Annotated in this window: 43 protein-coding genes (1 of these 43 running past the window's edge); 21 read left to right on the forward strand and 22 right to left on the reverse strand. The window is 73.6% G+C overall.

Annotated elements, in window-relative coordinates; translation table 11 throughout:
- Positions 1–177 precede the first annotated feature (177 nt).
- Positions 178–2529, forward strand: a complete 2352-nt coding sequence (locus IH44_RS41075) for a helix-turn-helix domain-containing protein (RefSeq protein ID WP_030460224.1) — start codon at positions 178–180, stop codon at positions 2527–2529.
- 61 nt (positions 2530–2590) lie between these two features.
- Positions 2591–3133 carry a helix-turn-helix transcriptional regulator gene (locus IH44_RS0115990; protein WP_030460225.1) on the forward strand — a complete coding sequence of 181 codons (543 nt, stop codon included), beginning with the start codon at positions 2591–2593 and terminating at the stop codon, positions 3131–3133.
- 180 nt (positions 3134–3313) lie between these two features.
- Here the strand turns inward: IH44_RS0115990 and IH44_RS0115995 are convergent, their stop codons facing one another.
- From IH44_RS0115995 to IH44_RS0116020, 6 genes are all read right to left on the reverse strand, one after another.
- The gene (locus IH44_RS0115995; protein ID WP_051816953.1) at positions 3314–4009 is read right to left on the reverse strand and encodes a VC0807 family protein; all 696 of its coding nucleotides are present in this window, start codon (positions 4007–4009) and stop codon (positions 3314–3316) included.
- A gap of 388 nt (positions 4010–4397) precedes the next feature.
- Positions 4398–5912, reverse strand: coding sequence for a glycoside hydrolase family 43 protein (locus tag IH44_RS0116000; protein WP_030460227.1), 1515 nt, complete (start codon positions 5910–5912; stop codon positions 4398–4400).
- Positions 5913–5947: 35 nt separating this feature from the next.
- Positions 5948–7447: an alpha-N-arabinofuranosidase gene (locus tag IH44_RS0116005; protein ID WP_030460228.1), complete on the reverse strand. Its 1500-nt coding sequence runs from the start codon at positions 7445–7447 to the stop codon at positions 5948–5950.
- Between the two features lie 40 nt (positions 7448–7487).
- Positions 7488–8330: a carbohydrate ABC transporter permease gene (locus IH44_RS0116010; protein ID WP_030460229.1), complete on the reverse strand. Its 843-nt coding sequence runs from the start codon at positions 8328–8330 to the stop codon at positions 7488–7490.
- Positions 8330–9355 carry a carbohydrate ABC transporter permease gene (locus IH44_RS0116015; protein WP_030460230.1) on the reverse strand — a complete coding sequence of 342 codons (1026 nt, stop codon included), beginning with the start codon at positions 9353–9355 and terminating at the stop codon, positions 8330–8332. The genes IH44_RS0116010 and IH44_RS0116015 overlap by 1 nt, the downstream gene beginning before the upstream one ends.
- Before the next feature lie 11 nt (positions 9356–9366).
- Positions 9367–10662 (reverse strand): ABC transporter substrate-binding protein, encoded by a 1296-nt coding sequence (locus IH44_RS0116020; protein ID WP_030460231.1) that lies wholly within the window; start codon positions 10660–10662, stop codon positions 9367–9369.
- Positions 10663–11021: 359 nt separating this feature from the next.
- On the opposite strand from IH44_RS0116020, the gene IH44_RS0116025 reads away from it, so the two are divergent.
- The 5 genes from IH44_RS0116025 (at position 11022) to IH44_RS0116045 (ending at position 19020) form a co-directional block, all read left to right on the forward strand.
- On the forward strand, positions 11022–14138 hold the full coding sequence (locus tag IH44_RS0116025; RefSeq protein WP_051816954.1) for a family 43 glycosylhydrolase: 3117 nt from the start codon (positions 11022–11024) through the stop codon (positions 14136–14138).
- A gap of 402 nt (positions 14139–14540) precedes the next feature.
- Positions 14541–15641: a sugar ABC transporter substrate-binding protein gene (locus tag IH44_RS0116030; RefSeq protein WP_030460233.1), complete on the forward strand. Its 1101-nt coding sequence runs from the start codon at positions 14541–14543 to the stop codon at positions 15639–15641.
- Between the two features lie 116 nt (positions 15642–15757).
- On the forward strand, positions 15758–16537 hold the full coding sequence (locus IH44_RS0116035) for an ATP-binding cassette domain-containing protein (RefSeq protein ID WP_030460234.1): 780 nt from the start codon (positions 15758–15760) through the stop codon (positions 16535–16537).
- Complete coding sequence (locus tag IH44_RS0116040) at positions 16534–17796, forward strand: sugar ABC transporter permease (RefSeq protein WP_030460235.1); 1263 nt, start codon at positions 16534–16536, stop codon at positions 17794–17796. Before IH44_RS0116035 ends, IH44_RS0116040 begins: the two co-directional genes overlap by 4 nt.
- A 12-nt stretch (positions 17797–17808) precedes the next feature.
- Positions 17809–19020: an ROK family transcriptional regulator gene (locus IH44_RS0116045; protein WP_030460236.1), complete on the forward strand. Its 1212-nt coding sequence runs from the start codon at positions 17809–17811 to the stop codon at positions 19018–19020.
- Between the two features lie 153 nt (positions 19021–19173).
- Here IH44_RS0116045 and IH44_RS0116050 read toward each other — a convergent pair whose 3' ends face one another.
- Positions 19174–20463, reverse strand: a complete 1290-nt coding sequence (locus tag IH44_RS0116050) for a glycoside hydrolase family 6 protein (RefSeq protein ID WP_030460237.1) — start codon at positions 20461–20463, stop codon at positions 19174–19176.
- A gap of 148 nt (positions 20464–20611) precedes the next feature.
- On the reverse strand, positions 20612–21583 hold the full coding sequence (locus tag IH44_RS0116055; protein ID WP_030460238.1) for a glycoside hydrolase family 6 protein: 972 nt from the start codon (positions 21581–21583) through the stop codon (positions 20612–20614).
- Between the two features lie 305 nt (positions 21584–21888).
- Here IH44_RS0116055 and IH44_RS0116060 point away from each other — a divergent pair, with 305 nt between their 5' ends.
- The 7 genes from IH44_RS0116060 to IH44_RS0116090 all read left to right on the forward strand — a co-directional run bounded on the left by IH44_RS0116060 (position 21889) and on the right by IH44_RS0116090 (position 30587).
- Positions 21889–22920, forward strand: a complete 1032-nt coding sequence (locus IH44_RS0116060; protein ID WP_081966914.1) for a LacI family DNA-binding transcriptional regulator — start codon at positions 21889–21891, stop codon at positions 22918–22920.
- Positions 22921–23211: 291 nt separating this feature from the next.
- A complete protein-coding gene (locus IH44_RS0116065) occupies positions 23212–24681 on the forward strand; it encodes a GH1 family beta-glucosidase (protein ID WP_030460240.1) in 1470 nt (489 codons plus the stop codon).
- Between the two features lie 91 nt (positions 24682–24772).
- Positions 24773–25762: an ABC transporter permease gene (locus IH44_RS0116070; protein WP_030460241.1), complete on the forward strand. Its 990-nt coding sequence runs from the start codon at positions 24773–24775 to the stop codon at positions 25760–25762.
- A gap of 3 nt (positions 25763–25765) precedes the next feature.
- Positions 25766–26722 carry an ABC transporter permease gene (locus IH44_RS0116075; protein ID WP_051816955.1) on the forward strand — a complete coding sequence of 319 codons (957 nt, stop codon included), beginning with the start codon at positions 25766–25768 and terminating at the stop codon, positions 26720–26722.
- Positions 26719–27789: an ABC transporter ATP-binding protein gene (locus tag IH44_RS0116080; RefSeq protein ID WP_030460243.1), complete on the forward strand. Its 1071-nt coding sequence runs from the start codon at positions 26719–26721 to the stop codon at positions 27787–27789. Before IH44_RS0116075 ends, IH44_RS0116080 begins: the two co-directional genes overlap by 4 nt.
- A complete protein-coding gene (locus IH44_RS0116085) occupies positions 27786–28823 on the forward strand; it encodes an ABC transporter ATP-binding protein (protein ID WP_035955286.1) in 1038 nt (345 codons plus the stop codon). Before IH44_RS0116080 ends, IH44_RS0116085 begins: the two co-directional genes overlap by 4 nt.
- A 60-nt stretch (positions 28824–28883) precedes the next feature.
- Positions 28884–30587 carry an ABC transporter substrate-binding protein gene (locus IH44_RS0116090; RefSeq protein WP_030460245.1) on the forward strand — a complete coding sequence of 568 codons (1704 nt, stop codon included), beginning with the start codon at positions 28884–28886 and terminating at the stop codon, positions 30585–30587.
- Positions 30588–30686: 99 nt separating this feature from the next.
- Here the strand turns inward: IH44_RS0116090 and IH44_RS0116095 are convergent, their stop codons facing one another.
- The 4 genes from IH44_RS0116095 to IH44_RS0116110 all read right to left on the reverse strand — a co-directional run bounded on the left by IH44_RS0116095 (position 30687) and on the right by IH44_RS0116110 (position 35183).
- Complete coding sequence (locus IH44_RS0116095) at positions 30687–31247, reverse strand: TetR/AcrR family transcriptional regulator (RefSeq protein WP_030460246.1); 561 nt, start codon at positions 31245–31247, stop codon at positions 30687–30689.
- Positions 31248–31393: 146 nt separating this feature from the next.
- Positions 31394–31870 carry a nuclear transport factor 2 family protein gene (locus IH44_RS0116100; protein ID WP_030460247.1) on the reverse strand — a complete coding sequence of 159 codons (477 nt, stop codon included), beginning with the start codon at positions 31868–31870 and terminating at the stop codon, positions 31394–31396.
- A 179-nt stretch (positions 31871–32049) separates the two neighbouring features.
- The gene (locus tag IH44_RS0116105) at positions 32050–33414 is read right to left on the reverse strand and encodes a non-reducing end alpha-L-arabinofuranosidase family hydrolase (protein ID WP_107066549.1); all 1365 of its coding nucleotides are present in this window, start codon (positions 33412–33414) and stop codon (positions 32050–32052) included.
- Positions 33415–33701: 287 nt separating this feature from the next.
- Positions 33702–35183, reverse strand: a complete 1482-nt coding sequence (locus IH44_RS0116110) for an endo-1,4-beta-xylanase (protein ID WP_030460249.1) — start codon at positions 35181–35183, stop codon at positions 33702–33704.
- Between the two features lie 526 nt (positions 35184–35709).
- Between IH44_RS0116110 and IH44_RS0116115 the strand changes: the two genes are divergently transcribed.
- Complete coding sequence (locus tag IH44_RS0116115; protein ID WP_030460250.1) at positions 35710–37050, forward strand: PHB depolymerase family esterase; 1341 nt, start codon at positions 35710–35712, stop codon at positions 37048–37050.
- 58 nt (positions 37051–37108) lie between these two features.
- Here IH44_RS0116115 and IH44_RS0116120 read toward each other — a convergent pair whose 3' ends face one another.
- Positions 37109–39598, reverse strand: a complete 2490-nt coding sequence (locus IH44_RS0116120; RefSeq protein WP_030460251.1) for a glycoside hydrolase family 9 protein — start codon at positions 39596–39598, stop codon at positions 37109–37111.
- Positions 39599–39891: 293 nt separating this feature from the next.
- Between IH44_RS0116120 and IH44_RS0116125 the strand changes: the two genes are divergently transcribed.
- Entirely contained in the window at positions 39892–40803 is a 912-nt protein-coding gene (locus IH44_RS0116125) for a 2-hydroxyacid dehydrogenase (RefSeq protein ID WP_030460252.1), read from the forward strand.
- 80 nt (positions 40804–40883) lie between these two features.
- Here the strand turns inward: IH44_RS0116125 and IH44_RS0116130 are convergent, their stop codons facing one another.
- Positions 40884–42743, reverse strand: coding sequence for an arabinofuranosidase catalytic domain-containing protein (locus IH44_RS0116130; protein ID WP_081966915.1), 1860 nt, complete (start codon positions 42741–42743; stop codon positions 40884–40886).
- 194 nt (positions 42744–42937) lie between these two features.
- On the opposite strand from IH44_RS0116130, the gene IH44_RS0116135 reads away from it, so the two are divergent.
- Positions 42938–43981 carry a LacI family DNA-binding transcriptional regulator gene (locus IH44_RS0116135; RefSeq protein ID WP_232794958.1) on the forward strand — a complete coding sequence of 348 codons (1044 nt, stop codon included), beginning with the start codon at positions 42938–42940 and terminating at the stop codon, positions 43979–43981.
- Between the two features lie 56 nt (positions 43982–44037).
- On the opposite strand, the gene IH44_RS0116140 is transcribed toward IH44_RS0116135, so the two are convergent.
- The 8 genes from IH44_RS0116140 to IH44_RS0116175 form a co-directional block, all read right to left on the reverse strand.
- Positions 44038–45135, reverse strand: coding sequence for an aldose epimerase family protein (locus IH44_RS0116140; protein WP_030460255.1), 1098 nt, complete (start codon positions 45133–45135; stop codon positions 44038–44040).
- A gap of 71 nt (positions 45136–45206) precedes the next feature.
- A complete protein-coding gene (locus tag IH44_RS0116145) occupies positions 45207–46238 on the reverse strand; it encodes a LacI family DNA-binding transcriptional regulator (RefSeq protein WP_030460256.1) in 1032 nt (343 codons plus the stop codon).
- Between the two features lie 143 nt (positions 46239–46381).
- Positions 46382–47401, reverse strand: a complete 1020-nt coding sequence (locus IH44_RS0116150) for an ABC transporter permease (RefSeq protein WP_081966916.1) — start codon at positions 47399–47401, stop codon at positions 46382–46384.
- Positions 47398–48363, reverse strand: a complete 966-nt coding sequence (locus IH44_RS0116155; RefSeq protein ID WP_051816956.1) for an ABC transporter permease — start codon at positions 48361–48363, stop codon at positions 47398–47400. Before IH44_RS0116155 ends, IH44_RS0116150 begins: the two co-directional genes overlap by 4 nt.
- Positions 48360–50042 carry a sugar ABC transporter ATP-binding protein gene (locus IH44_RS0116160; RefSeq protein WP_063759615.1) on the reverse strand — a complete coding sequence of 561 codons (1683 nt, stop codon included), beginning with the start codon at positions 50040–50042 and terminating at the stop codon, positions 48360–48362. Before IH44_RS0116160 ends, IH44_RS0116155 begins: the two co-directional genes overlap by 4 nt.
- Positions 50043–50109: 67 nt before the next feature.
- Entirely contained in the window at positions 50110–51222 is a 1113-nt protein-coding gene (locus IH44_RS0116165; RefSeq protein ID WP_030460260.1) for an ABC transporter substrate-binding protein, read from the reverse strand.
- Positions 51223–51558: 336 nt separating this feature from the next.
- Entirely contained in the window at positions 51559–52614 is a 1056-nt protein-coding gene (locus IH44_RS42830) for an ankyrin repeat domain-containing protein (RefSeq protein WP_051816957.1), read from the reverse strand.
- Entirely contained in the window at positions 52614–53354 is a 741-nt protein-coding gene (locus IH44_RS0116175) for a bifunctional 2-polyprenyl-6-hydroxyphenol methylase/3-demethylubiquinol 3-O-methyltransferase UbiG (protein ID WP_030460262.1), read from the reverse strand. The genes IH44_RS42830 and IH44_RS0116175 overlap by 1 nt, the downstream gene beginning before the upstream one ends.
- A gap of 343 nt (positions 53355–53697) precedes the next feature.
- Between IH44_RS0116175 and IH44_RS0116180 the strand changes: the two genes are divergently transcribed.
- From IH44_RS0116180 to IH44_RS0116195, 4 genes are all read left to right on the forward strand, one after another.
- Entirely contained in the window at positions 53698–54072 is a 375-nt protein-coding gene (locus IH44_RS0116180) for a VOC family protein (RefSeq protein ID WP_030460263.1), read from the forward strand.
- A 119-nt stretch (positions 54073–54191) separates the two neighbouring features.
- Entirely contained in the window at positions 54192–54770 is a 579-nt protein-coding gene (locus IH44_RS0116185; RefSeq protein WP_198544999.1) for a maleylpyruvate isomerase N-terminal domain-containing protein, read from the forward strand.
- A gap of 438 nt (positions 54771–55208) precedes the next feature.
- On the forward strand, positions 55209–57023 hold the full coding sequence (locus IH44_RS0116190) for a hypothetical protein (RefSeq protein ID WP_157852338.1): 1815 nt from the start codon (positions 55209–55211) through the stop codon (positions 57021–57023).
- A 57-nt stretch (positions 57024–57080) separates the two neighbouring features.
- Positions 57081–57671, forward strand: the 5' end (the start) of a protein-coding gene (locus IH44_RS0116195; RefSeq protein WP_063759616.1) for an ATP-grasp domain-containing protein. It continues 669 nt past the right edge of the window; the window shows 591 of its 1260 coding nt (coding positions 1–591); its start codon is at positions 57081–57083; its stop codon lies beyond the right edge, outside the window.

Genomic DNA, 57671 nt, shown 5'->3' on the forward strand with positions numbered 1-57671 from the left:
GCTTGTGGGCGGGCTTGCTTGTGCCGCTGGTCGGGGCGTGTCTATGTTGGGCGGGAGTTCGACGTTCGGCAGGATGCAAGAAGAGGTGCAGCGGCGCGATGTGTGGCCCCCGCCCGGCAGTGCGGTACGGGAGCGGAGTCGGTTCGACCGGCGCTCCGCGGGCGAAGGAGGCGTGAGGTGACCGGCACTCCGGACGCCATCGGCGCCCTGCTCGGATCCGGCCCCCGGCGGGTCGTCCCGCTGCCCGAACCGGCCGAACGCGAACGCCTGCGGGTGGCGTACGGGCTGGGGAAGGCCGAGACCGCGCAGGCCCTCGGCATCAGCGCGAGCACGCTCACCGCCTGGGAGCAGGGCCGCCGCGACCCGCAGGGCGAGGGCCGGGCCGCCTACGCGCGCCTGCTGGAGGGGATCGCCGCGCAGTTGGTGGCGGAGGAAGAAGAGTCGGAGGAAGAGGGAGAGCGGGCGGGAGAGGCGGAGGAGCCGGGGGGCGGTGCGGTTGCCGAGGGGGGCGTGCCGCAGGCGGTGATGCTGGATCAGCATCCGGACGGTTCGCTGGTGATGGCCGCGGCCGCGCCGTGCGTGCAGTGCGGCCAGCCGTCGGTGTACCGGGCGCAGGGACGGCCCATGCACCTCGGTGGTTTCTGCCGTCCGCCGGCGCCGGCGCCGGGGGCCCTGCCCGAGCCGCTAGCTGTGCCCCGCACGGCCGTAGCCGCGCCCGTGGCGGCTCCGGAGCCGGAGCCCGAGCCCGAGCCGGAGCCGAAGTCGGTGCCCGTGCGGGCGAGGGCGCGGGGTGCCGAGGTGCGGGGCGGGAAGGGGCGGCGGGCCGTGGAGGCGGAGGACTGGGAGCAGGCGGCCGCCGCGCGGTTCCCGGCCGGGCCGCTGGCCGTGGTCGACGTGGCGGTGGACGGGCGCGGGCTGGTCGCGTACGGGGCGGACGGTGCAGAGGCGCCCGGGGAGCGGCCGGCCGGGCGCGGGGTGGCCGAGCTGCTGGAGTGGGCGCTGCGGGCCCGGCTCGGCTCGGCCCGGTTGCACCGGTACGGCAAGGACGGCGACCCGCTGCTGGTGCTGACCGACGCCGCGGCCACCGAGCTCGGCCTGCCGCCCGCCGGACGCGACGAGAAGACCCAGTACGTCGCCCGGATCGGCCGCCTGCCCGACACCCACAAGCAGGTCAAGGCGCTGGCCAAGGACGGCTGGCAGCTCACCCGGCGCGGGCTCGGCCCCTGGGCCCGGATCTACCGCGAACCCGAGGCCGGCCGCCGGCAGTGCGTGCAGCTGTGCGTGCTGCCGTGGGGCGCGCTGGACGGCGCCGGCTGGAAGCTCCCGGACGGCCTCGCCGCGCCCGAACTCGCCCGCCTGCTCGGCACGTACGCCCGCCGGGTGCACACCCCGCGCGGCTCCACCGCCGTCTCCGGGCTGGAACTCGTCACCGCGCTGCGCCCGCCGACCCGCCCGGTGCGCACCGGCAGCGGCTGGACGTCCGGGCCGGTGGAGGGCTCCCGGCACCGGGTGTTCGACGCCGCGCCGCCCGAGGTCCCCGACGAGCACCCGCTGGCCGCCGAGCGCGAGGACGACGCCGTCCTGGTCACCGAGGCCTGGGACTGGCACCGCCCGCTCACCGACCGGGAGGCCGCCGCGCCGTTCGCCGTCGGACTCGACGTCAACATGGCCTTCCTCGCGGCCGCCGGGCGGCTCAACGTCCCGCTCTCCGAACCCGTGCACGAGCTGAACCCGGCCTTCGACAAGAAGACGCCCGGCAGTTGGCGCGCCGACCTCAGCGGACTCGCCCTCGACCCGCTGCTGCCCAACCCGTTCACCGCCGACGGCAGCGCGCCCACCGGCCCCGCCTGGTACAGCACCGCCAAACTCGCCTACGCCGTCGAACTCGGCGCGGACGTCCGCCCCAGCGAGGGCTGGCTGCGCCACGAGTCCGGCCCGTACCTCGACCCGTGGCACAAGCGGCTGCGGCAGGCCTACCTGGACACCATGGCCGCGCTCGGCGTCCCGGCCGACCTCGCCGACCGCGACCCGGCGGCGTTCCTGGACGCGATGGCCGCGCTCGGCGACGGCGACCCGGCCGAACTGGCCGTGCTCGGCGCGATCAAGCAGACCGCCAAGGGCACCATCGGCAAGTTCCGCGAGCGCCCCCGCGGCCTCGGCTACCGCCCCGGCCAGCGCTGGTCCGCCCTCGACCGCCCCACCTGGGACCCGCTGGTGCGCGCCCTGGTGATCGACACCGCCACCGTCAACCTGCACCGCAAACTCGCCCGGCTGCACGCCGAGCTCGGCACCCCGCCGCTCGCCGTGCTCTCCGACTGCGCGGTCTTCGCCGCCCCCGGCCCCTCGGCGCTGGACGTGCTGCGCCGCCCCGACGGCGGTGTCAGCACCGCGCTGCGGCTCGGCGTCTCGCCCGGGCACGTCAAGTTCGAGGGCAGCCGACCGATCGCCGAGATCCGCGAACTGCTCGCCGACGGCGCCAACCCGGCCCGCCACATCAAGACCGGCGGACTGGTCTCCGCCGACGAGTGACCCGTCCGGCAGCGGGACGGTTCCAGTACCCACCAGCAGCAGCGAGGAGAAGTGACGCCCCGTGGGGGAGATCGACGAAGGACTCGAACGGGCCGAGCGGACCCGGCCGATCCCGCACACGGTGCCCGCCCGGGTCCGGTACCTGGTCAAGCGGGCCAAGGGTTCCACCCGGGCGGTCGCCGACGAGCTCGGCGTCTCCCAGCGCACCGTGCAGCGCTGGCTCAAGGGCAGCATCAGCCCCAAGCCGGACGCCGCCCGGCGGATCGAGGAGCGGGTCCGGGCCAGCTGGCAGCCGGGGGTGCGCCGCCGGGTCCGCCGCCGGGCCGAGGAGCAGGGCTTCATGCTGCACATCCAGGCCCGCTTCGGCTACACCGCGGCCGGCGGCTCCACCGACGACCCGCGCGAGCGCCTGATCACCCAGCACCTGCCCGGCGACGTCGCCCGCGAGCTGTACGCCGCCCGCGACGCCGGGGCCGGTGAGAGCGAGCAGGAACGGATCCTGGCCGGGGCGCTCCAGGAGCACTACTTCAAGGACCGCGGCCGCCGCGCCGAGGGCCTCACCGCCGAGATCAACGACCTCGGCTGGCTGGAACTGGAGATCTGACGCCGTCGGGCCCGGAACGGCCGGGGACACCTCCTGGGACTGGGCGTTCCGGTCGGCGGGTGGGCGTCGTGCTCGGCGGGTGGGCGTCGTGCTCGGCGGGTCGGGCGTCGGCAGTCGGGCGTTCGGTGCCGGCGCCTGCGGCGAGTTGCCCGATGCGGCTGAAGCACCGCAGGCAGGCGCTCAACCCTGCGGTGAGCGCGTGGTCGTGCCGGCGGTCAGCCGCCAGAGGCCGGCCACCTCGTAGTAGACGCCGTTGACCAGTTGCAGCAGCACCAGCGTGACCGGCCAGAGCAGCGCGCCGAGACCGGGGACCGCGTCCACCGGCAGGGTGTAGGCCATCACGACCCGCACGACGGCGTCGAGCAGCATCGCCACGCCCCAGATCGCAGTCGAGACCCGCCAGATCCGCCGGAAGGCCGGCTCGCGTTCCCACAGCACGTCCCAGGACGTGCCGTCGGATCGGAACCGTCCCTCCAGCAGGGGGCGGCCGCCGTGGAAGAGCAGCGGGCGTTCGGCCCTGATCGAGATCAGGAACCAGAGCCCGGCCACGCCGGTCAGCCAACCGTCCTTGGCCAGCAGAAACCGGGGGCTGCCGCCGACCAGCGCGGCTGCGACGCCGAGCAGCATGGTCCCGGCGACGAATCCCGCCATGCCCTCCAGGCTGCGGGTGCGCAGCCACTGCACCGCTGTGGTGAGCGCCGGGAGGAAGGCACCGGCCAGCAGCGCGACGAAGACGCTGACGCCGGCGGCGCGCAGACCGTAGTACAACGCGATCGGTACCGCGATGTCCCGGACGACACCGAGCAGCAGACCTCGCCCGCTCGGCCGCGGCGGCGTCTCGGAGGTCGTCACCGCCGGCACGTCGTGCCTGGTCATGGCGTTCTCCCGTGGTGAGGGGGGCCGGGCCGGTGAGCTCCCGGACACGGCCGCCCGCGCCCGGGGCGAGGCGGCCGCGCCATCCGTGCGACTGCGGCGTCGGTCGCCGGCTCCAGGGTGATTCCGCGCTGGACGGCAGCTGAACCGGCGACCGCACCCTTGCCGTTCGAGGATGCGCGGGCGGTGCGGCCGGGTGACCGAGCCGACCGCAGCAGGACCTTGTCCCGCCAACGCTCAACCCGCCGACCGAAGTGCTCCGTCGCACCGGCACGCGCTCCCGGCCCGGTGGCCGGCCGGAGTACCGGTTCGGGGTCGCGGGCCGAGGCGGGGGCGTGCGGCGCGGGCGTGCGGCGCCGGCCGTGGCCGGGGTGGCGGGCGGTCCGGCGGGCTACGGGGTCGGGAGGTAATCGAACCAGTCGAAGGCGACGGTGCCCTCGGTGGCGTACATGCCGATGACGCGTCCGGTGAAGCCGGCGGCGACCTCGGTGGAGAGGTAGCGGCCGTCCAGTTCGGCGAGCGGCCGGGCGCCGGGGGCGTCGGGGTCGCCGAGCCAGCAGGCGACGGTGTCGGGGCCGAAGGGCTCGGTGCCGGCGAGTTCGGGGGACGGGGGCACCAGGTCGGTGGTGCGGACGGTCACGGTCAGGGTGAGCGGGCCGGGCGGTACCGGGCGGCGGGCCAGGGTCTGCCGCAGCGGGCCGATCCGGGCGACGACGCGGACCTCGCCCGCGCCGGCCTCCAGGTCGTAGTGGTGGGCCTCGTCCAGGCGCACGCTCAGGCCGCCCCGGCCGGTGCCGGGGTCGATCCGGGCGGAGGCGCGGCAGTCGTGGTGCTGCTGGCGGCGGCCGACGAAGGTGTGGCCGGGGCGGTCGAGGGTGGGGCCGGTGGCGGTGAGGGAGAGCCGGCCGGGGGGATCGGTCAGCGACCAGGAGCCGTCGGGGCGGGCGTGCGGGGAGATCCAGTGCGGGGCGAGCACGGGGGAGTCGAAGTCGTCGCGGACGGGCGGGTCGGGGAAGGGGTGCCAGGCGCCGGGGGCGGGGTGCCGCTCGGCCAGCGGCGCGACGACGGGCCAGCCGTCCTCGTCCCAGGTCACGGGGGTGAGGAAGGTCTCCCGGCCGAGCACGTGGTAGTTGGGGGAGAAGCCGCGCGGGCGGGTGCCGAGCAGGACCATCCACCAGCTGCCGTCGGGCGCGGTGACCAGGTCGCCGTGGCCGGTGCTCTGGACCGGCCGGTCGGTGCCGCTCGCGGAGAGCACGGGGTTGGCGGGGGCGCCCTCCCAGGGGCCGCGCGGGGAGCGGGCGCGGGCGATCGAGACGGCGTGGCCGCGTTCGGTGCCGCCCTCGGCGATCAGCAGGTACCACCAGTCGCCGATCCGGTACAGGTGCGGGGCCTCGGGCCACTTGAGGCCGGTGCCCGACCAGGTGGGGAAGGGCCCCTCCAGCACCTCGCCGGTGTCCGGGTCGATCCGGGAGAGGTGGATGCCGGGGGCGGTGGAGGCGGCCCAGCAGGTGCCGTCCTCCTCCCAGGCCAGGTCCGGGTCGATGCCGGGGAGGTCGATCCAGACCGGGTCCGACCAGGGGCCCTCGGGGCGCTCGGCGGTCACGACGAAGTTGCCGCCGGTGGTGACGTTGGTGCAGATCACCCGGAACCGGCCGTCGTGGTGACGGATCGTCGGCGCGTACAGGCCGCGCGAGGCGGTGCTGCCGGGCAGCGGCAGCGGCAGCTGCCCGGGGCGGTCGAGCACGTTGCCGAGCTGGCGCCAGTGCACCAGGTCCCGGCTGTGGAAGAGCGGCAGCCCGGGGACGTACTCGAAGCTGGAGCACACCAGGTAGTAGTCGTCGCCGACCCGGCAGACGCTCGGGTCGGGGTGGAACCCGGGGATCACGGGGTTGTCGTACGTCCGCACGGGGCGGGTCCTTTCGGTGGGCTGCCGGTCGTCGCTCAGTGGAGGGCGATCGCCGTCCACGACACCGGGGGCAGCTCGACGGTGAGCACACCGTCGGCGAGGGTGGCGCTGGTGTTCGCGGCCGGGACGACCCGGAGCGGGTCGGCGAGGGTGTTCTTGGCGTACGGGTCGGCGTCGGCGAGGGTGAGCGCCTCGGCCACCCGCGACACGGGGAGGTCGCGGACGTCGACGGTGATCCGGGCCGGCTCGGACAGGTCGCGGTTGACCAGGAAGACCGCGGCCCGGCCGTCGTCGACGGTGGCGACGGCGTCGACCAGGGACGCCTCGCCGTGCCGGGCCGTCAGGTAGGTCGGCGCGTCGATCACCGGGCGGAGCACCTCGCCGGAGGCGAGCCGGCTGGTGATCGAGAACGGGTGGAAGGTGGTCTGCCGCCAGGCGGGGCCGCCGGGTTCGGTCATGATCGGCGCGATCACGTTGACCAGCTGGGCCAGCGAGGCCGAGGTGACCCGGTCGCTGCGCTTGAGCAGCGTCATCAGCAGGTTGCCGACGACCACGGCGTCCGCCACCGTGTAGACGTCCTCCAACTGCCGCGGGGCGTACCGCCACTCGTCGTTGACCTCGTCGGACGCCTTGTGCTCCTCCAGGTACCAGACGTTCCACTCGTCGAAGGAGATGTTCATCCGCTTCTTCGACTGCCGCTTGTGCCCGACGTGGTCGGCGGTGGCGAGCACGGTGTCGATGAAGAACTCCATGTCGACCGAGGAAGCCAGGAAGGAGCCGAGGTCGCCGTCGTGCACCTGGTAGTAGGCGTGGCAGGAGACGTAGTCGACGTAGTCGTAGCTGTGCTCCAGGACGGTGCGCTCCCAGTCGCCGAAGGTCGGCATGCCGGAGCCGGAGGAGCCGCAGACGACGAGTTCGAGGTCCTTGTCGGCGGCCTTCATCGCGGCGGCGGTGCGGGCGGCGATCTTGCCGTAGTCGTCGGCGGTCATGAAGCCGGTCTGCCAGGGGCCGTCCATCTCGTTGCCCAGGCACCACATCCGCACGTCGTGCGGCTCCGGGGTGCCGTTGGCGATGCGCCGGTCGGAGAGCGCGGTGCCGGACGGGTGGTTGGCGTACTCCAGCAGGTCCAGGGCGGGCAGGATGCCGCGGGTGGCGACGTTGACCGCCAGCATCAGTTCGGAGCCGGTGAGCTTGAGCCACTTGGCGAACTCGTCCAGGCCGACCTGGTTCGACTCCAGCGAGTGCCAGGACAGGTCGCGCCGCACCGGGCGCTGCTCGCGCGGACCGACCGAGTCCTCCCAGCGGAAACCCGAGACGAAGTTCCCGCCGGGGTAGCGGACGGTCGTGGACCCGAGCTCCCGCACCAGCTCGACGACGTCCATCCGGAAGCCGTCCTCGTTCGCGGTCGGGTGGTCCGGCTCGTAGATGCCGGTGTACACGCAGCGGCCGAGGTGCTCGACGAACGAGCCGAAGGTGCGGCGCCGGACGGGGCCGACGACGGCCTTCCGGTCGAGTGCGATGTGGGCGCGGGGCACAGCGGGTCCTTTCAGCGGGTCGGTGCGGTGCGGGGCGGGTTCAGCCCTTCACGGCACCGGTGAGGCCGCCGACGATCTTCTTCTCGAAGGCGGCGAAGAAGGCCATCGCGGGCAGCATGGCGAGCGAGGTGAAGGCGAGCACCTTCGCGGTGTCCACGGAGTACTGCGAGGAGAACGCCTGGACGCCCAGCGGCAGGGTGAAGTTCGCCTGCGAGTTGAGCACGTACAGCGGCAGCACGTAGTTGTTCCAGCTGCCGATGAACCCGAGGATGCCGACCGTCACCACGCCGGGGCGCGACAGCGGGACGACCATCCGGAAGAAGAACCCGAGCCGGCCGGTGCCGTCGATCGCGGCGGCCTCCTCGATCTCCTTCGGGATGGCGCGCAGGAACGGCACCAGGATGATCACGGTCGTCGGCAGGCCGAAGGCGATCTGCGGGACGATCACGCCCAGCAGGTTGTCGACCAGGCCGAGGTCCTTGACCACGATGTACAGCGGGGTGATCGCGATGACCATCGGGAACATCAGGCCGGCCGCGAACAGCGAGTACATCGCGCCCTTGAGCTTGAAGTCGTAGCGGGCGAGCACGAAGCTCACCATCAGGCCGAGCACCACCGTGCCGGCGGTGCTGGCGAGCGCCACCACGAGGGAGTTGGCGAACTCGCCCCAGAACGTCACCGACTTCAGGACGTTCAGGTAGTTGCTCACCACCCAGGGCCCGGGCAGGCCGGCCGGGCTCGTGCTGATCTGCGCGTTGGTGCGGAACCCGCCGAGCACGATGTACAGCACGGGGGCGACGCAGACCCCGATGAACAGCAGGGCGACGAAGTAGGTGAAGGGGTTGCCCCACTTCTGCGGCCGGTCGGCCGTCCGCGCGCTCATCAGGAGGCTCCTTCGGTGATGGCGCCCTGCAGGTCGCGGCGGAGCAGGAAGCGCTGGTAGAGCAGGGCGACGACGAGCGAGATCAGGAACATCACGACCGCGATCGCGCTCCCGTAGCCGTAGTTGCCCGCGTTGCGGCCCTGGCCGACCATGTAGATCGCCATGGTCGAGGTGCCCGCGGTGCCCGCCACGTACGGGCCCCAGATGATGTAGACCAGGTCGAACAGCTGCAGCGAGCCGATGATCGACAGGAACGCCCAGATCCGGATGGTCGGCCCCAGCAGCGGCAGCGTGATGCGGCGCTGGATCTGCCAGTACGAGGCGCCGTCGATCTGGGCGGCCTCGGAGAGCTCCTCGGGGATCGACTGCAGGCCGGCGAGCATCAGGATCACCGCGAAGCCGATGTACTTCCACGAGATGATGCCCAGCAGCGTCCAGATGGCCAGCTTCGGGTCGGACAGCCAGTCGGCCTGCAGGAAGCCCAGACCGAGGTGCCGCAGCAGGTCGTTGAGGGCGCCGCTGCTCTGGAGCATCAGGCTCCAGCCGGTGCCGACGATGACCTCGGAGACCACGTACGGCACGAAGATCAGGATCCGGATGGCCGAGCGGCCGCGGATCTTCTGGTTGAGCAGGAGCGCGAGGCCGATCGCCAGCGGGCCCTGGACGGCCAGCGAGAGCACCAGGATCACGCCGGTGTGCCACAGCACCTGCTGGAACGCCGGGTCGGTGAGGATCAGCTTGTAGTTGTTCAGGCCGACCCAGTCGGTGGGCGGACCGTAGCCGTGCCAGCGGTAGAAGCCGTAGAACGCGGCGAGTGCCACCGGGAAGATCACGAACGCCAGGAAGACGAGGATCGCCGGTCCGGACAGGACCGCGATCTCGAACCGCAGCTTGGCACGGCCGCGCCGGCGGCGGGTGGCCGCCGGCGGCGGAGCCGGGCGCGCGGACGTGGCCGCGCTCCCGGCTCCGGGCGTGCCCTGCGACTGGTGGCCGTCGGCCGGCTCAGTGCCCAGGGTGTTGCTCATGGTGTGCGCACTCAGCCCTTCGCGGCGGCGGCGTTGGTGTCCTTGGCGATGTCCGCGCCGCCGCCCTTGCCGGCGAACAGGTTCACCACGGCGGTGTTCATCGCGTTGCCGACGTTCTGGCCGTACTCGGTGTCGAGGAACAGCATCGAGTACGGGGCCTTGTTGAACGCCTGCAGCGCCGAGACGTTGTAGGACTCGGTGATGGCCGCCTGGGCCTCCTGGTTCACCGGGATGGCGACGAACGCCTTGGCGTACTCCTTCTGCTGGTCGGTGGTGACCAGGAAGCGCAGGAAGTCCAGGGCCTCCTTCGGCGCCTTCTTGGACAGCGAGAACCCGTCGAGGCCGCCCATGATGGCGGCCGGGTCGCCCTGGCCGCCCGGCACGGAGGGGAAGGGGAACCAGCCCAGGTCGGGGAGCGGCTTCTGGTCGGGGGTCAGGCTGGCGATCACGCCCGGGTTCCAGTTGCCCATCAGCTCCATGCCCGCCTTGTGATTGGCGATCAGGCCCGCGGACGAGCCGGCGCCCTGCTGCGAGGAGGTGGTCAGGAAGCCCTGCTGGAACGGGTCGGTCTTGAGCAGCGACGCCAGGTCCTCGCCCGCCTTGGTCCAGCACGGGTCGTCGAACTTCAGCGACTGGGCGGCCTTCTTCATGGTGTCCTGGCTGCACTCGCGCAGGGCGAAGTTGTAGTACCAGTGCCCGGCCGGCCAGGCGTCCTTGGCGCCGACCGCGATCGGCGCGACGCCGATCGCCTTCAACTTCGCGACGGCGTCCTGCAGTTCGGGCATCGTGGTGGGCGGCGCGGTGATGCCGGCCTGCTGGAACAGGTCCTTGCTGTAGTAGACGCCCTCGGGCTGGGTGTCGACCGGCATCGCGTAGACCTTGCCGTCGACCGTGTAGCCGGCGATGCCCGTCGCGCCCGCGTTCTTCCGGTCGGTGTCGGTGAGCTCCAGCGGCTGGAGCTGGCCGGCCTGGACCATGGCCTGCATCTTGCCGCCGCCGCGCTGCAGGAAGATGTCCGGCGCGGAGCCGGAGTTGAGCGCGGTCTGCAGCTTCCCGTCCAGGTCCTCGTTCTGGACCGTCTGGATGTTGATCTTGACGTTCGGGTGCAGGGCCTCGTACGCCGCCCCGGCCGCCTTCCAGTACTCGGCGCCCTGGCCGGGCTGGGCGTTCTCCCAGAGGGTCAGCGTCACCTTGCCGTCGGACGAGCCGCCGCTCCCGCCGCCGTCGCTGCCGGCGCAGCCGGTGGCGGCGAGCGTGATGCCCAGGGCGATCGCGGCGGCCGCCGTGCGGCGGGTCTTTCTCGTCATCGTGGGGACTTCCTGTTCTGTCGTCGTCGCCGGGGGAGCCCGGGTGGGAGTACGCGAAGTGAAGGCACGTCAGGTGGGATCACCGCGGCTCCTGCGGCCCGGTCGCGGGTGGGTGGACCGGTGTGACCGGGCGTGAAGCGGTCGGCAGGGGCGGCTCGAATGCTGGAGAGTATGTGCTCGCCACGGAGTGGGCGTCAATAACTTGTTTCCGAAAAGCGTCCGAAACTTGCGGCAGATTACGGGCGGATAACACCGAAACATTTCGAAGTTCGTGGCCCGGAGGGCTCGCGCAGGAGGCTTGACAGGCTTTGTTAGCGCTAACAATATGGTGCGCCAAACCCCTCCACCCAAGGATGCCCATGGACAGACGCTGGTTCGGAGCCACCCGCCGCAGAGCCGCGGCGATCGCCACGGCCGCCGCCCTGCTGGCCCCCGCCCTGGCCGCCGGCCTGCTCGCCGGGGCGGCCCCCGCCGGGGCGGCCGCCCCGGAGCTCGTCGCCAACGGCGGCTTCGAGAACGGCCTCGCCAACTGGTCGGCCAACCACGGCAACCCCACCGACGGTGCGGCGCTGTCGCTCACCTCCGACGCCTACGCCGGATCCGCCGCCGTGCTCGTCACCGGCCGGAAGACCACCGGCTCCGGCCCGATGCAGGACGTCTCGGGCAAGGTGAGGGCCGGTCACAGCTACACCGTCACCGCGCGGGTCAAGTACGACGACCCCGCCGCCCCGGCGACCAAGCAGTTCTTCGCCACCATGCACTACGGCGGCGCCACCTACACCAACCTCGGCACGGTGACGGTGCCCCGCGGCCAGTGGGGGCTGGTCCGGGGCACGTTCACCGTCCCGGCCGGACAGGACGTCAGCACCGCGCAGCTCTTCCTGGAGACCCCCTGGGTCCAGGACCCGGCGAGCGCCCCGGCCGCCAACCTGATGGACTTCGCGGCCGACGACGTCTCGCTGACCGAGGCGGACTCCTCGGCGGCCCACCCGCCCGGCCACGCCGCACCCGCCAAGACCGTCGGCAACGCCAACCCCCTGATGGACTACCAGTACGGCGCCGACCCGTGGGCGATGGTCTACGACGGGCGCGTGTACGAGTACCTGACCTCGGACGGCTCGTCGTACGACGCGAACGGCGACGTCGTGCAGTCCTACGAGTACGACGCCGCGGGCAACGTCAAGGACAACGGCTACGGGCAGATCAAGACGCTCACCGTCATCTCCTCCGCCGACCTGGTCAACTGGACCAACGAGGGCCAGGTCAAGGTGGCGGGCGCGCCCGGCGCCGCGAAGTGGGCCGCCAACTCCTGGGCCCCGGCGGCCGCGCACAAGACGGTCGGCGGCAAGGAGAAGTTCTTCCTGTACTTCGCCAACAGCGGCGGCGGCATCGGCGTGCTGACCGCCGACTCGCCCACCGGCCCGTGGACCGACCCGATCGGCAAGGCGCTGGTGAGCCCCGCGACGCCCGGCACCGCGGGCGTGGTGTGGATGTTCGACCCGGCGGTCCTGGTCGACGACGACGGCTCGGCCTACCTCTACTTCGGCGGCGGCGTGCCCACCGACGGCACCGACCACCCGCGCAGCACCCGGGTGATCAGGCTCGGCGACGACATGGTCAGCACCGTCGGCACGGCGGCGACCATCGACGCGCCCGCGGTGTTCGAGGACTCCGGGATCAACAAGATCAACGGCAAGTACTACTACAGCTACTGCACCAACTTCAGCCACTCCAGCACCATCGACGGCCACGCCATCGGCTACGGAAACATCGCCTACATGGTGTCCGACAGCCCGACGGGCCCCTTCACCTACCAGGGCGAGATCCTCGGCAACCCCGGCTCCTTCTTCGGCGCGGGCGGCAACAACCACCACGCGATGTTCGAGTTCAAGGGCCGGACCTACATCACCTACCACACCCAGACCGTGCAGTCGGCGCTGGTCGCCGGCGGCTCCCTGGACAAGCCCCACGGCTACCGCTCCACCCACATCGACCAGGTGACGGTCAACGCCGACGGCTCCATCGCGCCGATCACCGGCACCTACCGGGGCCCGTCCCGGCAGGGCACGCTCGACGCGCACCGGCGGATCGAGGCCGAGACGATCGCCTGGGACTCCGGCATCCAGGACGCCTACGACCCCGCGTCCGGCATCCGGGTGCTGCCGATCGGCGCCGGGAGCAGCGGTGAGCAGAAGCTCACCAACGTCAACGACGGCGAGTGGACCGCGCTGGCCGGCGTCGACTTCGGCCCGGACGGCGCGACCGGCCTGGCCGCCGACGTGCTGCCGAAGGCCGGCGGCCGGATCCGGGTCCGCCTCGACCACCCGGACGCCACCGGCGCCCAGGTCGGCACGCTGACCGTCCCCGCCGCCTCCGCGGGCGCCTGGAGCGAGGTCCGCACCGACCTGACCACCCGGGTCACCGGCGTGCACGACGTCTTCTTCGTCGCCGAGGGCACCGGCACCGGCGAGCTGTTCGACGTCGACGACTGGCGGTTCGGCTTCGACCGCACCGCCCCCGTTGTCACGGCCCGCACCACCCCCGCGGCGCCCGACGGGTCGGACGGCTGGTTCACCGGGCCGGTGGCCGTCGACCTGTCGGCCACCGACGACTCCGGGGTCGCGGGCGTCGAGTACCGCCTCGGCGAAGGGAGTTGGCAGCCCTACCGGGCCCCGCTCGCCCTGCCGGAGGGCACCACCGAGCTCGGCTACCGGGCGACCGACACCGCGGGCAACACCAGCGAGGAGGCCCGCCTCACCGTCAAGCGGGACGCCACCGCCCCCACCGTCGCCGCCGAGCTGCCCGAACCCACCCTGGGCCACCTGTACGAGGGCTCCGCGGCCCTCACCCTGACGGGCGAGGACGCGGCCTCCGGCATCGGCTCGTTGGAGTACGCCCTGGACGGCGGCGGCTGGCAGCCGTACACCGGCACCGTCACCGTCGACGCCCCGGGCCGGCACGCCGTCGCCTACCGGGCCACCGACCGGGCCGGCAACCGCAGCGCCACCGGCACCGCGACCGTGGACGTGGTGCCGAAGTGCACCCGCACCGTCACCGGGCACAGCCGCAGCGCCCTGGTCGTCTCCGCCGGGACGACCTGCGTGAAGGGCGCGGAGGTCGGCACCGTCACGGTGGTCGACGACGCGGCCGTCCTGGTCGTGGTCGACAGCGCGGTCCGCGGGCCGCTGAACGTCCACCGGGGGAACACCGTGGTGGCGGAGAACAGCACCTTCGCCGGGAACGCGACGCTCTCCGGCACCACCGGCCGGATCAGCCTGACCGGCAACACCTTCGCCGGGCCGGTGAGCCTGACCGGCAACACCGGCAGCGCGCCGCTGCTCTCCGGCAACGGCGTCGACGGCGTCCTGAGCTGCACCGGCAACGACCCCGCGCCCGTCGACGGCGGGGCGGTGAACCACACGGCCCGGGCCGCGGCCGGCCAGTGCGCCGGGCTGGCGGTGACCGACCGCCGGTAGTCCGTCCGACCCCCGAGCGCCCGTAGTCCGTCCGACCCCTGAGCGCCCGTTCCCGACCGCCTGCGGCCGGGGGCGGGCGGTCTCGGCGTGCGCCCGGCCGGCCGGCCCCGGGGAGGGGCGTCCGTCGGCGGCGCCGTGGGCCATTTCCCCTGCCCGGCAGGCGAGTTGGCTTTCTGCCGGAGGCCGGGCCGCCGGAGGCCGGGCCGCCGGTGTCCGGTGATGTGATCGTTATCCGTCGGCGTCGGTACGAGGGCTTGGCGGGCCCTTCGGCAGGTCGTATGTTGTCGCAGGCAACAAACCGCGCCGGGGCTGCTTCCCCGCCCCGCGCCCGCGTCCCCTCCCACCCGTCCGCAGTCACGCACGTCCGGCACCGGCCGGACACGCCCCGAAAGGACCCTGCCCATGCGCAAGGGGCTCCTGTTCGCCACCGCCGCCCTGGCGGCGACCCTGCTCACCACGGCCACCGCCTGCTCGTCCTCGTCCTCGGGCTCCGACTCCGGCTCGGCGGGCGGCAAGAAGCCGAAGATCGGCGTGATCCTGCCGGACAGCAAGTCGTCCGTCCGCTGGGAGACCGCCGACCGCACCTACCTCTCGGCCGCCTTCAAGGCCGCCGGGGTGGACTACGACATCCAGAACGCCGAGGGCGACAAGCAGGCCTTCCAGACCATCGCCGACCAGATGATCACCAGCGGCGTGAACGTGCTGGTCATCGTCAACCTGGACAGCGGCACCGGCAAGGCCGTCCTCGACAAGGCCAAGGCCCAGGGCGTGGCCACCATCGACTACGACCGGCTCACCCTCGGCGGCTCCGCCCAGTACTACGTCAGCTTCGACAACACCCAGGTCGGCAAGCTGCAGGGCGAGGGCCTGGCCAAGTGCCTGGGCGACACGGGCGCCAAGAACCCGGTCGTCGCCGAGCTCAACGGCTCCCCGACCGACAACAACGCCACCCTGTTCGCCAACGGCTACAACGGCGTGCTCGACCCGAAGTACGCCTCCGGCGAGTACACCAAGGGCCCCAACCAGTCGGTGCCGGACTGGGACAACGCCCAGGCGCAGACCATCTTCGAGCAGATGTACACCAGCCAGCCGAACATCAGCGGCGTGCTCGCCGCCAACGACGGCCTGGCCAACTCCGCCATCGCCGTGCTGCGCAAGAACCACCGCAACGGACAGGTCCCGATCACCGGCCAGGACGCCACCGTCCAGGGCCTGCAGAACATCCTGGCGGGCGACCAGTGCATGACCGTCTACAAGGCGGTCAAGAAGGAGGCCGACGCGGCCGCCGCCCTCGCGGTCGACCTGGCCGGCGGCAAGAAGAGCAACCCCGGCGCGACCGTCCACGACCCGACCGGCAACCGGGACGTCCCGGCCGTGCTGCTCGCCCCCCAGGCGATCTTCAAGGACAACGTCCAGGACGTCGTCACCGACGGCTACGTCACCAAGGCGGAGCTGTGCACCGGCGAGTACGCGGAGCCGTGCACGAAGGCCGGCATCAAGTAGCCCCCCGCGCCCGGCCGTTGCGCCCGCGCCCGGCCGCCGCCCGCGGGCCCCGTGCCGCCCGGGGCACGGGGCCCGCCCCGCTGCACCCCCGCTGACGCCCACCAGGAGCCCCACCCATGACAGACACACCGGTCCTCGAACTGCGCGGGATCGACAAGAGCTTCGGCCCCGTCCAGGTCCTGCACGACGTCGCGCTCAGCGCCCGCGCGGGAGAGGTCACCGCCCTCGTCGGCGACAACGGCGCCGGCAAGTCGACGCTGGTCAAGTGCATCGGCGGCATCCACCCCGTCGACGCGGGCGACTACCTCTTCGAAGGCCGACCGGTCCAGGTGCACAGCCCCCGCGACGCCGCCGCGCTCGGCGTGGAGATCGTCTACCAGGACCTCGCGCTGTGCGACAACCTCGACATCGTCCAGAACATGTTCCTCGGACGGGAGAAGCGCCGCGGCCTGGTGCTCGACGACGCGACCATGGAGGAGATGGCCGCCGCCACGCTCAAGAGCCTGTCGGTGCGCACCGTCAAGTCCCTGCGCCAGAAGGTCTCCAGCCTCTCCGGCGGCCAGCGCCAGACCGTCGCCATCGCCAAGGCCGTGCTGTGGAACAGCAAGCTGGTGGTCCTCGACGAGCCCACCGCCGCCCTCGGCGTCGCCCAGACCGCCCAGGTCCTCGAACTCGTCCGCCGCCTGGCCGACAACGGCCTGGCCGTGGTGCTCATCTCGCACAACATGAACGACGTCTTCGCGGTCTCCGACCGGATCGCCGCGCTCTACCTCGGCCGCATGGCCGCCCAGGTCAAGGCCACCGACGTGACGCACGCCCAGGTCGTCGAACTGATCACCTCGGGCCGCAGCGGCGACCTCGGCCCGCAGCACACCCCCAAGGGAGCCGCCGCATGACCGCCCTCGCCCCCGAGAAGCCCGGGGACCCCGGGGACCCCGTGAAGCCCGCTGCCGCCGGGAGCCTGGCGGACCTCGGCCGCGGCTACCTCGACCGGATCCGCGCGGGCGAACTCGGCTCGCTGCCCGCCGTCGCCGGCCTGGTCGTGCTGTGCGTCTTCTTCGCGCTGCTGCGCCCGGTCTTCCTGTCCAACCTGAACTTCGCCAACCTGCTCACCCAGAGCGCCGGCAGCATCGCCATCGCCATGGGCCTGGTCTTCGTCCTGCTGCTCGGCGAGATCGACCTGTCCGCCGGGTACGCCAGCGGCGTCTGCGCCGCCGTCCTGGCCATCCTGCTGACCAACCACGGCTGGCCCTGGTACGCCGCGGTGGCCGCGGCCCTGCTGACCGGCGCGGCCATCGGGCTGCTGCTCGGCGCCCTCGTCGCCAAGGTCGGCATCCCGTCCTTCGTGGTGACGCTGGCCGCGTTCCTCGGCTTCCAGGGCATCGTGCTGATCCTGCTGAAGGAGGGCACCAACGTCTCGATCAAGGACCCGACCGTCCTGGCGATCGCCAACGACAACCTCAGCCCCCTGCTCGGCTGGCTGCTGCTGGCCGCCTGCGCCACCGGCTACGCGGTGCTCCAGGTGCGCCGCAGCCGCGACCGGCGCGGCCGCGGCCTGGCCGGGACGCCGACGGCGCTGCTCGCCGTCCGGATCGGCGCCGTCCTCGTGCTCGGCGCCACCGCCGTGGCCCTGCTCAACCAGGAGCGCAGCCGCAACGTCCTGGTCAACTCGCTCAAGGGCGTCCCGCTGGTGGTGCCGGTGATCGGCGCGCTGCTGCTGCTGGGCACCTTCACCCTCCAGCGCACCAACTTCGGCCTGCACGTCTACGCCGTCGGCGGCAGCCCCGAGGCCGCCCGCCGGGCCGGCATCAACGTCGCCTTCATCCGGATCGCCGCCTTCGTCATCTGCTCCTGCCTGGCCGCCGTCGGCGGCGTCATCGCCGCCTCCCGGGGCAACTCCGTGGACCCCAACACCGGTGGCAGCAACGTCCTGCTGCTCGCCGTCGGCAGCGCCGTCATCGGCGGCACCAGCCTGTTCGGCGGCCGCGGCCGGGTGGTCGACGCGGTGCTCGGCGGCCTGGTCGTCGCGGTGATCCAGAACGGCATGGGACTGATGGGGTACAGCTCGGGCGTCAAGTACGCTGTCACGGGATCGGTACTGCTGGTGGCCGCCGGCGTGGACGCCATGTCCCGCCGCCGCACCGCCCGACGATGAGGGTCACCCGCGATGAGAGCCGGTCCTTCCCAGGAAGAGGTCCGCCAGCACAACCTGGGCGCGCTGCTGCGCCACGTCCACTACGAGGGGCCGACCTCGCGGGCCGTCCTGGCGGCCGGGCTCGGCCTCAACCGCAGCACCATCCTGGGCCTGGTCGGCGACCTGGCGGCCGCGGGCCTGGTCCGCGAGGAACTGCCGCAGGAGACCGGCCGGGCCGGCCGGCCCTCACTGGTCGTCAGCCCGGAACCCGCCCGCGCGCACGTCCTCGCGCTGGACGTCGGCGTGGAGCGGCTGTCCGCCGCGCTGGTCGGACTCGGCGGCGTCTTCCTGGACCGCCGCGAGCACCCGTGGCCCGACGGGCCGCCGCAGGACCCCGCCGAGGTGGCCGCCCTGCTCGCCGGACCCGCCCGCGAGATGCTGGCCCGCACGCCCGGGGGCAGCACCTGCGTCGGCGTGGCCGCGGCGGTCCGCGGCCTCGTCCGCCACCCCGACGGCCTGGTCGGCCTCACCCCCAACATGGGCTGGAAGGGCGTCGACCTCGCCGGGGCGCTCACCGACCGGCTCCGCCCGGGCGTGCCGGTCCTGGTCGCCAACGAGGCCAACCTCGGCGCGCTCGCCGAGCACCGCCGCGGCATCGGCCGCGGCAGCCGCAACCTGGTCTACCTGCACGGCGAGATCGGCATCGGCGCCGGGGTGATCACCGCCGGCGAACTGCTGCGCGGAGAGCGCGGGTACGCCGGCGAGATCGGCCACATGACCGTCAACCCGTTCCAGGGGCGGCCGTGCGGCTGCGGGGCCCGCGGCTGCCTGGAGGCCGAGGCCGGCGAGCGGGCCCTGCTGGAGGCCGCCGGCCGGGACGGCCGCAGCACCGGCAGCGAGGCCGTGCGCGCCGTCGTCACCGCCGCCGACCTCGGGGACGTCGCCGCGCGCGCCGCCCTGCACCGGGTCGGCGACTGGCTCGGCATCGGCATCGCCAACCTGGCCAACCTCTTCGACCCGGACATGGTCGTCCTCGGCGGCACCCTCCGGGACGTCTTCCTCGGCTCCGCCGCCCAGGTGCGCAGCCGGATCAACACCAACGCGCTGGCCGCCGTCCGGGAGCAACTGCGCCTGCGGGTCAGCGAACTGGGCGACGACACCGTGCTGATCGGCGCCGCCGAACTGGCCTTCTCCGAGGTGCTCGCCCGGCCGCTGGAGACGCTCGCCCGGCTCGCCGACCGGTAGGTGCCGCGGCCCGCGGAAAGGGCACGGCCGGCCGCCGTCCCTCCGGGCGGGGAGGGACGGCGACCGGCCGTGCCGGCTGGGTGCCGGTCAGTGCCGGGCGGTGTTGAAGGCCGGTGCCGGTCAGTGCCGGGCGGTGTTGAAGGCCGGTGCCGGTCAGTGCCGGGCGGTGTTGAAGGCCAGCGCCGGAGCAGCGTTCTTCACCAGGGACGCGGCCTGCTCGGGCCACCAGGCGCCGGCGGCCGGGTCGACGACGCCGTACTCCGGGTCGACGGTGCCGCCCGGGACGCCGCGGTTGCACTGGCCGTCGGACTGGCCCACGGTCTTGATCCACAGGAAGGCGTCGGCGAGCGGCACGCCGGTGTTCGCGGTCGGACGGTCGCCGATCCCGCTGCCGGGCGCGTTGCACCAGGTCTGCGGGTCGCCGCTGTACTTGCCGGCCGGGGGCTTCCAGTCGCCGCGGCCGTTGCGGCTGGTGTCGACCACGAAGTGGGCGAGCTCGCCGGCGGACGGGCTGCCGACGTTCTGCTGGAACCACTGGTCGGTCCAGTGCCAGGTGGACGGGTCCTCGACGTCGACCGCGTTGCCCGGCTGCCCGTCGTTCGGCGCCGCGGGGGAGTAGTACTGGCTCGCGCACCAGTCGGCGTGGCCCCGGGCCCAGTCCGGGCCCTTGGTGGCGAACCACACGCACTGCGAGACCCAGGTGCCGTAGCGGGTGGCGCGGTCGGTGGCGAAGTAGTTGGAGACGTTCAGCGAGAAGCCCTGGGCGCGCCCGACGCCCGCGTCGACCAGGCGCTGCGCCGCGTTGCCGACGCTCTGCCAGTGGCTGTTGCCCGCGTCCAGGTAGACCACGCTGTTCGGCTGCCGCTCCAGCGCGTCGACCGCGTGGTTGAGGTCGGCGAGCCGGCCCGCGGTCTGCTCGCCGGTCGGGTCCGCGCCGGGGGCGCAGTCGGCCGGGAGGTTGGCCAGCCCGTCGGGCTCCAGCACGACCACGGCCTTGCTGTTGCCCAGCCCCCGGGCGAAGGCGTCGATCCAGGCCCGGTACTCGGCGTCCGACTGCGCGCCGCCGGCGGAGTACTGGGAGCAGTCCCGCAGCGGGATGTCGTACGCCACCAGCACGGGCACCGCCTTGGCGCGCCCGGCGCGGCGCACCAGGTCCCGGACCTGGGACTCGACCTCGGCCGGGGTGCCGCCGGTGAACCACGCGGCCTCGGGCCAACTGGCCAGCTTCGCCATGTCCCTGGCGCCGGACAGGTCGTGGTGCTTCAGGTCGGTGAGCGCCTGGCGGGTCGCGTCGCTGTCGGGGTCGACGTAGAACACGGTGTTCGGGGCGAGCGTGTGGGAGGCCGGGGCGGCGTGGGGCTCGGCGGCGGCCGGGACGGCGCCGCCGATCAGCAGCGCGAGGGCGCCGGCCGGGAGGGCGGCGCGGTGCAGGGGAATGCGCACGGTGTTCCTTCGGTGGGTGGGTGTCGGTGGTGGCGGGCCCGGGGGAGCGGCTCCCCGGGCCCGCCCGGTGGTGCGGTGGGCGTCCGGGCGGTGGGCGTCCGGGCGGTGGGCGTCCGGCGCGGTGGGTGTCCGGCGCGGTGACGCGGCGTCAGTAGCCGTAGATCATCTTGTAGGCGACCTCCGGCAGGAACTGCCCCGCCGAGGAACCCGCCCCGACGCCGCAGTTGCCGTCGGACTCGCCCGGCTCCTTGATCCACAGCAGCATCTCGGCGCCGCCGCCGGTCCGGGTGGCCGTGCCGGTCCGGCGCCCGGCCGGGTTGCACCACTGGCCGTTGGAGCCGTTGCCGTTGCGGCTGGTGTCGATCACGTACGGCTTGGTGTAGCCGTACGCGCCGAGCGCGCCGTTGACGGCGTTGCCGTAGGCGGTGTTCTCGCCGGTGGTGAAGTAGTTGGAGACGTTCAGCGAGAAGCCGTGGGCCCCGCCGACCCCGGCGGCGGCCAGGTGCTGCGCCATGGTGGGGGCGCTGATCCAGCCGGGGTTGCCGGCGTCGAGGTAGACCCAGGTGTTGGGGGCCTTGGCGTTGAACTGCGCGATGGCGTTCTTCAGCATGGCGTTGCGGTCGGAGACCTGGGCGGGCGTCAGGCAGCTCTGGTCGCCGAGCGCGTCGGGTTCGAGGATCACCACCGCCGGGCGGTTGCCGATGCCGCCGGCGAAGGCGGCGATCCAGGTGTCGTACGCGGCGCGGCTGCCCGCGCCGCCGCCGGACTGGCCGCCGCAGACGTCCCGGTTGGGGATGTTGTAGGCGACCAGGACGGGCAGCTTGCGGTAGGCGGCGGCGCGGCCGACGTAGGCGCCGGTGGCCGTGCCGATGTCGCCGCTCCAGTTGCCGAACCAGCGGGCGGCCGGGGTGTTGGCGATGTTGGCGCGGATCGCGGCGGCGCGGCCGTCGCCGGGGTTGGCGTCGGCCCAGCGCAGCGCGGAGTTGTCCGGGTCCACGTAGAAACCGCTGGTCATGGTGGTGGGGTCGGCCGCGTAGGCCGGACCGGCGTCGGTCAGGGCGAGGCCGGTGGCGAGCAGGCCGGCCAGCAGGGCGGCTGCCGCTCGGGTGGGCTTGCGCACGGTTCTTCCTCCGGGGGTGGGGACGGAGAAATGGAAGCGCTTCCAGTTTCGTGCGAATCGAATCGCGTGATGGGGATGATTGGGCCCAGGGGGTAGCCGTGTCAATACTTTCCGCACCAGGGGCTTCCTGGACCCGCATGGTTCGGCCACTGTCGCTCCACCCCGGTCGGGGTACGCTGGAAGCGCTACCAGTTTCCACGGCCGGGCCGGGGCGGAGGCCGCTCTCCGCGGGCTCCGTGGCCGCCGGATGCCGTGGAATCATGACCCCTGTCCGACGCCCCGCAGCCCGAGGAGCAGCCGTTTCCATGGAGTCGTCACCCAAGCGCATGCCCACTCTCGACGAGGTGGCCCAGCGCGCCGGCGTCTCGCGCACGGCGGCCTCCCGGGTGATCAACAACGCCCCGCACGTCAGCCGGGCCAAGCGGGAGGCGGTCGAACGCGCGGTGCGCGAACTCGGCTTCGTCCCCAACCCGACCGCGCAGGCCCTGGCCACCCGCCGGGTCGGCGCGGTGGTGCTGGCGGTCTCCAGCGACGAACCGGGCCTGTTCGCGGACCCCTTCTTCGCCGAGGTGATCGTCGGGGTGAGCGCCGCGCTGGAGCAGACCGACCTGGAGCTGGTCCTGCTGCTGGCCAACACCCCGCGCGGGCGCGACCGGCTGGAGCGGCTGCTGCGCTCGCGCCGCGCGGACGGCGTGATGCTGATGGCGCTGCGCGGCGACGACCCGCTCGGCCGGCTCGCCGAACAGACCGACCTCCCGGTGGTGTTCGGCGGCCTGCCGCTCACCGGCGAGCCGCGCTGGTACGTGGACGCCGACAACCGGGGCGGCGCCCGACTGGCGGCCGAGCACTTCGTCCGGACCGGGCGCCGACGGCCCGTCATGATCACCGGCCAGCTGGACACCCAGGTCGCCGCCGCCCGCGAGCGGGGCTTCACCGAGGGCCTGACCCTGGCCGGGGTCCCGCTGCTGGGCGTCGAGGCCGGCGACTTCACCGAGGACGGCGGCGCCGCGGCGATGGAGCGGCTGCTCGCGGCCCACCCCGCGCCGGACGCGCTGTTCACCGCCTCCGACGCGATGGCCATCGGCGCGCTGCGCACGCTGCGCACGCACGGGCTGCGGGTGCCCGAGGACGTCGCGGTGATCGGCTTCAACGACCTGGCCAGCGCCCGGCACACCGCCCCGCCGCTGACCACCGTGCACCAGCCGGTGCGGGCGCTGGGGCGCGAGATGGCCCGGATGCTGGTGGACGCCATCGAGGGGAACGACCCCGGCCCGCTGATCCTGCCGACCCGGCTGACCGTGCGCGAGTCCGCCCCGGACGGGCCGGCGGGGGACTGATCCGTCCCGGCGGCGCAGCCCGGCCCCCGCCCGCACGTGCGGGCGGGGGCCGGGCCGTTCGCGCTGTCCGGCGGGCGGCTCCGGTCACAGACTGGAAGCGCTTCCAGTTTCATTCCGGTATCGGCTGTTCAAACCCTTGACACCTCCACCTGACAAGCCAGAAACTTCCGGCACCGCCACTGGAAGCGCTTCCGGCTTCCAGCAGGCTTCTCACCTCTTTCCTGCCCACCCGGCGCACCGTTCAGACGCCGCGGCGGGTATCCGTTTCGAATGTATGGGAGCGCTCCCACAATGACCGAGGTCCAGGACCGCAGGGCCGCCGAGGCCCCTGCCGACGACTTCCTCCGCTTCCCGCCGGACTTCCTCTGGGGCACCGCCACCTCCGCCTACCAGATCGAGGGCGCGGTCGCCGAGGACGGCCGGACCCCGTCCATCTGGGACACCTTCAGCCACACGCCCGGCAAGGTCAACCGCGGTGACACCGGCGACCTGGCGGTCGACCACTACCACCGCTGGCGCGAGGACGTCGCGCTGATGAAGGACCTCGGGCTGAGCGCGTACCGCTTCTCGGTGGCCTGGCCCCGGGTGCAGCCGACCGGCCGCGGCCCGGCCGTCGAGCGCGGGCTCGACTTCTACCGCGCCCTGGTGGACGAACTGCTGGCGGCCGGCATCACCCCGCTGGCCACGCTCTACCACTGGGACCTGCCGCAGCACCTGGAGACTCCGTCGACAGGCGGCTCCGCCGCGGGCGGCGGCTGGACCGTCCGGGAGACCGCGGAGCGCTTCGGCGAGTACGCCTCCCTGGTGGCCGGCGCCCTCGGCGACCGGGTGCGGCACTGGACCACCCTGAACGAGCCCTGGTGCTCGGCCTTCCTCGGCTACGGCTCCGGCGTGCACGCCCCCGGCCGCACCGACCCCGGCGCCGCGCTGCGCGCCGCCCACCACCTCAACCTGGCGCACGGCCGGGGCGTGGCCGCGCTGCGCGCCGCCCTCCCGGGCACCGCCGAACTGTCCGTCTCGCTCAACCTGCACCAGGTGCGGCCGCTCACCGACAGCCCCGAGGACCAGGAGGCGGTGCGCCGGATCGACGCCGTCGGCAACCGGATCTTCCTGAGCCCGGTGCTGCGCGGCCGCTACGACACGGACCTCTACCAGGACACCGCGCACCTGGTCGACTGGGAGCAGCTGGTGCGCCCCGGCGACCTGGCGGCGATCGGCGCGCCGATCGACCAGCTCGGCCTGAACTACTACTCCCCGGCGGTGGTCTCCGGCAGCGGCGCCTCCCGCGACAACTGCCACGGCAGCAGCGAGCACTCGCCGTGGCCCGGTTCGGAGCACGTGGCCTTCCACCAGCCCCCCGGCGAGCTGACTGCGATGAACTGGAGCATCGACCCGACCGGCCTGCGCGACCTGCTCGACCGGATCCACCTGGAGCGCCCCGGCCTGCCCGTGATCATCACCGAGAACGGCATGGCCTGCGAGGACTACGTCACCCCCGAGGGCGAGGTGAACGACCGGGACCGGATCGCCTTCGTCCACCAGCACCTGACCGCGGTGCACCGGGCGATCGAGGCGGGCGTACCGGTGGCGGGCTACTTCCTGTGGTCGCTGCTGGACAACTTCGAGTGGGCGTACGGCTACGCGAAGCGCTTCGGCATGGTGCACGTCGACTTCCCCACCCAGCGGCGCACCCCGAAGGACAGCGCGCACTGGTACGGCCGGGCCTGCCGCACCGGCGCCGTCCCGCGCTCGCTGTCCTGACCGTGCCCCGCCCCGCCCGTCCCGCGGCCGTCCGGCCGCACCGACCACCCACGCGCCAGTGGCGCCCGAGGACCCCGAAGGGAGCATCGGCATGCGGACGCTACTGCGCCGCCTCGGCTTCTACCTGCTGGCCGGCTTCGCCGCGGTGACCCTGAACTTCTTCCTGGCCCGGCTGCTGCCCGGCAGCGCCCTGCAGAACGCGCTCGCCAAGCTGCGCGGCGCCAACCTCGACCCGGACGCGATCCGGGCGCTGGAGGCGCAGTACGGCACCGGCTCCGACCACAGCCTGCTGAGCCAGTACCTGACCTACCTGTCCGGCCTGCTCCACGGGGACCTGGGCCTGTCCACCTCGCAGTCCGCGCCGGTCTCCTCGATCCTGGGCAGCACCCTGCCGTGGACGCTGGGCCTGGTCGGCACGGCGACCGCGCTGGCCTTCGTGGTCGGCACGCTGGCCGGGATCGTCGTCGGCTGGAAGCGCAACGGACTGCTGGACGGCCTGCTGCCCGCCGTGACCTTCTTCCAGTCGGTGCCGTACTTCATCCTGGCCTTCCTGGTGATGATGACGCTCGGCTACTTCGGCGGCTTCTTCCCCTACCAGAACGGCTACGACATCGGCCGGCACGCCCACCTGACGCCGGGTTGGAACGGCCCGTTCGTCACCAGCGTGATCGAGCACGGCACGCTGCCCGCGCTGACCGTGGTGCTGGCCTCGCTGGCCGGCTGGATGATCGGCATGCGCAACATGATGATCACCACGATGGACGAGGACTACGTCCTGGTCGCCGCCGCGAAGGGGCTCCCGCAGTGGCGGGTGGCCGCGGTGGCGGCGCGCAACGCGATCCTGCCGACCATCTCCAACTTCGCCCTGTCGATCAGCCTGGTGGTGACCGGCTCCCTGGTCACCGAGATCGTCTTCACCTACCCCGGCGTCGGCTGGCAGATCTACCAGGCCATCCTCACCGGCGACTACCCGCTGCTCCAGGGGATCCTGCTGGTCGTCGTCCTCACCGTGCTGGCCGTGAACCTGGTCGCGGACCTCGCCTACGTCGCCCTCGACCCCCGTGCCCGCAAGGAGGCCTGAGCGATGCGCGCGCTCCGCTCCCCGAAAGTGCTCGCCGGTTCGGCCCTGCTGCTGGTGCTCCTGCTGCTGGCCGTGGTCGGACCGCTGATCGCGCCGCACTCCGCCGACTGGCAGGCCGACCGCACCAGCGGTCTGCCGCTCGCCCCCTCGGGCCGGTTCTGGCTCGGCACCGACCAGCAGCAGCACGACCTGTTCTCGCGGCTGCTGACCGGCGGCCGGGACACCCTGCTGATCTCCTTCCTCGCCGGGCTGTTCGCCTCCGTGCTGTCCGTCGTGGTCGGCGTCACCGCCGGTTTCGTCGGCGGCCTGGTGGACGACCTGCTCTCGGCGCTGGCGAACATCTTCCTGGCCCTGCCCGGCCTGCTGATCCTGATGGTGATCATGAAGCCGCTGCCGCCCGCGGAGACCAGCGACCCGCTGCTGATCGGCTCGGTGATCGCCCTCACCGCCTGGGCCTGGGGCGCCCGCGTGCTGCGCGCGCAGACCCTGGCGCTGCGCGCCGCCGACTACGTCGAGTCGGCCCGGGTGATCGGCGAACGCACCTGGCGGATCATCCTGTTCGAGGTGGTGCCGAACCTGCTGCCGATCCTGGCCTCGGCGTTCATCTTCACCGTCATCTACGGCATCGGCACCTACACCGCGCTGGCCTGGCTCGGCGTGATCAGCCCCGCCTCGGTGACCTGGGGCACCGTGCTCAACGAGGCCCAGGCCTCGGGCGCCGCCGTCAACGGCTACTGGTGGTGGTACCTGCCGCCCGCGCTGGCCGTCGCGCTGGTCGGGATCGCCCTGGCCCTGGTCAACTTCGGCATCGACGAGGTGATCAACCCCCGGCTCACCTCGGCCCGCACCGGCCGGGCCCGCGGGGTGGTCTTCCGCCTCGGCCTCACCCCCGTGCTGAAGTCCGCCGCGCCGCAGGGCACTTCGCCCACCCCCGTCCCGCTGAAGGAGGCGCAGCCGTGACTGGCGAACCCGTCCTCGAAGTCCGCGACCTGTGCGTCGACTACGGCGTCGGCCCGGGCGGCGTGCGCGCCGTCACCGACGCCACCCTGACCCTGCGCCGCGGCGAGGTCCTCGGCCTGGCCGGCGAGTCCGGCTCCGGGAAGTCCACCCTGGCGTACGCCGTCACCAGACTGCTGCGCGCCCCCGGCGTGATCACCGGCGGCGAGGTGCGCTTCCACGGCCCGGACGGCGTCCTCGACCTGCTGGAGGCGGACGCCGCCACGCTGCGCAAAGTCCGCTGGGACCAGATCTCGGTGGTGTTCCAGAGCGCGATGCACGCGCTCAACCCGGTCGCCCGGATCGACGCCCAGCTCACCGACGCGCTCCGCGCCCACCGGGCCCGACTGGGCGCCGCCGAACGGCGGGAGCGGGCCGTCGAACTGCTGCGCCTGGTCGGCATCGGCGAGGAGCGGCTGCGCAGCTACCCGCACGAACTGTCCGGCGGCATGCGCCAGCGCGTGATGATCGCGATGGCGCTGGCCCTGGAGCCCCGGGTCGTCATCATGGACGAACCGACCACCGCACTGGACGTGGTGACCCAGCGGGAGATCCTGGACGAGCTGATGCAGCTCAAGGACCGCCTCGGCTTCGCGATCGTGTTCATCACCCACGACCTGTCGCTGCTGATCGAACTCGCCGACACCATCGCCATCATGTACGCCGGGCGGATCGTCGAACTCGCCGACGCCCAGCGGCTGTTCCACAGCCCGCGGCACCCGTACACGCTGGGGCTGCTGAACTCCTTCCCGTCCCTGCACGGCGAACGGGTGCGGATGGAGGGCATCCCCGGCGCCCCGCCCGCGCTCACCGCGCTGCCCGCCGGCTGCGCCTTCCACCCGCGCTGCCCGTTCGCGCTGGAGCGCTGCGCGCACGAGACCCCCCGGCTCGTCGAGCCCGAACCCGCCGAACCCGGCGGCGCCCCCGGAGCCGAGGGAGCGCCCGCGGCCCGCTCGGCCGCCTGCTGGCTGCACACCGGCGGCGAGCCCGTCCCGGCGCCGCTCGCCCGAGTCCTTGGGAGCACCCTGTGACCAGCACCGACACCGCCCGGGTGGTGCACGGCCCGAAGCGCCCGGGCACCCCCGCCCTGGAGGCCCGCGGCCTCACCAAGCACTTCCCGGTCCACGGCGGGCTGCGGCGCGGCCGGGTCGTGCGCGCCGTCGAGGACGTCTCGCTGGCCCTGCCGGAGGGCACCGTCACCGCCGTGGTCGGCGAGTCCGGCTCCGGCAAGTCCACCCTGTCGCGGCTGCTGACCCGGCTCATCGCCCCCACCGCCGGCGAACTGCTGCTGGACGGCGAACCGGTCGGCGGTTCCGCGCGGGCCCGGCGCGCCTACGCCGGCCAGGTGCACCTGGTGCTGCAGGACCCGTTCTCCTCGCTGAACGCCGTGCACAGCATCCGCTACCACCTGCGGCGCCCGCTCAAGCTGCACCACGGCCTGCGCGGGAGCGAACTCGACGCCCGCGCCGCGCAGTTGCTCGAACGCGTCAGCCTCACCCCGGCCGAACGCTACCTCGACAAGTTCCCGCACGAGCTGTCCGGCGGCCAGCGCCAGCGGGTCGCCATCGCCCGCGGCCTCGCCGTGCAGCCCCGGGTGCTGCTCGCCGACGAGCCGGTCTCCATGCTCGACGTCTCGATCCGCCTCGGCGTGCTCAACCTGCTCGACGAACTGCGCGAGAGCGAACGGCTCGCCATCCTGTACGTCACCCACGACATCGCCTCGGCCCGCTACCTCGCCGACACCGTCGTGGTGATGTACGCCGGGCAGGTCGTCGAGTCCGGCCCGGCCGTCCAGGTCACCGACGCCCCCGCGCACCCCTACACCCGGCTGCTGCTGAGCGCCGCCCCCGACCCGCACCGCCGCGAACCGGTGGTGCTGCAGGGGCGCGGCGCGCCGCCCAGCCTGATCGACCCGCCGAGCGGCTGCCGCTTCCACCCGCGCTGCCCGCTCGCGATGCCGGTGTGCGCCGAGACCGCGCCGCCGGTGCGGCCCGCCGCGGGCGACCAGGTCGCCGCCTGCTGGCTGCTCGACCCCGAACGGGCACCGGGCACCGCGCCCGCCTGAACCACCGTCACCTCCCGTCCCGAACCCACCCCGAAACCCCACCCCCAGGAGCTCCCAGCCATGCGCCGTTCCACCGCTCTCAGAGCCCTCGCCCTGGCCGCCGCCGTCGGCCTTGGCGCCACCGCCTGCACCGACTCCGGCGGTTCGAAGTCCACCGACGCCGGCGCCGACCGGACCCTGGTGGTCGAGTCGACCCCGATGCCGTCGTTCACCGAGAACTACAACCCCTTCGACGGCAACTCCTTCCTCTCCGCCCAGAACGCCCGCTCGCTGATCTTCGAGCCGCTCTTCCAGTTCAACACCCTCAAGGCCGACCAGCCGCCGATCCCGTGGCTCGCCAAGTCCTTCGCGTGGTCGAACGACAACCGGACGCTCACCCTGGCGCTCCAGTCCGGCATCACCTTCAGCGACGGCAAGCCCTTCACCTCCGCGGACGTCAAGTTCACCTTCGAGATGCTGAAGGCCAACCCGGCCACCAACACCGGCGGCGCCCCGCTGCCCAGCAGCATCACCACCCCGGACGCCACCACCGTGGTGCTGGACTTCGACGGCCCGCAGAAGGCCAACTTCATCGGCATCGGCAACCAGCTGATCGTGCCCGAGCACATCTGGTCCACCATCAGCAGCCCCGGCAACGCGGTCGTCAAGGCCGACCAGGCGATCGGCACCGGCCCGTACCTGGTGGACAAGTTCACCGCGCAGAACGTCACCTTCAAGGTCAACCCGGCCTTCCGGGAGAAGCCGAAGGTGCAGCACGTCTCCTTCCCCGCCTACGCGACCAACGACGCCGCCACCCTGGCGCTCAACAACGGCGAGATCGACCTCACCGGCAACAACATCACCAACGTCCAGAACACCTTCGTCGGCAAGGACCCGGAGCACCACCACCTGTTCCAGGCCACCGCGCCGTACTTCCCGGCGGCCAACACGGTCTCCCTGATGCTCAACAACAAGAGCACCACCTCCCCCGCGCTCGCCGACCCCGCCGTCCGCAAGGCGATCAGCGCCGGCCTCAACCGCCGCGCCTACGCGAGCCAGTGCGAGACCGACTACGCCCGCCCCGCCACCTCCTCCGGCGGCCTGCTGCTGCCGGCCGACCAGGCGATGGTCAACCCGGCGCTGGCGAACGACCTCAAGCCGGAGGCCGACGCGGCCAAGGTCGACTCGCTGCTCGGCGCCGCGGGCTGGACCAAGGACGGCAGCGGCAAGTGGACCCGCGACGGCAAGACCATCAAGTTCACCGTCATCGACCCGAACTCGTTCTCCGACTACTGGTGCACCGCGCAGGCGATGGCCAAGGACCTGAACGCGCTCGGCTTCGACGTCAGCACCAACGGCGCCTTCGACTTCAACAGCTGGAACACCGCCATCACCACCGGCAACTACGAGGCCGCCATCCACTGGGGCCAGGGCGGCACCCCGTTCCAGCGCCTGCAGTACGTCCTCGACCCGGGCATGGGCGCCGAGGCCGGCCAGGTCGCGGCCGGCGACTTCAGCAAGTACGACTCCCCGAAGGTCCGCGACGCCGTCAAGGCGTTCCAGAACGCGGGCGACGCCGCGGCCGAGAAGACCGCGCTGAACACCCTCCAGCAGATCATGTCGGACGACGTCCCCGCCGTCCCGGTGTTCTACGGCGCGGCCTGGTACGAGTACAACGACACCGACTTCACCGGCTGGCCGAACGAGCAGGACCCGTACATCAACCCGGCGCCGAACTCCCAGGCGTACGAGTACATCATCCTGCACCTCAGCCCGCGCGGCTGATCCCGCACCGACGAACGCCGGTCTCCGGGGGGCTGCCCCGGGGACCGGCGTTCCCGTTCCCGTGCGTCGCCAGCCGTCGTCAGGCGCTGTCAGCAGCTGTCAGTGCGCTGCCGCGGGTGCCCGCAGCCCGTCGCACACCACGGCCACCACCCGGTCGGTGAGCCGCTCGGCGTCCTCCGCCCGGTGGGTGGCGAGGAAGACGGCGCGAAGCAGGGCCATCAGCTCGGCGGTCCCGACGTCGTCCCGCACCGCGCCGGCCCGCTGCGCCCGGGCCAGCAGCACGCCGATCGACTCCCGCAACTCGCGGTTCACCTCGGCCAGGTTCGCCGTCACGTCGATCCCGGCGCCCGCCACGGCGTCGATCAGGTCCTTCTTCGCGGCGCTCTCCCGCGTCATCCGGACGACGAACCCGAAGAACGCCGGGCCCGGCTCGGCCGCGGCCGCCAACTCCCGGGCCTGCTCGACCAAGCCCTGCACCCGGTGCAGGATGACCGCGTCGAACAGCGCCTCCTTGGTCGGGAAGTGCCGGTACACCGTCCCGGCGCCCACCCCGGCGCGCCGGGCGATCTCGTCGAGCGGGACCAGCAGGCCGTCGGCGGCGAAGGCCGCCTGGGCCGCCTCCAGCACCCGGGCCCGGTTGCGCCGCGCGTCCGCTCGCATCGGGGGTGTCGACCGCGCGTCCACAGCTGTCGTCCTCCACGTCGTCGTCGCCGGCCGGGCGGGGCGCCCGCGTCGATCACCGCGGGCGGTGCCCAGGCTAGTGCACGGCGGGCCGGGGCCGTCGTCCGGCGGCGGGCGCGCCGGTGCTACCGCCCGTCCTCCTCCGCGGCGTCGGCCGCGAGGAGTTCCAGGAGCCGGGGGAGCAGGCCGAGGGCCTTCGCCGCGGCGATCGGGTCGGAGTAGTCCTTCGAGTGCACGATGCGGCCGTCGCGGACGGTCATCACGTTGATGTAGGAGAGCACGAACCGCTCGCCGGTGGCGACCAGCCTGCCGTGCAGGTCGCACTCGACGACGACGACCCCGGGGTCGCGGGTCTCGTGGACCGCGGCCGAGCCGACCCCGGTGTACTCGCGCACCCCGGCGCCCGCCGCGAAGCGCGCCCGCAGCTGCTCCCGGGTGGTCTCGGTGCGGCGCGGGACCCCGGGCGGGGCGAACGGCATCTCGATCACGACCGTGTCGCCGTACAGGTCGGCGAGCCCGCTCCCGACGGGGTCCGGGGCGGCGGCGAGGAACCGCTCGGCCACCTCGCGCGCGGTCGGAACGGCGTGGTCCTGCTCCGTCATGACTGGCTCCGGTTCGAACGACGGTCGGCGGGGCCCGGCGGCGCGTAACGGAACGCGCGCCCCGTTTCGGACGATACGGGGCGCGCGTTCCGGTTGTCAACGGACCCCGGCCGGTGGACGGCCGGGGCCCTGCCGTGCGGCGGACGCCCGTCAGGAGGCGCCCGCCGCGGCTCGGACGGTCAGTGCTGGAGGGTCAGGACGCCCGGGCGCCAGGGGAGTTGGTCGTAGGGGCCGCTCGCGGTCGGGGACTTGCCCTGGTAGAGGAGCTGGAGGTTGCAGGGGTCGATGGTCATGGTCTGGTCGGGGTTGTTGCGGACCAGGTCGCCGTGGCTGATGTCGTTGGTCCAGCTCGCGCCGCTGTTGGCCTTGCCCGCGAACGGGTTGGCCTCGGTGGCGGCCTGCGGGGTCCACGAACCGCTCAGGCTGGTGGCGGTGAAGGAGCGGAAGTAGCGCTGCTCCGTGGCGCCCCGGGCCTCGACGATCATCAGGTACTGGTTCTGGCCCTTGACCTTGTAGACCTGCGGGGCCTCGAACAGGTTCTTGACCGTGTCGGTCATCACCGTGGTGTAGGAAGAGCCGAAGTTGCCGGGGAAGTTGCCGATCGGCATGCTCGCCCGGTAGATGCTCCCGTTGTCACCGGCGAAGAACAGGTACATGTTCTGGTCGTCGCCGATCAGCGTCTGGTCGATCGGGGCGGCGCCGCCCGGGAGGCTGCCGGTGAACAGCGCCTGCGGCGCGGACCAGCCGTTGGGGTTGGTCGGGTCGCTGGAGGTGCGGTAGATGAACGGCCACGCGCCCCACTGGTAGGCCAGCACCCAGATGTTCTTCGGCGCGAAGTAGAACAGCGTCGGCGCCACCGCGGCCTGGCCCATCCCGGTCTGGGCGGCCGAGGCCATGTCCGACCAGTTGGTGAACGGCGCGAACGCCATCGAGCCGTACGAGGAGCCGTTCACGTTCGAGCCGTAGACCAGGTGCTTGCCGTTGTAGACGACGTCGGTGAAGTCCTTCAGCGCGGCCCAGCCGTTGGCGGGCTGCGCCAGGGCGCCGGTGGAGCTCCACCGGTAGGTCGACGGGAGCGGGCAGCTGGTGCCGGAGGACGGCGGGGGCGTGGTCGGGGTGCCCGCGGTCAGGCCGGTCCACTGCTGGTTGCTGCGGCCGTTGCAGGTCCACAGCTCCACGGCGGTGCCGTTGGCGGTGGCGCCGCCGGTGACGTCCAGGCACAGGCCGGACTCGACACCGGTGACGCTGCCGTCGGCGTTCACCCGCCACTGCTGGTTGGTGCCGCCGCTGCAGGCCCAGATCTGCACCCGGGTGCCGGCGGCGGTCGCGTGGTTGGGGACGTCCAGGCACTTGTTGCCGTAGACGGTCAGCTCGTTGGCGGAGGTCAGCGTCCACTGCTGGTTGGTGCCGTTCCAGCAGTCGTAGATCTGCAGCAGCGCGCCGTCGGTCTGGCTGCCGCCCGACACGTCGAGGCAGCGGCCGGAGGAGACGCTCTTCAGGGCGCCGGTGGTCGCGGCCTGGGCGGCGGGGCCGGCGACGAGCATCGCCGCCAGTGCTGCCACGGCCGCGACCACCGCGGTGAGCAGCACGGACAGCTGCCTGCGGCTGGGATTTCGGCTGTGCACGGAATCTCCTCGGGGTGGGGGAGGGGGGTGAGTGGGGGGTGCGGCCGGGCTGTGAGCGCTAACAGTCGCGTTCGCGGGAGCTCACGGCCGGCCGCCGGAGGGAACCGCGCCCGGTCCGGGGACCGGAGGCGGGCGCGGCTCGGTTCAGGGGTGGGCGGTTCGGCTCAGTGGTTCGGCGGGTCAGCGGCGCGGCTGGGCGGCGCGGCTCACTTGAAGGTCCAGTGCTGGTTGGCGCCGCCGTTGGAGTCCCAGATCTGGACGGGCGCGCCGTTGCCGGTCTGGCCGCCCGGGATCTCCAGCGCGCGGCCGCTGGCGACGTTGACCAGGGTGTAGGAGCCGTCGCCGTTGAGGGTGGCCCGCCAGTGCTGGTTGGCGCCGTTGTTGGCGTCCCAGACCTGCAGCCGCGTCCCGTTGCCGGTCTGGCCGCCGGGCTCGTCCAGCGCCTTGCCGCTGGCGAGGTTGGTCAGCGTGTAGCTGCCGTCGCCGTTCTGGGTGGCCCGCCACTGCTGGTTGGCGGCGGTGCCGTTGGCGTCCCAGACCTGGAGCTGGGTGCCGTTGCCGTTCTGCCCGGCGGGCTCGTCCAGGACGCGCCCGGCCGCCACGTCGGTGAGCGTGTACGCGGTGCCGGAGACGATGCCTCCGCTCGGGGTCCCGGTGCCGCCGCCGGCGCTGTTCAGGGCGTTGAGCACCGAGGTGTAGGCGGCCTTCTTGTTGCCGTTGTTGTCGAACAGCAGCGGGTTCTCGCCGGTGCGCCAGGAGTCGCTGTCGCGGATGCCCCAGACCGTGACGCCGGTGCAGCGGGCGGTGTCGAGGCAGGCCTGGACGGCGTTCGCGTACGCGGTGGCCGACGCCTGGGCGATGTCGAGCTCGGTGAGCTGGACGTCGACGCCGAGCGCGGCGAAGTTGGCCAGCGTGGTGCGGAAGCTCGCGGGGGCGCCGCCGCTGCCGAAGTGGCTCTGGAAGCCGACGCAGTCGATCGGCACGCCGCGGGACTTGAAGTCCTTCACCATGGCGTAGACGCCCTGCGTCTTGGCGGACGACCAGTCCTCGATGCTGTAGTCGTTGTAGCAGAGCTTGGCCGCGGGGTCGACGCCCCGTGCGGTGCGGAACGCCTCCTCGATGAAGCCGTTGCCCAGCACGTTCTGGAACACCGAACTGCGGTGCTGGCCGGTGCCGTTGTCGGCGAACGCCTCGTTGACCACGTCCCAGGCGTAGATCTTGCCCTTGTAGTGGGACATCTCCTGGGTGATGTGGTTGTCCATCACGCTGCGCAGCGTGTTCGCGTCGCCGATCGAGCTGACCCAGCCGGGCAGCTGGTTGTGCCAGACCAGGGTGTGGCCGCGCATCCGCTGGCCGTGCGCGGTGGCGTGGTTGACGATCGAGTCGCCGGGGCCGAAGTTGAACGAGCCCCGGGACGGTTCGACCGTGTCCCACTTCATCTCGTTCTCCGGGGTGATCATGTTGAATTCCCGGTCGAGGATGGTGCTGTACGTCGAGTCGCCGAGGCGGCCCGAGGCGACCGCGGTGCCGAAGTAGCGGTTGCTGCCCGCCGCTGCGGCGCCGAGCGTGCTCGCCCCGGCGGCCTGGGCGGCGGGGCCGGCGGTGAGGACCGCCACCAGGCCGACCGCCGTGCAGGCGGCCGGGGTCAGGAGCTTGCGGAGCGGGGTCTTCCCGTTGAGCCGTGGCATGACGGATCGTTCTCCTTGGGTGGGGGAGGAGAGTGCGCGCCGGGGAGGCCAGGTACCTCGCGCCGGCGGTCGTGCGGGCGAGTGCCCCGCCGGGTCGTTCCTGACCGGCGGGGCACGTGGGACGGGAGAAGCGGTCGAGGGGAGGTGGGCGCCGGGCCCTCGATCATGCTGTTAGCGCTAACAATCATCATTGCAGGGGGGAGCGCTTCTCCGCGGTTGCCAGGTGAAATCTGTATCAGGCGCCACGGGTTGTCAATACTCCGCGCAGCGGCCGCCCGAAGCCGGTGCCCGCCCCTCCCGGCGGCCCGGTCCTGCCCCGGGACCCGTCCGGCCTGCAACTTTCACGACGGGCGGCGGGCGCCGCCGCCCGACGGAACCCCAGGTGGCAGGGGTGCCGCGGCGCGGTCGACCCCCGTCGCCGGCCGGGCGGCCGGCGACAGCGGGGGCGTGCGGCGGGTAGCATCGGCGTCCATCCGTGGTGGCGCCGGACCCTCCTCGTGCTGTTGGCACTCCCGACGGAGCGCCCATGTCCCGAACCCACTCGTTCGCGTCCAGGCTGGTCGGCGTCCTCGCCGTGCTCGCCCTCGCCCTCGGCCTCACCCTGCAGACGGCGCCCCGCGCCGCCGCGGCCTCACTGACCCGGATCGCCGATTTCGGCACCAACCCGACCGGTCTGCTCATGGACCTGTACGTGCCGGCCTCGGCCAAGCCCAACCCGCCGATCCTGCTCGCCCTGCACGGCTGCCAGGGCAGCGGCCCCTACCTGTACTCCAGCACCGACTTCGGCCAACTGGCCGACCAGTACGGCTTCCTGGTCGTCTACCCGTCGACCAACCCGAGCGGCAGCTGCTGGGACGTCTCCTCCGACCAGGCACTGACCCGGGGCGGCGGCAGCGACCCGGTCGGCCTGATGTCGATGATCACCTACACCGAGCAGCACTACGGCGGCAACGCCAACGCCGTGTACGTCACCGGCGAGTCCTCCGGCGGCATGATGACCAACGTGATGCTCGCCGACTACCCCGACGTGTTCAAGGCCGGCGCGGCGTTCATGGGCGTGCCCCAGCACTGCTTCTACACCGGCACGGTGCGCGGCTGGAACGCGCCCTGCGCGCAGGGCCAGGTCTCGATGACCCCGCAGCAGTGGGGCAACCTGGCGCGGGGCGCCCACCCCGGCTACACCGGCCCGCGCCCGCGCGTGCAGCTCTGGCACGGCACCGCCGACACCATCCTCAACTACAACAACCTCGGCGAGGAGATCAAGCAGTGGACCGACGTCCTCGGCGTGAGCCAGACGCCGTCGGCCACCGACACCCCCGCCTCCGGCTGGACCCGCACCCGCTACAACAACGCCGCGGGCACCCAGGTCGAGGCGTACAGCATCTCCGGCGCCGGACACCAACTGCCGGTCCAGGGCGCCGGGATGGCCGCCAACGCGATCCACTTCATGGGCCTGGACACCGCCCCCTCCGGCAGCGGCACCGGCGCGCTGCGCGCGGTCGGCGCGGGCAAGTGCCTGGCCGACCCGGGCACCGCGGCGGGCACCCAGCAGCAGATCGCCGGCTGCAACGGCGCCGCGAACCAGACCTGGACCCGCACCGCCGCCAACCAGCTGACCGTGACCGTCGGCGGCACCACGCTGTGCCTGGACGCCGAGGCCAAGGGCACCGCCAACGGCACCAAGGCGATCGTCTGGTCCTGCAACGGCCAGCCCAACCAGCAGTGGCAGGTCAACTCCAACGGCACGGTCACCGGCGTGCAGTCGGGGCTCTGCCTGGACGTGGCCGGGCTCGGCACCGCCGACGGCACGCCCGTCCAGCTGTGGTCGTGCAGCGGCGGCAGCAACCAGCAGTGGAAGCTGGGCTGACGGCGTGACACCCCGGCCGGCGGCCCCCCCCGCGAGGGGCCGCCGGCCGGGCCGGTGCTCAGGCGCAGTCGGCGCCGTTCACGGTGAACCGGGCCGGGGTCGCGTTGGTGCCGGAGTACGTGGCCTGGAAGCCGAAGCTCGCGCTCGCACCGGGGGCCAGGGCGCCGTTCCACCCGGCGTCCCGGGCGGTCACGGTGCTGCCGCTCTGGGAGACCGTCGCGTTCCACGCGTTGCTGATCCGCTGGTCACCGCCGAAGCCCCAGCCGAGCGTCCAGCCGGAGACGGCCGAGGCACCGGTGTTCTTCACCGTCACCGTCGCGGTGAACCCGTTGCCCCAGGAGCTGTCCACCTTGTACGCCACCGCGCAGGAGGCCGCGGGCGGCGCGGTGTCGTCGTCGGCCTCGGTGGCCGTGAAGACCGCCGACTGGACGCCCGGGCCGCCGACCGTGAAGACCGCGCTGCCCGCCAGCGCGTCCGCGTCCTGCGCCGCCGTCAGCGTGACCTGCTGCGCGGTGGCCCAGTTGGCCGGGGTGAAGACCAGCGAGGAGGTGGCGGCCGACAGGTCGGTGTCGCCCGAGGTGCGGGTGACCGTCACCGTCACGTCCTGGGCGGGCGCGGCCGAGAGCTTGACCGCGACCGTCGCGGAGCCGCCCTCGGGAACGGTCACCGCCGCCGGGGCCACCTGCACGGCGGGCGTCGCCGGGGCCGCGTGCCGCTCGGCGGCGAACGCCGCCAGCCAGGCCAGCGAGGCGTTCCAGTTGATCGCCACCTCGTTGGTCGAGTACGAGCCGATGTCGTCCACGTAGCAGGCCGCCGGGGCGCAGCCGACCAACTGGGCCTCGGCGACCGGGTCCTGGAGGCCGGAGTCGGGGCCGCCCGCGAAGGAGCCGGCCGGCGGGTGCGGGAGCGAGGCGTCGTTCTGGTGCGCCCAGAAGCGGTGGTGCTCGTTCTCCGAGGCGCGCTCGCCGTAGCCGCTCACGTAGGAGCGGTCCAGGGCGTTGCGGCCCAGCAGGTAGTCCATCGTCTCCAGCGCGCCGGTGCGGTAGCGGGCGGCGCCGGTCAGGTCGTAGGCGACGCCCAGCACCATCGCGTTGTTGGCGACCGAGCTGTTGGAGCCCCACACGTAGCCGTCGGGGGCCAGCGGCACCGCGTAGCCCTGGCCGTTCATGGTGGACAGGTAGCCGTCGGCGGCGCCGGTCAGCAGGCCGCGCAGCCGGGTCACGTCGTCGGCGGGCAGGGCGATGCCGGGAGTGGTGGCCAGGGTGATCCGGCCGAGCGTCGCGGTGCCGCCCCACCAGAAGGCGTCCACCGGCTTGGTGTGCAGCGGGGAGGAGGTGACCGCGTCCCGGTACTGCGACTCGCCGGTGGTGGCGAGGAGTTCGGCGGCCGCCCAGTAGAACTCGTCGGAGACGTCGGCGTCCTCGTAGGCGCCGCCGCCGGTGCTGTCGGTGGCCGGGGCGAGCACGTTCGGGTTGGCCTTGGCGGCGCTCCAGGCGCGGCGGGCCGCGTCCAGGCAGCGGGCGGCGAAGGCGGCGTCGTACGGCGCGTAGACCCGGGCGCACTGGGCGGCGGTGGCGGCCAGGTTGAGCGTGGCGGCGGTCGACGGCTTGTGCAACTCGCGCTGCTGGTCGTCGAGTTCGGGGCGGGTCGGCAGGGCGGTCCACTGCGCGTCGTGGATCTTGTGGAAGGCCATCCCGGCCATCGGCTTGCCGTCCGGCACCTGCATCCGCAGCAGGAACTCCAGCTCCCAGCGGGCCTCGTCCAGCACGTCCGGCACCCCGTTGCCGCGCTCGGGCACCCGCAGCGTGGAGTCGCCGAGCGCCGCGTCGCCGCCCGAACGGCGGGCCCGCTCGAAGGAGTTGACCAGCTCCCAGGTGGCGATGCCGCCGTTGACCACGTACTTGCCCTGGTCGCCGGCGTCGTACCAGCCGCCGCGCACGTCCAGCTTGTAGTCGCACACCCCGGCCTGGCAGGGCACGCTGGTGTCGCCCTTGTTCGGCGCCACCCCCAGGTGCCCGGCCGGTCGGGCGTACGCGCTGCCGCCGGCGAGGTTCGCGTCGATCGCGATGCCGCTGCGCTGCTGGTAGAAGAAGTTCAGGCTGTCGGCGCGCAGCCCGTCGTACAGCGCGGCCGAGATGTCGAACGGGTGGCTGGCCAGGCCGCCGACGACCAGCGTGAAGCCGCTGCCGGTGCCGGTGTAGGCGCCGAAGTCCACCAGGTGGGTGGACTGGCCGGACGCCTGGTCGGCGCCGTGCACGGTGGTGGTGCCGGACGCGACCTGCGCGCCGGAGGAGTCGCGCAGCTGCCAGGCGAGCGGGGCGGTCGCCGAGCTGACCACGGTGGCCCGCTTGGGGCCGTCGGGCAGGTAGCCGAGCTGGTTGACCCGGACGGGGAAGTCGGCGGGCGCACCGACGGCGGCCGAGCCGGCGGTGGCGGCGCCGGCGGTGGCCGGGGCGAGCGCGGTGACGCCGCCGGCGGCCAGCGCGAGGCCGGTCAGTACGGCGGCCGCGCGCCGGGACAGCCCGCGGCCGGAGGGGATCGGAGGCACGGGTGGGGGCCTTCCTGTGTGGGGGGAGGGGTGCAGGGAGGGGGAGCAGGGGTGGGGGCCCACGGAAGTGGGAGCGCTCCCACTCGCCCCAATGAAGCCAGCAGAGCGGTGCGCGCGTCAAGAGGTGGTAAACGGACACGAGTTGACGGCCACTCAGGGGAAGACGGGGCGGACGGGGCCGCAGGGGCGGCGGACCGGCGGGCGGTCGGGGGCGATCGAGGCCGCCCACCTGGCGCGACTCCCGACCACCCGCACCGGCGGGGAGCACGGGCCGCGGCGGCTAAGGTCGGAGCATGAGCGCTCGCTACCTCCTCCCGTACGCCCCCGAAGCGATCGGCGGCCTGCCCGCCGGTCTTGACGCCCTGGTGTGGGACGGGGACGGGCCGGTGCCGTCGGACGAGGCGCTGCGGGAGGTGGAGTTCTTCTGCCTGCCCTACCTGCGGCACGCCGTCGCACTGCCGGTGATCCCGCGGCTGCCGTCGCTGAAGGCGGTCCAGACGCTCACGGCCGGGATGGACGACGTCCTGCCGCACGTGCCGGCCGGGGTGGTGGCGTGCAACGCGCGCGGACTCCACGACGCCAGCACCGCCGAGCTCGCCGTGACGCTGATCCTCGCCTCGCTGCGGGGCGTCCCGCACTTCACCAGGCTCCAGGACCAGGGACGTTGGAGCACCGAGTTCCACCAGTCCCTCGCCGACCGGACGGTGCTCATCCTCGGATACGGCTCGATCGGCCGGGCGCTGGCCGCACGCCTGGAGCCCTTCGAGTGCGAGGTGGTCCGGGTCGCGCGCCGGGCCCGCCCGCAGGAGCGGGTGCACGGGGCGGAGGAACTGGCCGGACTGCTGCCGTCCGCGGACGTGGTGGTGCTGCTGACGCCGCTCACCCCGGAGAGCCGCCACCTGGTCGACGCCGGGTTCCTGGCCCGGATGAAAGACGGCGCGCTGCTGGTCAACGTCGCGCGGGGGCCGGTCGTCGACACCGGGGCGCTCCTGGCGGAGCTCTCCGCGCAGCGCCTGCGGGCGGCGCTCGACGTCACCGACCCGGAGCCGCTGCCCGCCGACCACCCGCTCTGGCACGCCCCCGGGGTGCTGATCACCCCGCACGTCGGCGGCCCCAGCAGCGCCTTCCTGCCGCGGGCCAAGCGGGTCCTGCGGGAGCAGGTCCGGCGGTTCGAGAACGGCGAGCCGCTCGCGTCCGGGCACTGACCCGGCGACCGGCATGGCTCTGGCCGGAGCCGGTCCCCGGGAGCGGGGACCGGCTGCGGCGGGCGGGGGTGGGTCGGCGGTCAGCGCAGGGCGAACTTCTGCGCCGCGCTCCCGTTGCAGTCCCACAGTTGCAGGCGGGTGCCGTTGGCGGTGTTGCCGCTGGGGTCGTCCAGGCAGCGGCCGGACTGCGGGTTGAGCAGCGAGCCGTCGGCCTGCTGGGTCCACTTCTGGGCGCCGCCGCCGTTGCAGTCCCACAGTTGCAGGGGCGTGCCGTTGGCGGTGCCGTTGCCGGTGGCGTCCAGGCAGCGGCCCAGGGTGTGCAGCGAGGTGTCCGCGGCGTGCGTCCAGTGCTGGTCGACCGCGTAGGACTGGCAGTTCCACAGCTGGACGGCGCTGCCGTTCGCCCCGGTGTCGTCGGCGGCGACGTCCACGCACTGCCCGCCCGGGGCGGCGACGGGGCCGCCGCCGTTGACGGCGAACTTCTGTGCGGCGGCGCCGTTGCAGTCCCACAGTTGCAGGCGGGTGCCGTTGGCGGTGTTGCCGTTGGGATCGTCCAGGCAGCGGCCGGACTGGGGGTTGAGCAGCGAGCCGTCGGCCTGTTGGAGCCACTTCTGGGCGCCGCCGCCGTTGCAGTCCCACAGTTGCAGGGGCGTGCCGTTGGCGGTGCCGTTGCCGGTGGCGTCCAGGCAGCGGCCCAGGGTGGTGAGGGAGCCGTCGACGTTGTGCGTCCAGTGCTGGTCCTCGGCGTAGGACTGGCAGTTCCACAGCTGGGCGGCGGCGCCGTTCCCGCCGGTGTCGTCGGCGGCGACGTCCACGCACTGCCCGCCGGGGCCGGTGACCGTGCCCTGCGGGCCGTTGGGCAGGTCGGTGCGGCCGCCGTAGCCGACGGAGGTGACGTTGGACTGGACGGCGTTCTCGGTGGCGTCGCCCGGGTAGCCGGCGACCATGGCGCCCTCGAAGAAGGTGCCGCGGTTCCAGTTGGAGTTGTCGCCGCCGATGCCCAGGATGATGCCGCCCTCCTGCTTCATCGGCCGGTAGCCGGAGCGGCTGGGCAGCGCGCCGTTCCACCAGGTGGTGAGCCCGCCGGACTGGGCGTTGCCGCCCTTGAGGGCGTAGGTGGTCTGGCCGTTGTTCTTCAGCACGGCGGTGACGAACGGGCTGTTGTTGCCGAGGTTGGCGGTGTTGGAGCCGTTGTCGCCCTGGAACATGCCGTTCTCCAGGTCGGCCTCGATCCACGGGCCGCTGCCGCTGCACGGCGGGAAGTAGCAGGTGGTGGCGATGGAGACGGCGTCCATGTGGCCGTTGCCGGTGTCGGCGGGGGTGGACTCGGCGTTGCCGTAGTCGAAGCAGCAGTCCGCGCCCACGTGGGTGCCGCTGGCGACCATGTAGACGCCCTCGGGCTGCCCGTTGACGGCCACGCCCGAGGCGACGCCGGTGTAGCGGTAGCCGACGCCCGGCGAGATCCACACGCCGTAGACCTTGTGGCCGCCCGCGGTGACGGCGATCTCCGAGGCGTCGGCGCCGCGGTCGTCGCCCATGCCGGAGGTGCCGGCCGGGCCCGGGGTGAGGTCGTTGTGCCGGGAGGTCTGGTCGTAGATCCGGGTGATCCGGCAGGTGCTGCCGTTGCAGAACCGGTCCTGGGCCTGGGCGTCGGCGTAGCCGCCCGCCGCGAGCAGGCCGACGTCGGCGGACGCGCCGTCGGAGGCCCGGGTCACCCGGTACAGCGGGCCGTCGTAGGCGGCGAACAGGGCCCGGGTGGTGCTGTGCGCGGCGACGCAGGGCGTGCCGCCGGACGCGTACAGGTCGCACGGCAGCGAACCGGCCGCGTGGCCGGTGCCGGGCAGGCCGATCAGCGCGGCGACCAGCAGTGCCAGAGCGGCCGCGGCCGACCTGGCGGTGCGCCACAACTGCCCGGCGGGCAGCGGGAATCGACGGGACAAGGTGCGCTCCTTCGGGGTGGGGGTGCAGGGGCGGTACCGGGACGCGGAACGGGACCCGGGGCGGCGACCGGCCGCGGGCGGGGAAAGGCTGGCGGATCATCGGCGACCTTGTATTCTCACGTTGAAACAGCGGCGTCGTGGTGGTGCCGGCCCCGCTCCCTCGCGCCCGGCCGGCGGGAGGAGGGGGTGCGGTCTTGTCCGTGCCGAACAACGGGACCGGCGCCGCGGCGCCGCGCCTGAAAGACGTGGCCGAACTGGCCGGAGTCTCCGTCAAGACCGTCTCGAACGTGGTGAACGGCACCACCCCCGTCGCGGAACCGACCCGGCAGCGGGTCCAGCAGGCCATCGACCGGCTCGGCTACCAGCCCAACCTGACGGCCCGCCGGCTGCGCACCGGACGCAGCGGGGTCATCGCGTTGGCCTTCCCCGAACTGCCGTCCCCCTACTTCGCCGAACTCGCCGTCGAAGTGATCGCGGCCGCCCGCCGGGTCGGCATCACCGTGCTGATGGACGACACCGGCGGCGACCCGGCTGCCGAACTCCGGATCGCCTCCGGCCTCGGCGGACCGATGATCGACGGCGTCATCCTCAGCCCGCTCGGCCTGGACCGGGCCGCCCTGCTGGCCCGCTCCCGGGAGATCCCGCTGGTCCTGCTCGGCGAGGCCGACCTCGGCCCGGTCGCGGACCGGGTGCACATCGACAACGTGGCCGGCGCCCGCGAGGTGACCCGCCACCTGATCGACGAGGGCTACCGGCGGATCGCCGCGATCGGCTGGCAGCAGCCCGCGCCCCGGGCCACCGCCGAACAGCGCCTGGCCGGCTACCGGGAGGCGCTGACCGGCGCCGGCCTGACGGTCGACCAGGACCTGCTGCCGCCCGTCCGCGCCTACTTCCGGCCCGACGGCGCCTCGGCGATGCGCCGGCTGCTGCGCCTGCCGCAGCGGCCCGACGCGGTGTTCTGCTTCAACGACCTGCTCGCGCTGGGCGCGCTGCGGGCCGCCCACGAGGCCGGGCTGCGGGTGCCGCAGGACCTGGCGATCGTCGGCTTCGACGACGTCGAGGAGGCGGCGTACGCGATCCCCTCGCTGACCACCGTCGCCCCCGACAAGCGGCTGATCGCCGAACTCGCCGTCCGCTGCCTGGAGGAGCGGATCGAACAGCGCTACACCGGTCCGGGGCGGCGGATCACGCCGGGCTTCCGGGTGGTGGTCCGGGAGAGCAGCACCGTCGCCCGCTGAGCGGGAGCCCCCGCGGCCCCGGCCCGCCCCGCCGCTCACGTCGGGCGCTCCGGCGCTCATGCCGGGGCCCCCGGCGGGGCGGGCAGGTGGGGGAAGCGGAACTCGGTGGTGCTGCGGCGGACGGTGCCGGGGTGCAGCACGGTGTCCGGGTAGTCGGGGCGGTTGGGGGAGTCGGGGAAGTGCTGGGTCTCCAGGCAGATCCCGGCGTGGCGCGGGTGCGGGCGGCCGTCCAGGCCGTTGCCGGTGTACACCTGCAGGCCGGGCTCGGTGGTCCAGACCTCCATCCGGCGGCCGCCGGCCGGGTCGTCCAGGCGGGCGGCCCGGCGCAGCGCGCCGGGTGCGGGCGGCGGGGTGAGCACCCAGCAGTGGTCGTAGCCGCCGGCGGCCCGCAGCTGGGGGTGCGGGAGGGCCAGCCGTTCGCCGATCGGGTGCGGTTCGCGCAGGTCGAAGGGGGTGCCGGCGGTCGGCGCGGGTGGGCCGGGCAGCGGGACGGCGGTCGGGTCGACGGGCAGGTAGGCGTCGGCGTCCACGGCGAGGCGGTGGGCGAGCACGCTGCCGCCGCCCGGCCCGGACAGCCGGAAGTAGGCGTGCTGGGTGAGGTTGACGGGGGTGGGGCGGTCGGCGCGGGCGGTCCAGTCCAGGCGCAGGGTGCCGTGCCGGTCGAGGGTGTAGACGGCGGTGACGCGCAGGCGGCCGGGGAAGCCCATGTCGCCGTGCGGGCTGTCCAGGTCGAGGCGGAGCGCGGCGGCGTCCGGGCCCGGCCGGGGGGTGGCCCGCCAGTGGCGGCGGTGGAAGCCGTCCGGGCCGCCGTGCAGGGCGTGGCCGCGGTCGGCGGCGGGCACCCGGTGGACCCGGCCGTCGAGCCGGAAGCCGCCGTGCGCGATCCGGTTGGCGTAGCGGCCGATCAGCGCGCCCAGGTAGGCGGTGTCGGCGGCGTACCCGGCCGGGTCGGGGTGGCCGAGCACCACCGAGGCGGGTCGGCCGTCCGGGTCGGGCACCTCCAGCCGGTGCAGGATGCCGCCCAGGTCGAGCACCTCGGCGCGGACGCCGGTCCCGGCGTCGAGGGTCCAGCGGTCGACGGGGGTGCCGTCGGGCAGGACGCCGAACGGGCTGCGGTGGACGGACGGGGCGCGGGTGGCGGACGGGAGCGGCAACGGGGGGTCCTCGGGGATCGGCGGGGTTCCGACAGGGAGCTGCGGGGTTCCGGCGGGCGGGTGACGGGGCGTCAGCGGTGCGCGGCGCGGCCGACGGTGGACTCGCGCACCACCAGGGCGTGGCCGGGCAGGATGCGGCGGGGCCGGGCCGGGGGCCGGTCGGGGGCGGCTTCGATCCGGGCGACCAGGCAGTCCACGGCGAGCCGGGCGATCGCGGCCTTGTCGGGGGCGACGCTGGTCAGGGTGACGGCGCCGTAGGCGCCCTCCTCGATGTCGTCGAAGCCCACCACGGCGACCTCCTCGGGGACCCGGACGCCCCGTTCGGCCAGCACCCGCAGCGCCCCGAGGGCGACCAGGTCGTTGTAGGCGAAGACGGCGTCGGGCGGCTCCGGCAGGTCGAGCAGGCGGGTCATCGCCACCGCGCCGTCCAGCCGGTCGTAGCCGTCGGTGGCCGCCACCAGCTCCTCCCGGGGGGTGCCGCCGGCGGCCAGGATCTCCTCCCGCCAGCCGCGCAGCCGCAGGTGGGCGGGCTGCCGGCGGCTGTCCCGGCGGGCGCCGACGAAGGCGATCCGGCGCCGCCCCAGGCCGATCAGGTGGCGGACGGCGAGCCGGGCGGCGGCCACGTTGTCGATGGCGATGTGGTCGAACGGGGCGTCGTACTCGCGCTCGCCGAGCAGCACCAGCGGCGGCCGGGCCGGGCGGCGCAGCAGGTCCTCGGCCTCCAGCCGGATCGGACTGAGGATCAGCCCCTCGATCAGGTGGCTGCGGAAGCCCTGCGAGACCAGGGCCTCCTCGGCGCGCAGCCCGGCGGTGTGGTCGAGCAGGACGGTGCGGCCGTGGTGCGCGGCCGCGTCGATCACCGCCGTGGCGAGGTCCGCGAAGTACGGGTTGCCGAGCTCCGGCACGGCCAGCGCGATGATGCCGCTGCGGCCGGTGCGCAGCCGTCGGGCCGTCGGGTTGGGCCGGTAGCCGAGCTCGTCGACCGCCCGCCGGACCCGCTCCCGGGTGGCCGGGCTGACGTGCGGGTAGTCGTTGACCACGTTGGAGACGGTCTTGACGGACACCCCGGCCCGCACCGCGACGTCCTTGAGGCTCACGCCCACGTCCCCGCCCCCTCGCTCTCCCGGCCCTGCCCCGACCGGCCCTGCCCCGACCGGTCCTGCCCCGACCGGCCCGCTGCCGCGCGTCCCCTCGCCGCGCGTCCCCTCGCCGCGCGTTCCGGCGCCTCCCCGCTCCCCGTGGCCGCTCATTCGTCGCGGCGCCCGCGGTCGAGCAGCGCCTGGGCCAGCACCACCACGGCCAGGAAGGCGCCGTTCACGGTGTCGGTGACGGCCGAGCCGTACTGCGAGGCCGAACGGTCGATCAGGTTGTGGATCACCGACAGCAGCAGCACGCCCGCGACGGTGCCGCCGACCGAGCCGCTGCCGCCGGTCAGCAGGGTGCCGCCGATCGCCACCGAGGCGATCGCGGTCAGCTCGTAGCCGACGCCCACCGTGGTGACGCCCGAGCCCAGCCGGGCGCTGCCCAGCGCCCCGGCCGCGCTGGCCAGCGTCGCGGACAGCACGTACACCAGCGTCTTGGTGCGGGCCACCGGCAGGCCCATCAGCCGGGCCGCGGGCTCGTTGCCGCCGATCGCGGTGGTCGCCGCCCCGAACTTCGTTCTGGTCAGCAGCAGCGCGCCCAGGCCGAACAGGGCGGCGGCGATCAGCACCGGCGTCCACGTCCCCTCGCCCAGCGCCCGGAACGCCGAACCGCGCGGCACCAGGTACGTCTCGGTGCCCTCGGCGGTGATCAGCTGCAGCAGGCCGCGCGCCCCGAGCAGGCCCGCCAGCGTCACGATGAACGGGGCCAGGCCGGCCCGGGACACCAGCAGGCCGTGCGCGCAGCCCCAGGCCGCGCCCACCGCGAGCGGCAGCAGCACGGCCGCCCAGGTGCCGTGGTGCTGGGCCGCCCAGGCGGCCAGCACCCCGCCGAGCGCGTACATCGACCCCACCGACAGGTCGATGCCGCCGGTGAGGATCACGAAGGTCAGGCCGAGCGCCAGCAGCCAGCCGAAGGCGTTGTTGCCGAGGATCGCGCCCAGGTTGTCGGCGCCGGCGAAGCCGGGCGAGAACACCGCCGCGCCCAGCACCAGCAGGACGAGCACGGTGAGCGCGCCGTGCCGGCGGATCCGCCCGGCCAGCCGCTCGGCGGGGGTCTCCGCAGTGAGTCGGCGGCGGCGGGCCAGCGGGCCCGCCCCGGCGGCGGAGGGAAGGGTCGGGCTCATCGGGTACCACGCTCCCGGGAGGCGTACACGGCCAGGCAGATGACGGCCGCTTCGACGATCTTGGTGATGGAGCTGTGCACGTCGTGCTGGGTCAGCACCGCGGTGGTCAGCTGCATGAACAGCGCCCCCGCCACGGTGCCGAGCACCCGCACGCTGCCGCCCGCCAGCGGCGTCCCGCCGACCACCACCGCGGTGATCGCGTCCAGTTCGACGTTGCGGCCCTGGTTGGCCGGGTCGGCCTCCGCGCCGTGGCCGACGATCAGCACCCCGGCCACCGCCGCCAGCACCCCCGACAGCAGGTACACCGTCAGCAGCACCCGCCGCACCGGCAGCCCCGCCAGCCGGGCCGCCCGCCGGTTGTCGCCGACCGCGACCAACTGCCGCCCGAACGTGGTCCGGTGGACCAGCACCGCGGTCAGCGCCACGCACCCCGCCGCCAGCCAGGCCGTCCACGGGACGCCCGCGAACGCCTCCGCGCCCAGCCGCAGCAGCGCCGGATCCGTCACCGGCTTCGCCGACGCCCCGTTGACCAGCGAGGCCACGCCCCGCACCCCGATCATCAGCGCCAGCGTCGCCACGATCGGCTGCACCCGGGTGAACGCCACCATCGCGCCGCCCGCCAGCCCGCTCACCGCGCCCAGCGCCACCGCCACCAGCAGCGCCACCGGCAGCCCCCAGCCGATGTACAGCGGGACCACCGCCGCGGCCAGCGCGATCACCGCGCCCACCGACAGGTCGATCCCCTCGGTGCCGATCACCAGCGCCATCCCGAGCGCCACCAGCAGCGTCGGCGCGACCTGGAACAGCTGGATGCGGACGTTCCCGGCCGACAGGAACCCGCCGTCCAGCACCGCCGCCACCACGAACAGCACGGCCAGCGCCGCGTACACGCCGTAGCGCCGCAGCAGACTCAGCGCGGGCCCGCGCCCGCGCACCGCACCCGCCAGGGTCAGGGCGCTCACCGGGGGCCTCCGTCCACGTCGTCGACTTCCTCCACCGCCACGCCGCCCGGCGCTCCGTCCGGTCCGTCCGGTCCATCCGGCTCGTCCGGCTCGTCCGGATCCTCCGGCTCGTGGGCCAGCGCGGCCAGCAGGCCGTCCGCGCTGACCGAGGCGCCGGTCAGCTCCTCCACCACCGCGCCGTCCTTCAGCACCAGCACCCGGTCCGCGCCCGCGATCAGCTCCTCGGCGTCCGAGGAGATCAGCAGCACGCCCAGGCCCTCCGCCGCCAGTTCGTCGATCAGCGCCTGCACCTCGGCCCGGGCGCCGACGTCGATGCCCCGGGTCGGCTCGTCCAGCAGCAGCACCTTCGGGCCCAGGCAGAGCCAGCGCGCCAGCAGCACCTTCTGCTGGTTGCCGCCCGACAGGTCCGACACCTTCTGCTCCGGGCTCGCGGCCTTGATCCGCAGCCGGGTCATGAAGGTCTCCACGATCCGGTCCTGCCGGGCCCGCGAGACCAGACCCGCCCGGGACAGCCGGGGCAGCGCCGCCAGCACGATGTTCTCCCGCACCGACAGGCCCGGTACGATCCCCTCCGCCTTCCGGTCCTCCGGCAGCAGCACCACCCCCGCCCGGACCGCCGCCGCCGGACTGCGCCGCGCCAGCACCCGCCCCGCCACCTCCACCCGCCCGGCGTCCGCGCCCAGCGCGCCCACCACCGCCTTCGCGGTCTCGCTGCGCCCCGACCCGAGCAGGCCCCCCAGCCCCAGCACCTCGCCCCGGCGCAGCGCGAAACCCACCCTGCGGACCTTGTGACGCACCGTCAGGCCCTCGGCCCGCAGCACCGGGACGTCGCCGACTGCCACCGCCCCGGCCCGCCGGGTGCCGGGCGCCCGGGTGCCCGGGCCCGGCTCCCGGCCCAGCATCAGCGCCACCAGCTCCCGCCGGCCCAGCCCCGCCAGGTCGCCCACGTGCACCACCCGGCCGTCGCGCAGCACCGTCACCTCGTCGCAGAGCGCGTACAGCTCGTCCAGCCGGTGGCTGACGTACACCACCGCGATGCCCTGCGCCGTCAGCTCCCGGACCACCCCGAACAGGGTGTCGACCTCGCGCGGCTCCAGCGAGGAGGTCGGCTCGTCCATCACCACCACCCGGGCCTCCAGCTGCACCGCCCGGGCCAGCGCCACCATCTGCTGCGCGCCCAGGCCCAGTTCGCGCAGCGGCCGGGACACCTCGGCGCGCACCCCGTAGCGGGCCAGCAGCGCGGCCGCCTCCCGGTTCATCCGCCGGACGTCCAGCAGGCCCCGGCGGCGCGGCTCCCGGCCGAGGAACAGGTTGCGGGCCACCGACACCATCGGCACCAGGTTGACCTCCTGGTACACCGTCGAGATCCCGGCCCGCTGCGCCTCCAGCGGTGTGCGGAACGCGACCTGACGGCCCGCCAGTTCGATCCGGCCGGCGTCCGGGCGGTGCACGCCGGTCAGCACCTTGATCAGGGTGGACTTGCCGGCGCCGTTCTCGCCGACCAGGGCGTGCACCCGGCCGGCCCGCAGCACCAGGTCCACGCCCCGCAGGGCGTGCACGCCCGCGAAGCCCTTGTCGATGCCGGCCGCCGTCAGTACGGGGGCGGCCGGCGGGGGTGCGGGAACGGGGGCGGGCGGTGTCGGCGCGGGGGCGGTCGGTGGGGTGTCCGCCTCGGGCATGGGTCCTCCTGTTCGGGTCGCGAGAGGTCACGCGGGGTCAGGCAGGGTCAGGCAGGGTCACGCGGGGTCAGTAGACGAGGCCCTGGGCGAGGGCCTGCTGGGCGCTGTCCTTGGTGAAGTGGCCGTCCTTGATGATCACCTTGGGCTGGACGCCCGCCGTCCCGTAGAAGTCCTTCAGCGACTGGAACGCCAGCGGGCCGAACCGCGGGTTGGTCTCGATGTCCGCGACCAGCTGCCCGTCCACCACGCCCTGCACGGCCTGCCGGATGCCGTCGATCGACACGATCCGGATGTCCTTGCCCGGGGTCTTCCCGGCCGAGCGCATCGCCTGGATCGCGCCCAGTGCCATGCCGTCGTTCTCCGCGTACACGGCATTGACGTCCGGGTGCGCCTGGAGCAGCTGCTCCATCACCTTCTGGCCCTCGGTCTGGTCGAAGTTCGCCGTCTGCGAGGCCACCACCTGCACGTTCGGGTACTTGGCGGCGAGCCGGTCGGTGAAGCCCCTGGTGCGGTCCGCCGAGACGTTGTTGCCGGGCGTGCCCTGCAGGACCGCCACGTGCGCCTGCCCGTCGGTCGCGGCGGCCAGGTCGTCCGCGGCGATCTGCGCCTGCCCGTAGAAGTCCGAGCCGATGAAGGCGACGAAGTCGCCGCACGCGGTGCCGGTCACCGTGCGGTCGATGGTCAGCACCGGGATCTTCTTCGCCTTGGCCGCGGCCAGCGCCGGGCCGAGGCCGTCCGAGTTCTCCGGCGCCACGATCAGCACCTGCGCGCCCTGCGCGATCATGTCCTGGATCTGCGCGTTCTGGGCGTTGACGTCGGCGTTGGCGTTGCGCTCGATCAGCTTCACGCCGAGCTTCTTCGCCTCCGCCTCGATGCTGGCGGTCTCCGCGGCCCGGAACGGGTTGCTGGTCGACTCCGACTGCGAGAACCCGACCACGGTCTTCCCGTCGGCCAGGTCCAGCTTCGGCGCGCCGTAGGTGTCGGCCGTACAGCCGGGGCCGCTCGCGCTCGCCGACGGCGAGACCACCTGCTGGGCGGCGGCACTGTTCGCGCCCGCCGCCGCGGCTCCGCTCCCGGAGCCCTGGCCGGAGCCCTGGTTGGTGCAGGCGGACGCCGACGCGCACAGCCCCGCGACGAGCAGTGCGGCGACGGCGGACTTGGCGCGCAGGGTGGGGTTCATACGCCCGATCACATCCTTGACTGCGTGGGGGAAGTCACCGGCTACCCGCCGGTTTCCAACGATGTAGAGGGACGATGGGGCATTCCGCCGGACAGTGTCAAGAAGTCGCGCGTCAACTCGTGGAGACCTGACGGAGCATCAATGCCGTGATGTGGCTGCTGATCTGCGCTGATGCCGAAAGGGGTGGGGGTGGCGCTGCGCGAGGGCTGGACAGTGGTGGCGATGGGTGCTCTGGTGTCGCGAGGGCAGTCTTTCCAACGTTGTGAAACGAGGAACTTGGCATGGACACCAGTTGTCGCGGAGAGGGCGGCGACCTGCCAGCGACCTACCGGCGGCTCACCCGCGACCCGCCAGGCCGGTGCGGGCGGCGATCCGGACCCGGCGGTCGGGATGCCGGGTCAGCGCGCGGAGCGGCTCCGCGGCCCGCCCGTCCCGGGCCGCGCCCAGACCGGCGGTGAGGGCCAGGACCACGCGGCGGTCGGGCTCGGCGGCCAGCCAGGGCAGGAGGAGGTCGACCAGCGGGGCGTCGAACGGGTTGTCGCCCCCGTCCCTGGCCCCGGCCCCGTCCCGGTCCCCGTCCCCGGCCCCGTCCTCGTTCCGGTACCCGTCCGCGTCCCCGTCCCGGTATCCGTTGATCTCCGTGGAGAAGTGGACCGTCCGGAGCACCTCCGCGCCGAAGTACCGCTCCCGCGGGTCGGGCCGGTCGCGCAGGGCGGCCGCGAAGTCCCAGCCGGTGTGGTGTCCCGCGGGGGTCCGGCGCTCCGCGACGGCGCGGGTGGTCTCGGACCACACCACGTGATCGAGGTCGGGCGCGGCCAGCGCGCGGGCCAGCAGCTCCGCGGCGGGCGCGGGGACGCCGTACGAGCCCTCCAGGCCGGTGAGCAGCGTGGCGTGCCCGGTCAGGAAGGCGTGCCCGCCCAGCGAGAGCCGCTCGCAGACCCCCGCCTCGGACCGGACGGTGCGCTGCTCGACCGGCCCGGCGAGGCCGCTGCGGCGCCGCAGCTCGGCGGCCAGGTCCACGCCGTGCCAGTGCCGGGCCAGCGCCAGGGCGTCGCGCCCGTCGGCGTCCGGGCGCCAGAGCTGGGCGCCGTGGCCGGCGAACAGCCGGAAGAGGTCGGAGCAGCCCAGTTCGACCGCGAGGTGCAGCGGGCTGCGCCCGAGGGCGTCGGTGCGGTCCGGCGAGGCGTACGCCGCGACCAGGGCCTGCGCCGTCGGGTCGTCGAACGCCCGCACCGCCAGCGACAGGACCGGGGTGCCGTGCCCGTCGACGGCGTCCGGGTCGGCGCCCGCCCGGCACAGCGCGTCCACCGCTCCGGCGTCCCCGCCGCGCACCGCCTCGACCAGCCGCGCCGTCAAGTCCGGTGCCCGGCGGCCCGGTTCGGTGGCGGGCATCAAGGGGCGGGTTCCGCGGGGCGGCGGGCCAGGAAGACGTACTCCCGGCCCGGGCGGTCCGGTGCGTCCCGGACCCCGAGCGGTTCGAGGCCCGCGGCGCGCAGGTCGGCCTCCACCTCGGCGCGCTCGCGGAAGCGCAGGGTGGAGTCCGAGGTGAGGTGCCGCCCGTCCGCCGCGAACACGTAGTGCCGGCGGAACGCCACCAACGGGCCGGTGACGTCCAGCAGTTCCACCCAGTCCTCCACCGCGCCGACGCCCGGCAGGTCGCTCACCCGGTGGGAGGCCGCCCGGGTCCAGGACTCCCAGGCGCGGCAGGCCGGCACCCGGGTCTCGAACACCAGATGGCCGCCCGGGCGCAGCGCGTCGCGCACGCCCCGCAGGGTGGCGCGCCAGTGGCCCGGACCGGTGATCTCCTGGGCGGCGTTGGCCGTCATGGTGACCAGGTCGACGCCCAGCGGCGGCAGGTCCGTCACGTCCCCGACCAGCCAGCGGACCCGCTCGGCGCCCGGCTTGCGGCGGGCCACCCCGATCGACGCGGCGGCCGGGTCCACCCCCAGCACGCGCACGCCGCGCCCCGCCAGCAGCAGGGCGAACACCCCGGTGCCGCAGCCCAGGTCGAGCACCTGCGAGGCGCCCAGCTCGTCGACCAGGGCCAGGTAGGGCAGCAGGTCGTCGCGCTCCGGGTCGAGCGCGTCGTAGAGCGCCGCCAGCCGGGGCAGCGTGAAGCATTCGTCGGCCACCCGCGCGACGGTAGCGCCGACCGGGCGCCGGCCGCGCCCGGTTTTCCGGCGGGGTCCGGGGCGGCGGGGTTCGGCGGCGGTGGGGCCGGGGCGGCGGAGTTCGGCGACGGCGTTCGGCGGCGGTGGGAAAAGGGTTTGCGAGGGGGAGCGGCGGTTCCGTACGGTGTCCGGGTGAACACCGGAACGGCCATGGGCCACGCACGGATCGGCGACCCGGTGGGCGACTGACCGCGCCCCGGGTGTCGCAGGGGCGCTCGCACGCCCGAGGACCACCGCTTCCTCGGAGCAGTGCGCGTACACGTCCCCCTGCCGACCAGATCCGGAACGAGGTCAGACCCGAACCATGCCCGCCGCTTTCAACCACACCATCATCGCTTCCAAGGACCGCGCCGCGTCCGCCCGCTTCTACCAGGACCTGCTGGAGGCCGAACAGGCGCCCTCCTGGGGCCCGTTCACCAACCTGCAGCTCGCCGACGGCGTGCTGCTCCAGTTCGCCGAGCCGCCGGTGGAGATCCAGCGGCAGCACTACGCCTTCCTGGTCGACGACGAACTGTTCGACCGTGCCCACGCCATGCTGCGCGAACGCGGCATCGACCACTGGGCCGACCCGCAGATGCAGCGCCCCGGCGAGACCAACACCGAGCACGGCGGCCGCGGCGTCTACGTGCTCGACCCGGCCGGGCACGGGCTGGAGCTGATCACCCGGACCTACCTGTGAGCCGCTGAGCCGTCGTCGAACCGCTGAACCGCACCTCCCCGCCGCCCCGTTGACGCGGTCCGGCGGGTCCGGGCGGTTGGCGGGCGCGGGGCGCGGGGCGCGGGTGCGAGGATGGGCCGATGGATCGGATCGGTCACCAGGAACTGCGCGCCGCCCTGGCGCAGACGCGGAACGTCCTCGCCCCGCACCTCGGCCGGGACTGGGGCGTCCCGGCCGGGCCGCTGGAGTGGAACTGCCGGGACACGCTGGCCCACCTCGGCCACGACCTGCTCGCCTACGCCGGGCAGCTCACCGCCCGGCCTGCCGACCGCTACCTGCCCTTCGACCTGACGGTGAGCCAGGAAGCCGATCCGGCCGACCTGTTGGCCACCGCGCTGGCCTGCGGCGAGCTGCTGGCCCTCGCGCTGGCCGCCGCCGAGCCCGGCCTGCGGGCCTGGCACTGGGGCCCGACCGACCCGACCGGTTTCGCCGCGATGGGCGTCGCCGAAACCCTGCTGCACACCCACGACATCGCCACCGGCCTCGCCCTCGACTGGGCGCCGCCGCCCGCGCTCTGCGCCGCGGTCCTGGCCCGGCTCTTCCCCGATGCCCCCGCCGGCGACCCGGCCCCCGTCCTGCTCTGGTGCACCGGTCGCGCCGAGCTGCCGGGCCGCCCGCGCCGGGAGTCCTGGACGTGGCGGGCGGCGCTCGCCGAGTAGCGGCCGAGGGCGTCGACGGGGCGGCGGGGCGGCGGGGCGGGCCGGGTGTCGGGGTGGCGCCGGCGGGTTGGGCTATCGGTGGGCGATGATGCTGCCGGCCTCGGCCGGGTGCGGCCCGGCGGTACCCGGCCTGTTGTCCTCCGTGGTTGGTGAAGCTCTCGTCGAAGCCCGCACGGGCGCGGTCGTCGACTTCCTCGAGCGTGGTCTGCGGCAATGTGGCGGTGTCCCTTTGCGGAATATTGGTGCGCATGGGCCTGGATATCCGTCCAGACCGTAGGGAATCGGACAGGCCGCCACAGTTGTGGAAGGGCCGTCGTTGCAGCGCTCGTAAACGCTCTGGTAACCTCCCGGACCACCGGGGGACATCTTGCATTTCCGCCATGTCAAGACGGCGTTCATCTGCACTGCCCTCGCCTTTCCTATGGCATTCAGCGTTGCATGCCGCTGTTCGTACAAAGGGCCCACGCATACGTGGACCTCTGCGCCATGGGGGACTTGAGCGTGGCAATTTTGCGTACTGAGCGTTTTCCCGAACTCCTCCGGAAATGCGCTGAAGAGGCGGGGGCCAAAACCGATCTGGCCGCCGTCGTGGAACACGCCGTCTCACTCGGGGGCCGTTTTCCGCGCGAATTGGGCATGGCGGCGTTGACCGCCGGAGAGGCACACCTGCTGGCCGCCGCCGAGTCGGTGGGGGCCACGGTTCACGGGGCCGGCGCCGAAGCCGGTCATGCCGATCTGGTCGCCATCGTGCCGACCGGCCGCGTCCGTGTCGTGCGGCCCGGGGAGCAGGTGACGGACGGGTCCGCCCTGGTGGGTGAGATCGAGTGGCACGGTGCCCGCCCGGCGGGCCTGGACGAGTACGTCGACCACCTGCAGATGCTGGACGGAGCCGACCGGCAGGTGCTCAGGAAGTGGCTGGTCGCCGAGGGCGAGGCCCGCGCGCTCGACCTGATCCGGCGGCTTCGCTACACGCTGCGCCATGTCGGTCCGATGCTGGTCCACATCGGCGATCGCCACTACACGAACCTGGGCAAGGCGGCCAATCTCGTCGGCAAGTCCGTCGCTGCGGACTCCCCGGCGTGTCTCCTCAACGGCCTGGAACGCACGGAGCTTTCGGACTGGGCCGAGGAGGACTGCGCCTTCCTGGTGCTGATGAGTGTCCTGATCGCCTCCGGGACTCCCTCCCGTACCGAGGAGTTCAGCGGTACCCAGCTGACGCTGCGGCGCCTGGAGGAGTTCGTCCGCGGGCGGATCCGCGCCTACGGCAGGACCGTTCCGCAGGACGCGGAGACCCTCCCCGACGTGGAGCGGCTGTGGCTGCTCGCGGACCTGTCCGCGGAAGGCCGCCGAGCCGCCGTCGCTGCGGGCTCGTCGGTGTTCCGGGTGGTCCAGGGCATGACCATCAACAAGGAGGAGCGGGCCTTCGACCGGCCGGTGTCCGCCGCCGACCTGCCCGACGCGGTGCGGGCGCTGCTGCTGGACCACCTGTCCGAGGAGCAGCTGTCCTCCCTCGACGCCCCGGACTCTCTGGCCAGGGCGTGGTCGGCCCGCTTCCCGCGCCTGCACGAGACGGGAAGCGGCGCGTTCTCGACGCGCTTCGAGGAGTTGCTGCACGGGATCGTCGCCGTTGCGACGGAGGCCACCCGGTCGCACGTCGGCATGTCCCGGGGGCCCAAGGACGTGGGTCTGCTGGGTCGGCTGCTGGCCGCCGGGGATCCGGCCCCCGGATCGTGGAAGACCAGCGACTACTACTGCTGCGTGGTGCCCGCGCCTGATTTCGTCGGGCGCTTCGCGGCGGATCCGGAGAGCCTGGTGCAGGTCGTGCGTGCCATCGCGGCACGCATGCGCTGGAACGGCTGGCACTTCATGCCTCCCCTGGCTGGGCCCGAGGAGCTGTTCGAGGACCGGGACTGGTTCTACCCGCCGTCCATGCCGGACATCACGGAGTGGACTTCGCACCACCACCAGGGCCACGTGGCGAACGGCGTGCGTCACGCGATCCGGGTGCCGCTGCCGCTGGTCCTGGGCGGGGAGGTCCGCCCCGGCGTCCACGACTTCCGGCTCATGCGCTCGGACGGCGATCCCTACGACCTGGCCGATCTGCGCGCGGCCATCGCCGTGGCCAAGGTCCTCCAGGGGCTGTACCAGGCGCACGCCGCGTTCCTGGAGGGCAACGGCACGAGCGTGCCGGTCAGTGACTTCGACAACCGCTGGTACCAGGCGAGGTACCTGGCGTCGGCGCCGACCGCCTGACGGCTCGGTGCGGGTGAGGTGATTCCCTTGGACCGCGAGGCAAGGCAGGAACGAGAGATGGTGACACAGCCGGTGGATGCGCCTGTTGCAGTTGCGGACCGCGAAGTCCTGGTCGTGGGCTGGAAGGCCAAGGCGATCAAGGCGCTGGTCCGGCACGCAGCCGTCGTCACCAGCGTGGTCGATCCGCACGAGGCGGCGAAGTGCCGCAAGCTGGGCCTGGGCGCGACCTGGGTCGCCGCGGACCCGACGCGGGCCGAGGACGTCGCCGCCGTGCTGGCTCGGCACGGACGTTCCGCCGGGGACTTCGACGCGGTCTGCAGTCCCACGGAGCTGACCGTGCTGACGGCGTCCCTGCTGGCAGCCGCCGCGGGGAACAGCGCGATTCCCCTGGACGCGGCCGTGGCCCTGCGGGACAAGGCGGTGCAGAAGGAGTCCGTGCGGCGGGCGGGGCTGCCGGTGGCGTCCTGCCGGGTCGTCGCCACCACGCCGGACCTGGCCGGCGTGGCCGCGGACGGGCCGGTCGTGGTGAAGCCGGTGTGCGGGGCGGGCAGTGCCGACACGTACGAGATCGGTGACGCGGAGGCCGCCGAGTCCCTCGTCGCACGCCTCACCGAGCAGGGCCTGCACGGCCCTTGGCTGGTCGAGGAG

It is taken from the genome of Kitasatospora sp. NRRL B-11411, from assembly GCF_000721345.1.
GTDB lineage: Bacteria > Actinomycetota > Actinomycetes > Streptomycetales > Streptomycetaceae > Kitasatospora > Kitasatospora cineracea.

Coding starts and splice junctions, on each gene's coding strand:
- IH44_RS0116020 (WP_030460231.1), bottom strand. CDS start 10,662: ATGACGAGAAAGACCCGCCGCACGGCGGCCGCCGCGATCGCCCTGGGC.
- IH44_RS0116035 (WP_030460234.1), top strand. CDS start 15,758: ATGACAGACACACCGGTCCTCGAACTGCGCGGGATCGACAAGAGCTTC.
- IH44_RS0116090 (WP_030460245.1), top strand. CDS start 28,884: ATGCGCCGTTCCACCGCTCTCAGAGCCCTCGCCCTGGCCGCCGCCGTC.
- IH44_RS0116115 (WP_030460250.1), top strand. CDS start 35,710: ATGTCCCGAACCCACTCGTTCGCGTCCAGGCTGGTCGGCGTCCTCGCC.
- IH44_RS0116095 (WP_030460246.1), bottom strand. CDS start 31,247: ATGCGAGCGGACGCGCGGCGCAACCGGGCCCGGGTGCTGGAGGCGGCC.
- IH44_RS0116110 (WP_030460249.1), bottom strand. CDS start 35,183: ATGCCACGGCTCAACGGGAAGACCCCGCTCCGCAAGCTCCTGACCCCG.
- IH44_RS0116105 (WP_107066549.1), bottom strand. CDS start 33,414: ATGCTCGTCGCCGGCCCCGCCGCCCAGGCCGCGACCACCGGCGCCCTG.
- IH44_RS0116030 (WP_030460233.1), top strand. CDS start 14,541: ATGCGCAAGGGGCTCCTGTTCGCCACCGCCGCCCTGGCGGCGACCCTG.
- IH44_RS0116185 (WP_198544999.1), top strand. CDS start 54,192: ATGGATCGGATCGGTCACCAGGAACTGCGCGCCGCCCTGGCGCAGACG.
- IH44_RS0116160 (WP_063759615.1), bottom strand. CDS start 50,042: ATGCCCGAGGCGGACACCCCACCGACCGCCCCCGCGCCGACACCGCCC.
- IH44_RS42830 (WP_051816957.1), bottom strand. CDS start 52,614: ATGCCCGCCACCGAACCGGGCCGCCGGGCACCGGACTTGACGGCGCGG.
- IH44_RS0116125 (WP_030460252.1), top strand. CDS start 39,892: ATGAGCGCTCGCTACCTCCTCCCGTACGCCCCCGAAGCGATCGGCGGC.
- IH44_RS0116015 (WP_030460230.1), bottom strand. CDS start 9,355: ATGAGCAACACCCTGGGCACTGAGCCGGCCGACGGCCACCAGTCGCAG.
- IH44_RS0116190 (WP_157852338.1), top strand. CDS start 55,209: ATGCCGCTGTTCGTACAAAGGGCCCACGCATACGTGGACCTCTGCGCC.
- IH44_RS0116045 (WP_030460236.1), top strand. CDS start 17,809: ATGAGAGCCGGTCCTTCCCAGGAAGAGGTCCGCCAGCACAACCTGGGC.
- IH44_RS0116165 (WP_030460260.1), bottom strand. CDS start 51,222: ATGAACCCCACCCTGCGCGCCAAGTCCGCCGTCGCCGCACTGCTCGTC.
- IH44_RS0116010 (WP_030460229.1), bottom strand. CDS start 8,330: ATGAGCGCGCGGACGGCCGACCGGCCGCAGAAGTGGGGCAACCCCTTC.
- IH44_RS0116100 (WP_030460247.1), bottom strand. CDS start 31,870: ATGACGGAGCAGGACCACGCCGTTCCGACCGCGCGCGAGGTGGCCGAG.
- IH44_RS0116180 (WP_030460263.1), top strand. CDS start 53,698: ATGCCCGCCGCTTTCAACCACACCATCATCGCTTCCAAGGACCGCGCC.
- IH44_RS0116075 (WP_051816955.1), top strand. CDS start 25,766: ATGCGCGCGCTCCGCTCCCCGAAAGTGCTCGCCGGTTCGGCCCTGCTG.
- IH44_RS0116060 (WP_081966914.1), top strand. CDS start 21,889: ATGGAGTCGTCACCCAAGCGCATGCCCACTCTCGACGAGGTGGCCCAG.
- IH44_RS0116025 (WP_051816954.1), top strand. CDS start 11,022: ATGGACAGACGCTGGTTCGGAGCCACCCGCCGCAGAGCCGCGGCGATC.
- IH44_RS0116040 (WP_030460235.1), top strand. CDS start 16,534: ATGACCGCCCTCGCCCCCGAGAAGCCCGGGGACCCCGGGGACCCCGTG.
- IH44_RS0116150 (WP_081966916.1), bottom strand. CDS start 47,401: ATGAGCCCGACCCTTCCCTCCGCCGCCGGGGCGGGCCCGCTGGCCCGC.
- IH44_RS0116070 (WP_030460241.1), top strand. CDS start 24,773: ATGCGGACGCTACTGCGCCGCCTCGGCTTCTACCTGCTGGCCGGCTTC.
- IH44_RS0116065 (WP_030460240.1), top strand. CDS start 23,212: ATGACCGAGGTCCAGGACCGCAGGGCCGCCGAGGCCCCTGCCGACGAC.
- IH44_RS0115995 (WP_051816953.1), bottom strand. CDS start 4,009: ATGACCAGGCACGACGTGCCGGCGGTGACGACCTCCGAGACGCCGCCG.